This window comes from Hydrogenophaga electricum (genome assembly GCF_030160815.1).
Classification (GTDB): domain Bacteria; phylum Pseudomonadota; class Gammaproteobacteria; order Burkholderiales; family Burkholderiaceae_C; genus Hydrogenophaga; species Hydrogenophaga electricum.
Window position 1 is genome coordinate 1 of record NZ_BSPB01000018.1, and the last position, 56,005, is coordinate 56,005.

Genomic DNA, 56,005 nt, shown 5'->3' on the forward strand with positions numbered 1-56,005 from the left:
GCTGGGCACGCTGGTCCAGCACCTTGAGCAGGATGATGACCCAGGTGGTCAGCGACATGATCAGCAGCACGGCGGCCACGCAGCGCGTGACGGCATCTCCCTGGGTCCACACGTGGGCCAGGCCGGAGGAGGCGAAATTGGAGTCCATGGCAAACAATCTAGAGAGGAAAGAAAAAGCGGGAAGCCGGGCGGTCAGTCGTCAAGCTTGAAGGTCAGGGGCACCACCACCGAGAGCGGTTGTGGCACGCCGTCCACCGAACCTGGCCGGAACTTCCAGCGACGGACGGTTTCCAGGGCCGCCTGGTCAAGCCGGGGGTAACCGCTGGAGGTGCTGACTTGAACTTGGCTGGGGCTGCCGTCGACCTCCACGAAAACGCGGAGCCTGACCACACCTTCCTCCCGCATGCGCCGCGACAGGGCCGGGTAGGTCGGTAACGGGTTTCTGAGATAGTCCGGCGTCTCGGAAGGCAGCACGATCTTGGGGGGCGCGGGCGGAGCCGGGGGCGCTGGCGGAGCGGGCGGCGCAGCCACCACCGGGGCCGGCATCGGCGGTGGCGCCACCGGGGCGGTGTCGGGGGCCGGATCGGGGCTGGCCACCGGCTGCGGCTGCGGCTGAGGACGCGGTGGCGTGGGTTCGCGACGCTGCGGCTGGGGTTTCGGCGGCGGTTCGGCGGGGGGCGGGGGAGCCACTTCGGGCCGTGGCGCCTCGATGACCTGGCCCAGCACTTCAACCGGGATGACCAGTTCCACCGCGCGGCGCAGCAGCCCCGATTGCAGCGCCCACAGCCCGCCCACATGCAGCACGACGACTACGCCCACGATGAACAGGCGGCGGTGCTGCGGGGAGAGTGATGGCTGGGGCTGCTCAAGCACCAGAGGCAATGAGGGGGCGCTGGCGTGGGTCATGAAGGCGGAAGGCGGTCAGGGGCTGTCGTTGGTGAAGATCAGGTGCGCAGCACCCACCACAGCGCACCCACTATCAGCGCGAGGCTGCCACCGAGAAAGGTCAGGCTGGTCAACATGCGTGTCCTCCTTCGTCGAGAGTGGTACCGTGATGATGCGATTATAAATGCGAATTCATCGCATTCGCGGTCATGTTGAAAATTGATGCAAGTGCCGGCGCACCAGGAACGCTCCTCAGACCAGCAGTTCGGGGGTGGCCTGGCCGAGATCCCGGCAGCCGCACAGGGCCATGGCCATCTCCAGCTCGTCGCGCAACAGGCGGATGACGTGCGACACGCCCTGGGCGCCGCCGTGGGCGAGCCCGTGGATCACCGGTCGCCCGAGCAGAACGGCGGAGGCCCCGAGGGCCATGGCCTTGAGCACGTCGGTGCCGCGCCGGATGCCGCCATCCACGAGCACGGGCACCGCTCCCCGGACCGCGTCCACCACGGCGGGCAGGCGTTCGGCGGTCGGTGTCACCGTGTCCAGCGTGCGGCCGCCATGGTTGGAGACCACGATGCCGGCAACCCCGTGTTCGAGGGCTTCTCGGGCATCGGCGGGGTGCGTGATGCCTTTGAGCAGCACAGGCAGGCGCGTGTGGGCGCACAGCCAGTCCACGTCGGCCCAGGTCAGTGCGTGCGCGGATGCGTGGTCGAGCACGGAGCCGGGGTGGGTGGCGGCCGGCGCCATGCCCGCCAGATTGACGGCTGCCACCCCCGGAGGCAGGCGGAAACCGGCGCGGCGTTCGCGATCGCGTGCACCGCTGACAGGGGCGTCGACGGTCAGCACCAGCGCCTCGTAGCCTGCGGCCTCCACCCGGCGCACCAAGGCCTGGGTGAAGGCCCGGTCCGGCTGGATGTAGAGCTGGAACCAGAGCGGGCCCCGGTCCGCGTCGCCGAGCACCAACTGGGCGACCTGCTCCAGGGGCACATTGGCCTGGGTGCTGAGCACCATGCCGGCGCCCAGCGCGGCGGCGGCCAGTGCCGTGGCCAGTTCGCCATGGGGATGGGCCAGGCGCTGATGTGCCATCGGGGCGACCAGGATCGGGTGGGCCAGGGTGCGCCCCAGCAGCGACAGGCGGGTGTGCCCGCCGCTCAGGGGCTGCAGGACACGCGGTGCCAGCCGGAGACGCTGCCACGCGGCTGCGTTGTCGCGCAGCGTGATTTCGTCGGCCGCACCGCCGTTGAAGTAGGCCTGCGCCTGGGCGTCCAGCACCTGGCTGGCGCGGGCCTCGTGGTCGGCCAGCGACACCAGACCGTCGAACACATTGCCGGCCGTTGGCGGCGCCGCTGCGTGGGGGCGCTCGCTCATGTGTCTGCCCACATGCGCAGGAGGTTGTGGTAAGTGCCGGTCAGCGCGGTGGTTTCGGGGCTGTCCCCTTCGCGCTGGCGCAGCTTCAGCAGGTTCATGTCCAGGTCGTAGAGCAGGCGCCGCTGCTCGTCGCTGCGCACGCGGCTCTCGATCCAGAAAAACGAGGCGAGTCGCTCGCCCCGCGTGACCGGTGTGACCTGGTGGACGCTGGTGCCCGGGTAGAGCACCAGATCGCCGGCCGGCAGCTTGACGCCCCGGGTGCCGTAGGTGTCGCTGACGGTCAGTTCACCGCCGTCGTACTCGTCCGGGTCGGACAGGAAGAGGGTGCACGAAATGTCGGTCCGCACCCATTGCTGGTCGGCGCGCGAGTGCAGGATGGCGCCGTCCACATGCGGGCCGTAGGTATTGGCATTGCCCCCGTAGCGGTTGAACAGGGGGTTGAAGATCTTGCGCGGCAGCGTGGCCGAGAAAAACAGCGGATCGCGCTGAACCGCTGCCAGGACCAGCGCCCGCAGCGTCTGGGCGGCGGGGCTGTCCTGGGCCAACTGGTGGTTGTGCTTTTGGGCGAGAGCCTGTCCCCCCGCGCTGCTGCGCCCGTCGATCCAGGGTGCCTGCGGTGCTTGCAACAGCGCACGGGCCTGTTGCAGTTCCGCTGGGGTCAGGATGCCTTTGAGGTGCAGCAGCATGGGGAGGTCAGAACAGCGTCTTGAGCGTGACCTGGACCTTGCGGGCCTGGCCGGGCACGTAGAAACCGCGGTACAGGGAGTCCGCGTAGAGCTTGTCGGTCAGGTTCGTGATGTTCAGGCGGACCGAGGTGTTCTCACTGAAGCTGTATTCGGCCATGGCGTCCACGGTGGTGAAGGCCTTGGCGGTGACGTGGCGGGCCCCTTCGGGGTTTTGCTCGCCGCGGTAGTTCAGGCCCATGCCCAGGCGCAGTTGCGGCAGCACCAGGTAGGTGGTCCAGAGGCTCGCGCTGTGTTTCGGGGTCAGGCCCGGGCGATCGCCCTTGACCTGGGCGCCGGTGCCGGTGGCGCTGAGGGCCACGTTGCTCTGGTCGATGCGCGCACTCGGGATCCAGGTGTGGTTGTAGAACAGCTCCCAGCGGGGCGTGATGCGACCCGCGAAGTTGAACTCCATGCCGGTGGCGTGCCGCTTGCCGGAGAGCAGCATCTGGCTCGCGGCCGTGTCGGTGTCGGTGTTGCGTTCGTTGTACTTCTCGCTGCGGAACAGGGCGACGCCCAGCGTGCCGCGGTTGTCGAAGACCTCGAACTTGCCACCGATTTCGACGTTGCGGCTCTTTTCCGGCGGCGTGTTGGTCAGCTTCGAGTTGGCGCTGCCGGGATCGGCGCAGGCGTTGATGCTGTAGCCGTAGGTGTCGCCGGAGGTGTTGTACGACGTGCCGACGGACGCGTAGTAGGACGCCTGCTCGCTGGGCTGGAACAGCACGCCCAGGCGCGGGCTCCACAGGCCTTCGTCGATCTTGAGCTTGCGCACGGGGTCGCAGGCATTGGTGAGGTAGGTGGAGGTGAAGTTGTCGTAACGCAGCCCACCGACCAGCTTGACGGTGTCGGTCACGGCGAGCGTGTCCTGCGCGTAGAGGCCGACGTTGGTGGTCTTGAACTGGTTGAGCACCGGTGCGGGGCGCATCACGCCACTGACGGCGCCGTCGTCGGGGTTGCCGACCGTGGTGGTCAGGCCGGAGGCTTCGCCGGCATAGCTGTTGTTGCGCTTGGCGTCCTCGATGCTGAGATCGACACCGGCCACGAGGTCGTGCTTCTTGCCCAGCAGTTCGAACTTGTTGGTGAAGTCGCTTTGCACCTGGGTCAGATCGCTCGTGCCGATGCGGCCCTTGGGCGTGCGGCTGATGACCGTGCCCGGATTGAGGTTGTCGATCGTGGTGCCCTGTGCGAACCGGACCACGCTGGCCCAGAGGTCACGCTCGTAGCGGCCATGGCGCACGGTGGTCTTGAGTTCGCTGTCGCGGTCGAAGCGGTGCTTGTGGCTGAAGTTCAGGTAGGTGGTCTCGGTGCGCAGATAGTCGCTGGCCAGGCCGTAGTAGCGGTCGGCCGGCAGCGACGGCACGATGGCGCCGTCGGCCAGGAACCACGGGTGGTTGTACAGCGGCGTGCTGTCGGTCTCCAGGTGGTACAGGCCGACCGAGAACTCGTCCTTGAGCCCGATGCCCCAGCGGTAGGTGGGTGCGATGCCTTTCTTGTCGACCGACATGCCCTTGTTGTCGGCGTCGTGGACCAGGGCATTGATGCGCAGGGCGGCGTCATCCCCGGTCTTGATGTTGAAGTCGCCGGTCAGCCGCACCTCTTTGCCGGTGCCAATGGTGGTGTTCACCTCATGGCGGTCCATCAGGAACGGCTGTTTGCTGACCTGGTTGACCACCCCGCCGGTCGAACCCTTGCCGAAGAGCATGGAGGCCGAGCCCTTGAGCACTTCGACCCGGTCGAGGTTGTAGGTGTCGCGCTCGATCAGGGGGGCGTCGCGCATGCCGTCGACGTAGATGTCGCCGGCCTGTCCGAGCGAGAAACCCCGCAGGCGAACGTCTTCCTCGCCCGTTTCGCCGGCCTGGAAGGTGACGCCCGCGGTGGCCTTGAGCACGTCGCGGAAGTCGTCGAGGTTGCGGTCGTCCATCAGCATTTCCGTCATCACGGTGACGGTCTGCGGGATGTCGCGCAAGGCCTGCTGCCCCTTGCCGATGGTGGTCTGGGTGGCGCGCAGGGTGCTTTTGCCCTGGATTTCCTCGGGGTCAGCCTGGCCCCGTACCGTCACGGTCCGCAGAACGGTGTCGGTGCTGGGTGTGGTTTGCGCCAGGGCGTTCAGCGAGCCGGCCAGCAGCATGGCGCCCAGGGGCAGCACCACGGCACTGCTGGGCAAGGACGGCGTTTCCACGCGGGGGGTGAGGGCGGCGCCGGTGGCGCGGCGTTTTTGGGGGTGTCTGGACATGGTTGCAGTGTGGAAGGAGCGGGGACATGGCTGGCTGCAACGCAAGGCGTGGTGGCTGGCTGGGGCGCTCAAAATGTAAAGCTAATACAAACTATTCGCAATGAAATGTGATGCAATGAGCTTGCGCTGTTGCATGGCAGCAAAAATCTATGGGCCTCATAGTGACTATCAATTCTTGCAATTGATAGATATCGGCTATGATTGACCCCGTTGCAGCGTTTCAGCGCTTCCCAACACCCGTTTCATCCACCAAGCAAGGAAACACCATGTCCCTGATCAATACCCAAGTCCAGCCCTTCAAGACCCAGGCTTTCCACAACGGCAAGTTCATCGAAGTCTCTGACGAAAGCCTCAAGGGCAAGTGGTCCGTGCTGATCTTCATGCCGGCCGCCTTCACCTTCAACTGCCCGACCGAAGTGGAAGACGCTGCCGACAACTACGCCGAATTCCAGAAGGCCGGTGCCGAGGTCTACATCGTCACCACCGACACCCACTTCTCGCACAAGGTCTGGCACGAAACCTCCCCCGCCGTGGGCAAGGCCAAGTTCCCCCTGGTCGGCGACCCCACCCACGTGCTGACCAACGCTTTCGGCGTGCACATCCCTGAAGAAGGTCTGGCGTTGCGCGGCACCTTCATCATCAACCCCGAAGGCGTGATCAAGACGATGGAAGTGCATTCCAACGAAATCGCCCGCGACGTCGGTGAAACCCTGCGCAAGCTGAAGGCCGCCCAGTACACCGCCGCCAACCCCGGCCAGGTGTGCCCGGCCAAGTGGAAGGAAGGCGCCAAGACCATCGCTCCGTCGCTGGAACTGGTCGGCAAGATCTGATTCTGATCTCCCCCCTGCGCCGCTGACGCGGCTTCCCCCCTCCCTGGCGCGGCTTGCGCCGCTGGGAGGCGGGACGGCACCTGTGGCCCGGCCAAGCCGGTTCCACGGTGCCCCTCGGTGAAGGATTTCTTTCCGCTTGCCTGGCAGTTCCGCTGCCTCATGGGTTTGTTCGCAGGCCCATGCACCAGCGGCCTTCCGCAGCACCTTATTTCCTTTCAAGGAGTTCACCATGCTCGACGACACGATGAAGACCCAGCTCCAGACCTATCTGGGCATGCTGCGCCAGCCGATCCACCTGATCGCTTCGCTGGACGACAGCGAAACCGCGCGCGACACGCGCGGCCTGCTGCAGGACATCGCCAGCCTGTCGGACAAGGTCACCTTCGACGAATCGGGCACCGATGCCCGCAAGCCGTCCTTCGTGGTGGCCCGCCAGGGTGAGACCACCGGCGTGCGCTTTGCCGGCCTGCCGCTGGGCCACGAATTCACCTCGCTGGTGCTGGCCCTGCTGTGGACCGGCGGCCATCCGCCCAAGGTCGAACAGGAGGTGATCGACTCGATCAAGTCGCTCGATGGCGACTTCCGCTTCGAGGTCTACATGTCCTTGACCTGCCACAACTGCCCGGACGTGGTGCAGGCGTTGTCGCTGATGACCATCGTCAACCCGAAGATCCAGACCGTGGTGATCGAAGGCGGTGCCTTCCAGGCCGAGGTCGAATCGCGCCAGATCATGGCCGTACCCATGGTGTTCCTCAATGGCGAGGTGTTTGCTTCCGGCCGCATGACCGTGGAAGAAATCGTTGCCAAGCTGGACACCAAGTCGGGCGAGCGCGAAGCCGCCAAGCTCAACGCCAAGGACGCCTACGACGTGCTGGTGGTCGGCGGTGGCCCGGCCGGCGCGGCGGCCGCAGTGTACGCGGCCCGCAAGGGCATCCGCGTGGGCGTGGCTGCCGAGCGCATGGGCGGCCAGGTCAACGACACCATGTCGATCGAGAACTACATCTCGGTGCTGGAAACCGACGGCCCGAAGTTCGCCGCCGCGCTCGAAGCCCAGGTGCGCCACTACGAAGTCGACGTGATGAACCTGCAACGCGCCGAGAAGCTGATTCCGGCCGAAGAGCCCGGTGGCCTGGTGCAGGTGCAACTGGCCCATGGCGGCGTGCTCAAGGCGCGCAGCGTGATCCTGTCCACCGGTGCGCGCTGGCGCAATGTCAACGTGCCGGGCGAGCAGGAATACAAGAACAAGGGCGTGGCCTACTGCCCGCACTGCGACGGCCCGCTGTTCAAGGGCAAGCGCGTGTCGGTCATCGGTGGCGGCAATTCCGGCGTGGAAGCGGCCATTGATTTGGCCGGCGTGGTCGAGCACGTGACGCTGATTGAATTCGCCGACCAGCTCAAGGCCGATGCCGTGCTGGTGAGCAAGCTCAAGAGCCTGCCGAACGTGGAGATCCACGTGAATGCGCAGACCACCGAGATCACCGGTGATGGCAGCAAGGTCACTGGCCTGAAGTACAAGGACCGCGCCACGGGCGAGGAGCACACCGTGCCGCTGGCTGGCGTGTTTGTGCAGATCGGCCTCGTGCCCAACACCGAGTTCCTCAAGGGCACGGTGGAGCTCAGCCGCTTCGGTGAGATCGTGGTCGACGCCAAGGGCCACACCAATGTGGCCGGTGTGTTCGCTGCCGGCGACTGCACCACGGTGCCGTACAAGCAGATCGTGATCGCCGCGGGAGAAGGCGCCAAGGCGGCGCTCAGCGCCTTCGATCACCTGATCCGGCAGCCCGTGGCGATGGCCGAAGCGGTGGCCTGAACGCCGCAGAATCGATTCTCCCGACCGCCCGAAGGCCCTGGATTCCAGGGCCTTTTTTTGTGCCTGTGCCGACACGGTGCGGACCGCAGTGAAAGTTTCGCGTCAGGTGTGCGGGCGTTTGCTAGGGGCTTTCCCTTAAAGCGGCCTAAGGGGCGCGGTGGTGCAATTTTTCTGTAAGCCTGGCTTCTCAGAGTCGCGCCCGTAACGCTGTGAGGACCGCAGACAACGACCCAGAAGACGGTCCCCGGCGTGCAAACGGTGGCGGGTATTCCCGCTGTTCAATCAGCCACACTGAGAGGAGACACATCATGTCAGGCGACAACAACGCGAAGGCCTACTGGTCCGCGACGCTGGGCTTGCTGACCAAGGTTCTGGTCATCTGGTTCGTCGTGTCCTATGGCGCAGGCATTCTGTTTGCCGATGCGCTCAACGGCATCAAGCTGGGCGGCTATCCCGTCGGCTTCTGGTTTGCCCAACAGGGATCGATCTATGTGTTCATTGCGCTGATCTTCTGGTACGCCAAGAAGATGGGCGACATCGACCGCAAGTTCGGCATGCAAGAAGACTGATCAAGAGGGCTATCGCACCATGGAACTTCAAACCCTGACCTACCTTGTGGTGGGTATCACCTTTGCGATCTACATAGGTATCGCCTTCTGGGCGCGTGCCGGAAGTACTTCCGAGTTCTACGTCGCTGGCGGTGGCGTGCACCCCGTGACCAACGGCATGGCCACGGCGGCCGACTGGATGTCGGCCGCATCCTTCATCTCGATGGCTGGCCTGATCTCCAACATGGGCTACGGCGGTGCCGTGTTCCTGATGGGCTGGACCGGCGGCTACGTGCTGCTGGCCTGCCTGCTGGCGCCGTACCTGCGCAAGTTCGGCAAGTTCACCGTGCCCCAGTTCATCGGTGACCGCTACTACTCGCAAATGGCCCGCACCACCGCCGTGGTCTGCCTGCTGGTGGCTTCCACCACCTACATCATCGGTCAGATGACCGGCGTGGGCGTGACCTTCTCGCGCTTCCTGGGGGTGTCGAGCGAAACCGGCATCTACATCGGCCAGGCCATCGTGTTCTTCTACGCGGTGTTCGGCGGCATGAAGGGCATCACCTACACCCAGGTGGCCCAGTACATCGTGCTGATTCTGGCCTACATCATTCCGGCGATCTTCATTTCGCTGAACCTGACCGGCAACTTCCTGCCCCAGTTGGGCCTGGGTTCCGACCTGGCCGGCACCGACGTGGCGTTGCTGGCCAAGCTCGACCAGGTGGTCAAGGACCTCGGCTTCAGCCAGTACACCACCAGCTCGGCCGGTTCGATGCTGAACATGTTCTGCTTCACGCTGTCGCTGATGATCGGTACCGCCGGTCTGCCGCACGTGATCGTGCGCTTCTTCACCGTGCCCAAGGTGGCCGATGCACGCATGTCGGCCGGCTGGGCGCTGGTGTTCATTGCCCTGCTGTACACCACGGCCCCGTCCGTGGGCGCCATGGCCCGCCTGAACCTTTTCGGTACGGTCAATACCGCCGTGGGCCTGGGCAGTGGTCCTGACGGTCAGATGGTCGTGAAGTCCGACGTGGTCAAGGGCAATGCCGACCTGTTTGCGGCCGACGCCAGTCTGAAGTACGAGGAGCGGCCCGACTGGATGAAGCGCTGGGAACAGACCGGCCTGCTGAAGTTTGCAGACAAGAACGGTGATGGCCGCATCCAGTTCTACAACGACGCCACCAAGAACGAAGCCGTGAAGGCCAAGGCCGAAGCCGCGGGCTGGAAGGGCAACGAACTGACGGTGAATGCCGACATCATCGTGCTGGCCAACCCCGAAATTGCCCAACTGCCCAACTGGGTGATCGCACTGGTCGCTGCCGGTGGTCTGGCGGCGGCGCTGTCGACCGCGGCCGGTCTGCTGATGGCCATCTCCTCGGCGGTTTCGCACGACCTGATCAAGGGCGTTTTCAAACCCGATATTTCCGAAAAGGGTGAGCTCTTTGCCGGCAAGGTGGCCATGGCCGTGGCGATCGTGATCTCGGGTTGGCTGGGGTTGAATCCACCAAGCTTCGCGGCGGGTACCGTGGCGCTGGCCTTCGGTATCGCGGCTTCGACCATCTTCCCCGCGATCATGATGGGCATCTTCAGCAAGAGCATCAACGACAAGGGCGCCACCGCCGGCATGCTGGCGGGCCTGTTTGTGGTGCTGTTCTACGTGTTTGCCCACAAGGGGATCTTCTTCATCAAGGGCACCGAGTACCTGGGCCTGGTCGGCGGCAACAATGGCTTCTTCGGCATCTCGCCGGAAGGCTTTGGTACCGTGGGGGCGCTGGTGAACTTCCTCGTTGCCTACCTCGTGAGCAAGGCTTCCAAGCCGGTGCCGGCGCACATCCAGGATCTGGTGGAGTCGGTACGCGTGCCCAAGGGCGCTGGTGGCGCGGTCGCCCACTGAGCGGCGCCTGAACCCTGCCGGACGGCTTCGGCCGTCCGGATCTGACCGCCCCGTTGCCGACGCAACGGGGTTTTTTATGGTGACAATCCTGTATCGACAGTGGGCTGTTGCCAGCCACAGAAACGAGACCGCATGAGCATCTTCATTCTCAACTGGGTATTTCTGCTGGCCTTGGTGCCGGTGGCCTTTTTCTGGCTGCGCCGTGCCTGGCGCATCGTGGTGCGGCGCGATTTTTCCGAGGTGGCGCTGAAGAAGGGCGTACCGCCTGCAGATGCCGAGCGGTATGCGCCGTACGAAATGATCATCAACCTGATCGGCGGTGTCGTGCTGGTTGGCGTGCTGGTGGCCGTGCTCGGCTTCCAGGCTCTGGAGCGCGAGGACTGGATTGCGGTGGCCGGCTCCACGCTGTGGATGAAGCTGTTTCTGTCGTTCGCCCTGAGCCGCCAGGCGCATGGCGGCATTTCGGCGCTCGGGCGCAAGGGCGGGGAGCCCAAGCGCTGAGAGCGCGGCACGCGTTCTTGGTGCCTCAGTAAGCCAGCCGCTCAGGCCGGATTTCCTGCAGGATGGTGGTGGCGATTTCTTCGATCGACTTCGTCGTCGTCGACAGCCAGCGAATGCCTTCGCGGCGCATCATCGATTCGGCTTCGGCCACTTCCATGCGGCAGTTCTGCAGGCTGGCATAGCGGGAATTCGGGCGGCGCTCGTTGCGGATTTCCGAGAGCCGTTCGGGCGCAATGGTGAGTCCGAAGATCTTCTTGCGGTGCGGCACCAGGGCCGGCGGCAGGCGGCGGCGGTCGAAGTCTTCCGGAATCAGCGGGTAGTTGGACGCCTTGAGACCGTGCTGCATGGCCAGGTACAGCGAGGTCGGGGTTTTGCCGCTGCGGCTCACGCCCACCAGGATCACGTCGGAGCTTTCCAGGTCGGTGTTGAGTTGTCCATCGTCGTGGGCCAGCGAGAAGTTGATGGCCTCGATGCGGTCGTGGTATTCCTTGCTTTTGGACACATCGGAGAAGCGCCCGACGCGGTGGTTCGACTTGATGCCCAGTTCCTGCTCGATCGGCTGCACGAAGGTGGCGAACATGTCCAGCATCTTGCCCTGGCACTGCTCGCGGAACACGGCCAGCACGTCCTGGTTGACCACCGTGGTGAACACCAGCGGGCGTTTGCCCTCGATGGTGGCCGTGTGGTTGATCTGCCGCACCGCCTGGTGGGCCTTGTCGACACTGTCCAGAAAGGGCAGCCGGACGCGCCGGATCGCGGTTTCGAACTGCGCCAGGATGGCGTTGCCAAAGGTTTCGGCCGTGATGCCGGTGCCGTCGGAGACGAAGAAGGCAGTGCGGTTGGACATGGTGCGTGCAAGGGATTTCATGAAGGGCGCAGGCATTTTCATGCCCGGCCAGTATCCGCAGAAAGGCCGGATCGGGCGGGGCACCCTACAATTTGGGGATGGGCCGCAAAACCATTATCGCCAAGGCGCTGGCGCTTTTGCGGTCCCTCGAATACAGCCCCCGGCCCCGTTGCCAGACCCACAACAGAACCACAGGTCGGCCACGAGGTGCATGGAGCCCACCGGTTTTTCAACCTTAGGAGTCTTCCCATGTCCAACCTGTTCGAGGCGACCGCTCTGGTCGTGCCCTTCGAAAAACTGCGCATGACCGATGTCGAATCGGTCGGCGGCAAGAACGCCAGCCTGGGCGAAATGATCTCGCAGTTGCCCCAGGGGGTGAAGGTGCCCACGGGCTTTGCCACCACGGCACATGCCTTTCGCGAGTTCCTCAAGTTCAACGGTCTGACCGAACGCATCAGCCAGCGGCTGGCGGCACTTGACACGGAAGACGTGCGCGCCCTGGCCGAAGCCGGTGCCGAGATCCGTGGCTGGGTCGAAGCGCAGCCCTTTCCGGCCGATCTGGAAGAGGCCATCCGCGAAGCCTTTGCCACGCTTGCCGGCGACAACCTGCAGGCCTCGTTTGCGGTGCGTTCGTCGGCCACGGCCGAAGACCTGCCCGATGCATCGTTCGCTGGCCAGCAGGAAACCTTCCTGAACGTGGTCGGCATCGAGGACGTGCTGCACAAGATGAAGGAGGTGTTCGCCTCGCTCTACAACGACCGCGCCATCAGCTACCGCGTGCACAAGGGCTTTGCCCACGACGTGGTGGCGCTGTCGGCCGGTGTGCAGCGCATGGTGCGCTCCGACCTGGGCACCGCCGGCGTGATGTTCACCATCGACACCGAAAGCGGTTTTGAGGACGTGGTCTTCATCACCGCCAGCTACGGCCTGGGCGAAACGGTGGTGCAGGGGGCGGTGAATCCCGACGAGTACTACGTGCACAAGCCCATGCTCAAAGCGGGCAAAAAGGCCGTGATCCGCCGCAACCTGGGCAGCAAGCTGATCCAGATGGTGTTCTCCACACCCGAAGAAAAGGCCGCTTCCGGCAAGCTGGTCAAGACCATCGACGTGCCGGTCGAGCAGCGCAACCGCTACAGCCTGAGCGAGGCCGATGTCGAACAACTGGCGCAGTACGCGCTGGTGATCGAGCAGCACTATGGCCGTCCGATGGACATCGAGTGGGGCAAGGACGGCACCGACGGCCAGCTCTACATCCTGCAGGCCCGCCCCGAAACGGTGAAGAGCCAGTCGGCCGGCAAGACCGAGCTGCGCTACAAGCTCAAGGGCAAGGGGGCCGTGCTGGCGTCCGGTCGTGCCATCGGCCAGAAGGTGGGCACGGGCCCGGTGCGGCTGGTGCACAACATCAGCGAGATGGACAAGGTGCAGCCGGGCGACGTGCTGGTCACCGACATGACCGACCCGAACTGGGAGCCGGTGATGAAGCGCGCCAGCGCCATCGTCACCAACCGCGGCGGGCGCACCTGCCACGCCGCCATCATCGCGCGCGAGCTGGGCATTCCGGCCGTGGTCGGTTGCGGCGATGCCACCGACACGCTCAAGGACGGCACGCTGGTCACGGTGAGCTGCGCCGAGGGCGACACCGGCCACATCTACGACGGCCTGCTGGAAACCGAAGTGACCGAGGTCCAGCGCGGTGAAATGGCCGACGCCGGCGTCAAGGTCATGATGAACGTGGGCAACCCGCAACTGGCCTTCGACTTTGCGCAGATCCCCAACGGCGGTGTGGGGCTGGCGCGGCTGGAGTTCATCATCAACAACAACATCGGCGTGCACCCCAAGGCCATCCTCGACTATCCGGCGGTCGATGCCGACCTGAAGAAGGCGGTGGAATCGGTGGCGCGCGGCCACGCCAGCCCGCGCGCCTTCTACGTCGACAAGGTCGCCGAAGGGGTGGCCACCATCGCGGCCGCCTTCTGGCCCAAGCCCGTCATCGTGCGCCTGTCGGATTTCAAGTCCAACGAGTACCGCAAGCTGGTCGGTGGCAGCCGCTACGAGCCCGATGAAGAGAACCCCATGCTGGGCTTCCGTGGCGCGGCACGCTACATCAGTGCGGACTTTGCCGAAGCCTTTGCCATGGAGTGCGAAGCCCTCAAGCGCGTGCGCGAGGACATGGGCCTGACCAACGTGCAGGTGATGGTGCCCTTCGTGCGCACGCTGGAGCAGGCGCGCAAGGTCACCGAACTGCTGGCGGCCCAGGGCCTCAAGCGCGGCGAGCACGAACTTCAGCTCATCATGATGTGCGAGATCCCGAGCAACGCGGTGCTGGCGCACGAGTTTCTGAAGTACTTCGACGGTTTCTCCATCGGTTCCAACGACCTGACCCAGCTCACCCTGGGGCTGGACCGCGACTCCGGCCTGGAGCTGCTGGCGCACGACTTCGACGAACGCGACCCCGCGGTCAAGGCGCTGCTGAAACTGGCCATCGGCGCCTGCAAGGCCGAAGGCAAGTACGTGGGCATCTGTGGTCAGGGCCCCAGCGACCACCCGGACTTTGCCCAGTGGCTCAAGGCCGAGGGCATCAGCTCCATTTCGCTGAACCCCGACTCCGTGGTCGACACCTGGCAACTGCTCGCCGCCTCCTGATCGAAAGCTGTTCTTCCCTTCAAAGCGGCCGGGGCGACCCGGCCGCTTTTTTTCGTCTGGCCGCATGCTTGTTCCCGGGCGCGTTTGTCTGTAGGCTGAAAAGCGTAAGGGCGTGGTCAATCACCGCCCCCACAATGCCTGCAAAAAGGGGCCTTCGGGCGCCCGGGCCGAGGAGACATGCATGTTCGATGGGCTGGTCGCGCAGCGGCTGGTGGCGCTCTTTCTGGCGGGGATGGTGCTGCTGAACTTCCCGCTCCTGGCGCTGTGGGACCGGGATGCCACGTGGGGTGGCCTGCCGCTGTTTCCGCTCGCACTGTTCGCCATCTGGACCGGGCTGATCGCCGGACTGGCCTGGGTCGTCGAGCGCGGACAGGCTGACGCGCCGGAGCCCGACGAATGACGGCTTCCGTGGCTTCCGGGCCGTTGTCGCCCTGGGGCGTGGCCGCCGCCGCGCTGGCCTACGTGCTGCTGCTGTTCGCCATCGCCTACTGGGGGGATCGTCGCGCGGCCCAGGGGCGTTCGGTCATCGACAACGCCTGGGTCTACGCCCTGTCGATGGCGGTGTACTGCACGGCCTGGACCTATTTCGGCAGCGTGGGGCGGGCGGCCGACGCCGGCGTCTGGTTCCTGCCCATCTACCTGGGCCCCATGCTGGCGATGCTGCTGGCCTGGATGGTGGTGCGCAAGATGATCCGCATCGCGCGCACGCACCGCATCACCTCCATTGCGGACTTCATCGCCAGCCGTTACGGCAAGAGTCCGCTGCTGGCCGGCCTGGTGACCCTGATCACGGTGGTTGGCATCGTTCCCTACATCGCCCTGCAACTCAAAGCCATTGCCACCGCCTATGCCGTGCTCACCGCCAGCGCAGGCGCATCGCCCGCAGCGAGCGTGTGGTGGCAGGACAGCACGCTGTATATTGCGCTGGCGCTGGCCGGCTTCGCCATCGTGTTCGGCACCCGCCACATGGACAGCACCGAGCGCCACGAAGGCATGGTGGCGGCCATTGCCTTTGAATCCGTGGTCAAGCTGGTGGCGTTCCTCGCCGTGGGCCTGTTCGTGACCTACGGCCTGTTCGATGGCCTGGGGGATCTTTTTGGCCGTGCCGATGCCCAGGAAGGCCTGCGCGGACTGCTGCGTTTCGACCACGGCCAGCCATCGGCCTACACCCAGTGGCTGGGCATGACCGTGCTGGCCATGCTGTCCGTGCTGTTTTTGCCGCGGCAGTTCCAGGTCATGGTGGTGGAGAACGTGCGGGAAGCGCATCTGCGCCGCGCCGTGTGGGTGTTTCCGGCCTACATGCTGCTGATCAACCTGTTTGTGCTGCCCATTGCCCTGGGCGGCCTGCTGCTCTTCGGGACCGATGCGGGCATGAACCCGGAGAGCTACATCCTGACCCTGCCGCTGATGCACGGGCAGACGGCGCTGGCCATGGTCGCTTTCATCGGTGGGCTATCGGCGGCCACGGGCATGGTCATTGTCGAAGCGATCGCGGTGTCGACCATGGTCTGCAACGACCTGGTCATGCCCTGGCTGCTGCGCCACCGCCGTTTCGGGGCCGGACGGGGCGATCTGTCCGGCTGGCTGCTGGGCATTCGCCGTGTGGCCATGCTGCTGATCCTGCTGCTGGGCTACCTGTATTTCCACCTGGCGGGCGAAGCCTATGCCCTGGTCAGCATCGGTCTGATCAGTTTTGCGGCCGTGGCCCAGTTTGCGCCCGCCATGCTGGGCGGCATGTACTGGAAGGGCGGCACGCGCCAGGGCGCGCTGGCCGGGTTGATGCTGGGGTTCGCTTTCTGGATCTACACACTGATGCTGCCTTCACTGGCCAAGTCCGGCTGGCTCGCCACCGGGTTTCTGGAAGCCGGACCCTGGGGCATCGCCTGGCTGCGGCCCGAAGCCTTTCTGGGTTTGCAGGGCCTGGACAACCTGACCCACGCTTTGTTCTGGAGCTTGCTGGCCAACATCGGCACGTATGTGGGCGTTTCGCTGTGGCGCACGCCCTCGGCCGCCGAAACCAGCCAGGCGCTGCTGTTCGTCGATGTCTTCCACCGCCAGGGACACGCTTCGCCGGTGTTCTGGCGGGGCCGGGCGCGCCTGCCCGAGTTGCGCGCGCTGGCTGCGCGTTTTCTGGGTGATCAGCGCACCCGCCAACTGCTGCGCAGCCATGCCCAGGCCCGTGGCCTGCGGGACGAAGAGGCGTTGCCCGCCGATGCGCGCCTGGTGCATTTTGTCGAGACCCAACTGGCGGGCGCCATCGGCAGCGCCTCGGCGCGCGTGATGGTGGCTTCGGTGGTGGAGGAAGATTCGCTGGATCTGCAGGACGTGATGCGCATCCTCGACGAGGCTTCGCAGCTGCGTGCGTATTCGCACGCGCTGGAAGAGAAGTCCCGTTCCCTGGAGCGCGCCACGGCCGAACTTCGGCAGGCCAACCACCAGTTGCAGAGCCTGGACCGCATGAAGGACGACTTCATGTCGTCGGTGACGCACGAGCTGCGCACGCCCTTGACGTCCATCAGGGCGCTGTCCGAGCTGATGCGCGACGATCCCGGCATCGAAGCGGCGCAGCGCCAGCAGTTCCTGGACATCATCGTGGCCGAGACCGAGCGCCTGACCCGGCTGGTGAACCAGGTGCTGGATCTGGCCAAGATCGAGGCCGGGCACGCCGAATGGCATCCCGGTGACGTGGACCTGCGAGCGGTGCTGGCCCAGGCGGTGGGCACCATGGCCGAAAGCTGCCGCGAGCGCGGCGTGACGCTGGTGCAGGAGCTGCCCGATCGCGTGCCCACGGTGCGGGTCGATCCCGACCGCATCACGCAGGTGGTGCTCAACCTGCTGTCCAATGCCGTGAAATACACGCCGGACGGTCAGGGGCGCATCCGCTTGCGGCTGTTCGCGCAGGCGGCAGCGCTGGTGGTGGAGGTGGAAGACAATGGACCGGGCATCCCCCCGGATCAGCAGGCGCTGGTGTTCGAAAAATTCCGCCAGGTGGGCGGCGATGCGCACTACCGGCCCGGGGGCACGGGTCTGGGGCTGCCGATCAGCCGCCAGATCGTCGAGCACTTCGGCGGCCGCATGTGGTTGCGCAGCGTGCCGGGGCAGGGCGCCTGCTTCGGCTTTTCGCTGCCGCTGCCGGCCGACCCCATAAACCGATGCCCGGAGGAGACCGTGTGATGAGCCAGAAAATCCTGATTGCCGACGATGAACCCAACATCCTGATCTCGCTGGAATTCCTGATGAAGCGGGAAGGCTACGAAGTGCTGCTGGCGCGCGACGGGCAGGAAGCGCTGGACGTGATGGCGCGCGAACGGCCCGACCTGGTGCTGCTGGACGTGATGATGCCGGTCAAGACCGGCTTCGATGTCTGCCACGAAGTGCGCGCCAGCGAGAGCCTGCGGCATGTACCCATCCTCATGCTCACGGCCAAGGGGCGCGAGACCGATGTGGCCAAGGGCCTGGCCCTGGGCGCGGACGCCTACATGACCAAACCGTTTTCCACCCGGGAACTGGTGCAGAAGGTGCAGGAACTGCTTGGCGGCCCGCGAGCCGAATCCGGGGCATGAGCCCGGCCCGCAAGACCGATCGCCGGCTGTGGTGGCTGCTGGGAGCGGCCGCCGGCCTGTCGGTGCTGTGGCTGCTGGTGACCATCGGTCTGTTGGGGGCCACCCTGTCGGCCGCTCAGCGGGCGCAGGTCTGGTCGGTGCTGCACGATCGGGTCATGCTGGTGACGCTGACCTGGGCCGCCGGCATGGCGGCCATCGCCTGGGGGCTGCGGCGCTGGTTCGACCACTGGGTCACCCCGTCGGTGCAACTGGCTGAAGAGGCCCAGGTCGTGCTGCGCACGGATGTCGTGCGCGAGCTGCCCGCCAAAGGCAACGCCGAAACCCGGGTGCTGGTGGGCCTGTTCAACCAACTGGTGGCGCAGCGCGAGGCGCTGCGGCGCCAGATGGACGGCAAGGTGCGCGAGGCCGCCGCCGGCATCGAGCAGGAACGCAACCGCCTGGCCGCGCTCATGGCCGAGTTGACCCAGAGTGTGGTCGTCTGCAATCTGGACGGCCGCATCCTGCTCTACAACCAGCGCGCGCGCCTGCAGTTCAAGGCGCTGTCGCAGGCGCCCGGGGTGGCCGGCGGCAGCGAACTGGTGGGGCTGGGGCGCTCCATCTACACCGTGTTCGATCGCAAGCTCGTGGCCCATGCGCTCGAAAACATCCAGCAGCGCCTGCTGCGTGGCGCTGCGCAACCTTCGGCCCAGTTCGTCACGTCCACCGAAGCCGGGCAGCTGTTGCGGGTGCAGATGACGCCGGTACGCGCCACCACGGCAGGGTCCGAGGACGGACCGGTCATCGGCGGCTTCGTGCTCATGCTGGAGAACATCACCCGGGAGTTCGAGCTGGAGTCGGCGCGCGACCGGGTGCTCAACACGCTGACCGAGCGCAGCCGCGCTTCGTTGGCCAGCATCCAGGCCGCCATCGAGATGCTGGACTTCCCGGATCTCGATGCGGCCATGCGCGCCCGCTTCATGGGCGTGGTGCGCGAAGAGACCCGCGAGCTCAGCCGGCGCATCGAGGCGGTCGACGGCGACTCGGCCGACAGCCTGCGCACGCGCTGGCCGCTGGAAGACATGCTGGGAGCCGATCTGGTGGCGGCCGCGGCGCGCCGGATCGAGACGGTGACCGCCTTGCCGGTGTCCACGGCCGAGGTCGATGCGGCCCTGTGGCTGCGGGTGGAGAGCTTTTCGCTGATGCAGGCGCTGGCCTACCTGGCCGAGCGCTTGGCCGGCGAGTTCGGTGTGCGTTTCGTGCAGCTGCGCTTGTCGGCCATGCCCGGGGGCGGTGCCCGGGCGGGGGCGGAGGCGGGCAAGGCACAGCTCGACCTGATCTGGTCGGGCCAGGCCATGAGCACCGAAACCGTGATGAGCTGGGAACTGGACCCGATGACCGTGGGCGGGGAGTCCCAGCGCCTGACGGTGCGCGACGTGGTCGAGCGCCACGCCGGCGCCTTCTGGTTCGAGCGCGAACGCACCCGGCACCAGGCGTTTTTCCGCTTTCTGCTGCCGCTGGCGCCGGCGCAGGAACAGCTGGAGATGGAGACCCTTGCCCTGCCGGGCAGCCGGCCCGAGTACTACGATTTCGACCTGTTCCGCTCCACCGAGCGGTCGCGGGCACTGGACGAGTGCCTGCTCAGCGAGCTGACCTACACCGTGTTCGACACCGAAACCACGGGGTTGAACCCTTCGGATGGCGACGAGATCATCCAGGTCGGCGCGGCGCGCATCGTCAACGGCAAACTGCTGCAGCAGGAGCGCTTCGACCAACTGGTCGACCCGCGCCGGCCGATCCCGGCGGCCACGATTCCGATCCACGGTATCCACCCCGAGATGGTGGTGGGGCAGCCCACCATCGACCAGGTCCTGCCGGCCTTCCATGCTTTCGCGCGCGAGACCGTGCTGGTGGCGCACAACGCCGCCTTCGACATGCGCTTCCTGCAGCTCAAGGAGCGGCGGACCGGTGTGGTGTTCGACCAGCCGGTCCTGGACACCTTGCTGCTGTCGGCGGTGGTGCACCCCAACCAGGATTCGCACCGCCTCGAAGCGATTGCGGAGCGCTTCAACATCACCGTGGTCGGGCGGCACACGGCCATGGGCGACGCCATGGTCACGGCCGAAGTCTTCCTGCGGCTGATTCCCCTGCTGGCTGAAAAGGGCATCCGCACGCTGGGCCAGGCGCGGGAGGCGGCGCAGCAGACCTACTACGCCCGGCTCAAATACTGAACCTCTGAACCGGGCCCGCCGCCCGCAAGGCCCGCCCGCGCTCAGAAGCGGTAGCGCTGGGCCAGCACGCTCTGCAGCGAATGCACCACGGTGAACGCGTCCTTGAGCTGGGTGCGTTCGAAGTTGGACAGCTCGTCCGGGTTCAGGAAATTGTCCGGCCGCACCCCGGCGGCGCTTTGACGGGCCTGGTGCTGGATGCGCACGAACGCCAGGAGTTCCAGCGCATCGCGCAGATCGCGGGCGCTCTGCTCGCTGATGGCGCCGCCGGCCGCTGCCCCCATCAGGCGGTCGTAGGTGTTGACCGCGGGGTTGCCGCCGGCCAGCGCGTACACCCGGGCCAGGTCCACGATGGGCACCAGCCCGGCATGCTTGAGGTCGATGGTGCCCTTGTGCTCGCCGCTGCGGATGGTGCTCAGCCCCTTGAACACACCCAGCGGCGGCTGGTGCTGCAGCGCGTTGCCCACCATGTGCGCCAGAAACAGGGTGTTGCCCTGGGTGCGTTGCAGCACTTCCCGGCGCAGGCCGTCGAGCAGACCGCTGTGGCCGGACACCGCGCGCAGGTCGAAGAACACGCACGTCAGCATCAGGGCTTTGGGTTCGGGCTGACCGGTCCAGCGCTCGAAGTACGACAGCCACTGCCGGCGTGGCTGGCGCCAGGCATCGGTCATCGCCATCATCTCGCCCGGGCAATAGATGTAGCCGCAGGCATCGAGGCCATCGCAGACGAAACGCGCCAGATCCCGGAAGTAGGCGCCGTGGAGGCTTTCGTCGTAGGCGTCGTCGATGACGAGGCAGTTGTCCTGGTCGGAGCGTGCGGTCTGCTCGTTGCGCGCCTGCGAGCCGGCGGCCACCCAGACATAGTCCACCGGGGCCGGGCCCAAGCGCGCCTCGCCCATTTGCAGCAGGCGCGTCGTGATGGCGTCGGTGACCGCGGTGACGATGTGGCCGGTGCTGTAGGCCGAGGCCTCTGCCGCCGCCAGGTTCTGCTGCAGGCGGGCGGTTTTGGCGGCGATGGACTGCAGGCCCTCGATCGTGGTCTGCTTGTGGATGTCGCCCACCAGATAGACCGCCGAGGTGCTGTGCTGCTCGGTCAGGTCGGTGGCGGTGATCATGCCGGCGATGCGTTCGCCATCGAGCACCGGCACGTGGTGGATGTTGTGGCGCGCCATCAGCAGCAGGGCGTCGAACGCGGGGTTCTGCACGTCGATGGTCATCGGCGCCAGTGTGGCAATGTCGGCAATCGGTCGCTCTGTGTCCAGACCGGCGGCGACGACCCGGTTGCGCAGGTCGCGGTCGGTGATGAGGCCGAACAGGTGGTCCTGTTCCGTGATCAGCACCGAGGACACGCGCTGCGCCCGCATCAGTTGCGCGGCTTCGCGGATCGGGGTCTGGGGCGCCAGGGTGATGGGCGGGCGACGGATCAGGGCCCGCACCGGGGTGGTCATCAGGTTGAGCGCCGGATCCCCGGCCGGGGCCGGAGCGGGTGCCGGGCGGGCGCCGGCTGGCAGGGGCGGCAGGAAGAACGCCAGGGCCGGGGCTTCGCGCAGCAGGGTCTGAAGTTCGCGCTCGTTCCAGACCACCAACTGGCATTCCGTGGCCGCCACGGCGGCGCTGACCAGCAAAGCGTTGCCGGCGTCCAGGCCGAACAGCTCGTCGGCGGTGAGCGTCAGCAGCGGGTGGCCTTCCCCGTCCTGCAGCAGCACTTCGCCTTGCAGCACCCAGAACAGCTGCCGCTGCAAGGCAGGCCCGCTGGCGATGTGCTGGCCGGCGGCGCAGTGCAGCGGTTGCCGTTCGGTGCCCAGCGTGCGTTGCAGCGCGGCCGGCAGGTGGCGGAAAACCCGGTGGCGGGCCAGGGCGGCGATCAGGGGAAGGGGAGGCTGGCTGGGCATGGGCGGTTTGGGCAAGGCGGTCGAAGGCATGCTATCTCGCCACGCCGGGATGGCTCCCGGGAATACCCTATGGGGGTTTGACCTGTGTCAGAGAATGCGGGTTGGTGTCCGTAAGAAGTTGGTAAGCTGAAACCCAAGAATGGCCGCACACCGCCAGCGGGCCGGTCAAAAAAATGCTGTTGCTGATCTCTTCCATCAAACTCGTGACCGAAGTGGCCCTCCTGGCCCTGGCCGGGCAGTGGGTGCTCGGGCTGCTGGTGGGGCCGAACAAAGACCGGAATGTCTTCTATCAGGTGCTGCAGCAGATCGGCAGACCGTTTGTCAAGCTGGCACGGTGGGTCACGCCGCGGCTGGTGATCGAGCGCCACCTCCCGCTGGTGGCCTTTCTGATACTGGGTTTTGTCTGGGTGCTGGCGACGCTGGCCAAGATCTCCCATTGCCTGCGTATCGGGGTGCAGTGGTGTCAATGAGGCGGTCACTGGATGCCGGGTTCGTGCGCTGGCAGGTGCGGGCGCTGCTGCTCCTGGGCGCTCATGAGCGGGCGCTGGCGCGCGTGGAGGAACGGCTGCAGGCCGAGCCGGCCGACACTTACGCCCTGGCGACACAGGCCCATCTGCTGGCGCAGGCCGGGCGCCAGCGGGAGGCCGGCGATGTGCTTGAGCGCCTGCTGGCCGTGGCGCCGGACCGTGCGGCGGCCTGGTTCAACCTGGGTTTTCTGCGTGAGGAGCAGGGGGACGCCGAGGCGGCCGAGCAGGCGTTCCGGCAGGCCATCGCGCTCGACCCCCAATGCGATCGGGCCTGGTACGGCCTGGGCCTGGCCCTGATCCGGCAGCAGCGTTTCGACGCCGCCGCCGAAGCCTTGCGCCGCAACACCGCTTTGCAACCCCTGAGTCCCTACGGCTGGTACCAACTGGCCCGGGTGCATGTGGACCGGCAGGCGCCCGAGGAGGCGGCCCAGATCATCCACCATCTGCGGCAGTTCGAGCCCAAAGTCGCCGCCCAGCTGGAGCGCGAGACCGGCCTGGGCGCCGCCCGGGTGTGAGCGGCGCCGGCTGCGCGGGCCATCGGCACGGGGCCGCGAAAATCGCCGGCTCGAGTGCGACCGCCCCCACAAACAGACGACCGGCAAAGGAGGCCGAAACATGGCACTGACCGACAACCACCGCCGCTACTGGCGCAAGAATCTCCATGTGACGGCGCTGCTGTTGGTCATCTGGTTCGTGGCGACCTTCGTCGTTGCGTACTTTGCCCGCGATCTCGATTTCCGCTTTTTCGGCTGGCCGTTCAGTTTCTGGGTCGGGGCGCAAGGGTCCCTGGTGGTGTACGTGCTCATCATCGGGTACTACGCGTGGCACATGAACCGGCTCGACATCGAACACGGTGTCGACGAGGAGGAGGACTGAGCCATGGCCGGCCCCTATGACACCGCGCCTTCCGGCGCCCCTGGCCGTCGCGGGTCCAACAAGGCCTTCAAGCAGCAGCTCAACAAGGTCTACCGCTGGTACACCGGGGGCTTCGCGGTGTTCGTGATCGCGCTGGCGCTGCTGGAGCAGGTCGGCCTGTCGCGCGAGTGGATCGGCTTCATCTTCCTGCTGGCCACCATCGGTCTGTATGCGGGCATCGGCATCATGAGCCGGACCACCGACGCCGTCGAATACTACGTGGCGGGCCGCCGGGTGCCGGCGGTCTACAACGGCATGGCCACCGGGGCCGACTGGATGTCAGCGGCTTCGTTCATCGGCATGGCTGGCACGCTCTATCTCACGGGCTACAGCGGCCTGGCCTTCATCATGGGTTGGACCGGGGGGTATTGCCTGGTGGCGCTGTTGCTGGCGCCCTATCTGCGCAAGTTCGGGCAATTCACCATTCCCGACTTTCTGGGTGAGCGCTACGGCGGCAATCTGCCGCGCTTTCTGGGCATCTGCGCGGCCATTCTGTGTTCCTTTACCTACGTGGTGGCGCAGATCTATGGCGTGGGGCTGATCACATCGCGCCTGACCGGCGTGGCGTTCGAGCTGGGCATCTTCCTCGGTCTGGGCGGGATTCTGGTGTGTTCGTTCCTGGGCGGCATGCGCGCAGTGACCTGGACCCAGGTGGCCCAGTACATCATCCTGATCGTCGCCTACATGATCCCGGTGGTGTGGCTCTCGGTGAAGCAGACCAGCGTGCCCGTGCCGCAGGCGGTCTACGGTTACCAGTTGGAGAAGGTGACGGCCAAGGAAAAGCTGCTCGCCAGCGATGCCAAGGAGCTGGAGGTGCGCGAGATCTACCGCCAGCGCGCCGCCGTTCTGGACGACAAACTCAAGGACCCGGCGGCCGCGCTGGCGGCCGATCGGGCCGCAGCGGAAGCCCAACTGAGCCGGTTGAAGGCCGCCAACGCGCCGATGGGAACCATCGCCGATGCGGAGAAGGCGCTGGCCGCCCTGCCCAGGGATGAGGCAGCGGCCAGGGCCGCCTGGACCCGCGCCAAGGCCGCGGCCGAAACCAAGGCCCGACCGCTCAACGGCATGCCGCCGCACGCGGCCCAGTACGCCGGCGATCCGGACGGCGACGCGGCGGCCCGCAAGACCTACGACGAATCGCGCCGCAACTTCCTGGCGCTGATTTTCTGCCTGATGGTGGGCACGGCCGCGTTGCCGCACATCCTCATGCGCTACTACACCGTGCCCAGCGTCAAAGAGGCCCGGCAGTCGGTGACCTGGTCGCTGTTTTTCATCTTCCTGCTGTACTTCACGGCGCCGGCCCTGGCGGTGCTGGTCAAGTACGAGGTCTTTCATGTGCTGGTGGGCACGCCGTTTGACCAGTTGCCCCAGTGGGTGGCCGCCTGGAACAAGGTCGACCCCTCGTTGCTGTCGGTGGTGGACGTCAACAAGGACAACATCCTGCAGCTTAACGAAATGACCATCGGCGGGGACATCATCGTGCTGGCCACGCCCGAAATCGCGGGCCTGCCGTATGTGATCTCGGGCCTTGTGGCCGCTGGCGGGCTGGCTGCCGCGCTGTCGACCGCTGACGGGCTGCTGCTGACCATTGCCAACGCGCTCAGCCACGACCTGTACTACAAGATGATCGACCCGAATGCCTCCACCGTGCGCCGGGTGACCATCTCCAAAGTGCTGTTGCTGGTGGTCGCCTTGCTGGCGGCCTATGTCGCGGCGCAGAAGCCGGCGGACATCCTGTTCCTGGTTTCGGCGGCGTTCTCGTTTGCGGCGGCGGCCTTTTTCCCGGCCCTGGTGCTGGGCATCTTCTGGAAGCGCGCCACCGGGATCGCGGCGTCGCTGGGCATGATTGCGGGCCTGGGCGTCACGTTCTACTACATGGTGACGACCCAGCCCTGGCTGCGTGGGATCTTTGGCGTTACCTCACCCATCGAGCTGTGGTGGGGCATCCAGCCCATTTCGGCCGGCGTGTTCGGCGTGCCGCTGGGTTTTGCGGTGATCATCCTGGTCAGTCTGGTGACGCCCGCACCCAGCCGCCCGATCCAGGAACTGGTGGAGCATGTGCGCTACCCGGACCTCCGGGCTGGCTGAGGGCAGGGCGCGTGCGGGCTCTTCGGCACGACGGAAAACCGGCCCGTTGGTCCCCCTGCCGGGCGCTGTGTGATAGGAATCGGGGGATTGGTTATAATCATGGGCTTGCCTTGCCGCACCCCGATCAGACGCCGGGGGCGGTTTTTACCATCCACAAGGAGAGTCCATGCGTCATTACGAAATCGTTTTGCTGATCCACCCGGATCAAAGCGAACAGGTTCCGGCCATGCTGGAGCGCTACAAGGGCATGATCACCGCCGGTGGCGGCCAGATCCACCGTGTTGAAGACTGGGGCCGCCGCCAGCTGGCTTACCAGATCAACAAGCTGTCCAAGGCCCACTACCTGTGCCTGAATATCGAAGCCGGCCTGGAAGTCATGGCCGAACTCGAACACGCGTTCAAGTTCAACGACGCCGTGCTGCGTCAGCTGACCGTGCAGAAGAAGAAGGCCGAAACCGGTCCTTCCTCGATGATGAAGTCGGTCGAGCGCGAAGAAGCGCGCAAGGCTGCCCAGTCGCAGGAGCAGGCCGCCGCCTGAGTTCGTTGTCGGTGCCCGGCCCCGGCGTGAACCAGCCGCTCAACCGGTGCAGCCTCACGGCTGCGGTGGTGCAGGTACAAGGCCTGCGCTACACCCCGGCAGGCATACCGGTGATCAATCTCGTGCTGGAGCACGAATCGGTGATCACCGAACTGGACACACCGCGAACGGTGAAGCTGCAGATCAAGGCCGTCGCCTTTGGCGCATTGGCCGAAGTGCTGGCCCGGCAAGGGCTGGAGACGGTCTGCGAGTTCCACGGTTTCCTGGCCAACGCCCGCAACGGCAAAGGCACCGCGTTTCATATCCAAGATTTCAGCAAGACATAGGAAAGGCCCATCATGGCTGCACCCAAGCGTTTCAACAAGGACAAGCGCCCCAAGCGCAACACCCAGTCGCTGCTGTTCAAGCGCAAGCGTTTCTGCCGCTTCACCGTGGCTGGTGTGGAAGAAGTCGACTACAAGGACGTGGACGTCCTGCGTGACTTCATCGCCGAAAACGGCAAGATCATCCCGGCCCGCCTGACCGGTACCCGCGCCATCTACCAGCGCCAGGTCACCACGGCCATCAAGCGCGCCCGTTTCCTGGCGCTGTTGCCCTACAGCGATCAGCACCGCGTCTGATACAGGGAGAACCGACATGCAAATCATTCTGCTCGACAAAGTTGTCAACCTGGGCGCTCTGGGTGATGTGGTCAAGGTCAAGGACGGCTATGCCCGCAACTTCCTGATCCCGTCCGGCCGTGCCCGCCGCGCCACCGCCACCGCCGTGGCGGAGTTTGAAGCCCGCCGTGCCGATCTGGAAAAGGCCGCTGCGGCCAAGCTCGCCGAAGCCCAGGCCCTGGGTGAGAAGGTCGCTGCCCTGACCCTGAAGCTGACCCAGAAGGCCGGCGTCGACGGCCGACTGTTCGGTTCCGTGACCAACCACGACGTGGCCGAAGAGCTGAACAAGCAAGGCTTCTCCGTGGCCAAGTCCCAGGTGCGTCTGCCCAACGGTCCGCTCAAGGCCGTGGGTGACTACACCGTCCAGGTGCATCTGCACACCGACGTGAACGTGGACGTCGCCGTCACGGTGCTGGGCGAAACCGCCTGATCGCACTGCCGGCTCGGCCGGCCAGGGCCGCCAGCCTCCGGGCCGGCGGCCTTTTTTGTTTGTGGGCCGGAATGGGCATGCACTTGTCCTCGGCGCTGCACAGCCCGTCCACGGTTTGTCCACAGGGTTGTCCCATGACACCGGCGCGCCGACGGCGTACCATGCCCTTTTGATCTGATCCGCCATGTCCGACCTGTATTCCTCCCCTCCATCGGCCTTTGACGCGGGGCTGGACGACGCCGATTACGCGGCCGGCGACCGCCAGATCGCCCAGTTGCGCGTGCCGCCCCATTCGATCGAGGCCGAATCCAGCGTGGTCGGGGGGCTGCTGCTCGACAACGGCGCCTGGGACCGGGTGGCCGATTTGGTCAACGACTCGGATTTCTACCGCTACGAGCACAAGCTCGCCTATTCGGCCATCGCGACCCTGGTCAACGCGGGCAAGCCCGCCGACGTGGTGACGGTGTTCGAGCACCTGCAGAACCAGGGCAAGGCGGAAGAGGCGGGCGGACTGGCCTACCTGAATTCACTGGCGCAGTACGTGCCCAGCGCGGCGAATATCCGGCGCTACGCCGAAATCGTGCGCGAGCGCGCCATCCTGCGCAAGCTGGTCACGGCCAGCGACGAGATCGCCACAGCGGCTTTCAGCCCGCAGGGCCGGCCGGTGGCCAAGATCCTGGACGAAGCCGAGCAGAAGATCTTCAAAATCGGTGAAGAAGGTTCCCGGATGAAGGAGGGCTTCCAGTCGATGGACCGCCTGGTCGTCGACCTGCTCGACCGCGTACAGGAAATGGCCGACAACCCGAACGATGTGACGGGGGTGCCGACCGGTTTCATCGATCTCGATCGCATGACCTCGGGGCTCCAGGCGGGCGATCTGGTGGTGCTGGCGGCCCGGCCTTCCATGGGCAAGACCGCCTTCGCCATCAACATCGCCGAGCACGTTGCGCTCAACGAGGGCCTGCCGGTGGCCGTCTTCTCCATGGAAATGGGTGCCGCCCAGTTGGCGGTGCGGGTGGTCGGCTCGATCGGTCGCATCAACCAGGGGCATCTGCGCACCGGCAAGCTCACCGACGACGAATGGCCGCGCCTGACCGAAGCCATCGAGAAGCTGCGCAACGTGTCGCTGCACATCGACGAAACGCCGGGTCTGACGCCGAGTGAGCTGCGCGCGAATGCGCGGCGGCTGGCCCGGCAGTGCGGCAAGCTGGGGCTGATCGTGGTCGACTACCTGCAGCTCATGAGCGGCTCCAACTCCGATGGGGGTGACAACCGCGCCACGGAGCTGGGGGAAATCTCCCGGGGGTTGAAGATGCTGGCCAAGGAGCTGCAGTGCCCGGTGATCGCGCTGTCGCAGCTGAACCGTTCGGTCGAGCAGCGCACCGACAAGCGCCCCATGATGTCCGACCTGCGTGAATCGGGCGCCATCGAGCAGGATGCGGACATCATCATGTTCATCTACCGCGACGAGTACTACAACCGCGAGAACTGCAAGGAGCCGGGCGTGGCCGAGATCATCATCGGCAAACAGCGCAATGGCCCCACGGGCATAGTGAAACTCGCCTTCCTGAACATGCTCACGCGCTTCGAAACCCTGGCGGGCGGCGGCGACGATTTCTGAGGAGGGCGGTCACCACGCATGCATGCACGCGGTGGCGGTTTTTTCCAAGACGCCCGGAATGGGCGGGGCTACAGTGGCGGCCTGTTTTCCCAAGGAATCCCGACATGCAACTGGGCTACACCATTCTCTATGTGCCGGACGTCCGGCGATCCGTGGCGTTCTATGGCCAGGCCTTCGGGCTGGCACCGTCTTTTGTGGACGAGGCGGGCGACTTTGCCACGTTGGCCACCGGCAGCACGGCGCTCGCGTTCTGCGCCCATTCGCTGCTGGCGTCACAAGGCAAGACGCCCGGCGCACCCGACCGGATGCGTCCCTGTTTTGAAATCGCCCTGACCACGGAGGACGTGCCTGCCGCGCTCGAACGGGCCGTGTCGGCGGGGGCGCAACTGATCCAGGCGCCCGAAGAGATGCCCTGGGGGCAGACAGTGGCCTACGTGGCCGACCCGGACGGGTTCTGGGTGGAGCTGTGCACGCCCATGGGCTGAGCCTGGGGCGGTGCCTCAGCCGTGTCCCGATGCGTGGCCCAGCGCCAGCAGCTCGGGACGCTGGCGCAGCCTGAGGGGGCTCAACCCTGCCCAACGACGGCATTCCAGGTTCATGTGGGCCTGATCGGCATAGCCCGCTTCGGCCGCAATCTCGGCCAGCGGGGCATCGGTTTCCAGCAGCCGCAATGTGCGTCGCCAGCGGGCCAGCCGGTGCCAGTAGAGCGGCGGGCGCCCAGAGCGGGTGCTCAGCAGGCGTTGCAGGCTGCGCGCCGAGACCCCCAGGAGGCGCTGCGCCTGGCGCAGGTCCGCGCTTTGGGCGATGGCTTCCAGGGCAGAGGCCACGGAGCCCATCAGCGCCGTGTGTTCGGCCAATGCCTGCTCGGCGAATCCCTCGTCATCGAGATCGTTGCCATGCATCCGGGCGAGCAGGGGCCCGGCTTCCAGCACCACCCCGGGCCGCAGGCGGTAGCCACGGTATTGCTGGCCTGGCGAAGCGGTGGCGAGGTAGGCTTGGTCGGCCATCGGTGCCAGAAACCACCGCGTGGCCTCGCCGGGCCAGCGGGTGCCGATCAGGTCCTGGCAGCCGTCGGGGAGGATCAGCGCGCCGGGGCCCCCTTCGCTGGTGTGTCGCCAAGCCTCCAGCAGCGTCTGCACGGGGTGGTCAGAGCACTTCGCTGGCGAAGTCGGCCAGCCGCGAGCGCTCACCCCGGGCCAGCGTGATGTGGCCACCATGCGGCCAGCCCTTGAAACGGTCCACGGCAAAGGTCAGGCCGGAGGAGCCTTCGGTCAGGTAGGGGGTGTCGATCTGCGCGAGGTTGCCCATGCAGATGATCTTGGTGCCCGGGCCGGCGCGGGTGATCAGGGTCTTCATCTGCTTGGGCGTCAGGTTCTGCGCTTCGTCGATGATGATGTACTTGTTCATGAACGTGCGCCCACGCATGAAGTTCATGCTCTTGACCTTGATCCGGCTGCGGATGAGTTCGTTGGTCGCGGCGCGTCCCCATTCGCCCGCATTGCCACCGTCGCCCTTGGCCAGGAACTCCAGGTTGTCGTCGAGCGCGCCCATCCAGGGGCCCATCTTTTCTTCTTCGGTGCCGGGGAGGAAGCCGATGTCCTCGCCCACGCTCACGGTGGCGCGGGTCATGATGATCTCGGTGTAGCGGCGGTCGTCGAGTACCTGCGTCAGGCCGGAGGCCAGGGCCATCAAGGTCTTGCCGGTGCCGGCGGTACCGGCGAGCGTGACGAAGTCGATTTCCGGATCCATCAGCAGGTTGAGCGCGAAGTTCTGCTCGCGGTTGCGGCTGGTCACGCCCCAGACCGCGTTCTTCAGGTGTGTGTAGTCCTTGAGTGTCTTGAGTACCGCGGTCTTGTCGCGGATCTCGGTCACCCGGGCATAGAGCGAAGGTTCGCCCGGGGCTTCGAAATAGACGAACTGGTTGATGTGGAACTGACCCACCGCCGGGCCGCTGACCCGGTAGAAGGTGTGGCTGCCGCTCTGCCAGCTTTCGATGGTCTTGCTCTGGCGGGTCCAGAAGTCTTGCGGCAGCGCCAGCGAACCGGCGTAGAGCAGCTCACCATCGTCCAGCGTCTTGTCGTTTTCGTAGTCTTCGGCGGTCAGCCCCAGTGCGCGGGCCTTGACGCGCATGTTGATGTCTTTCGACACCAGGATGACTTCACGCTCGGGGTATTTCTGGCGCAGCGCATACACAACGCCCAGGATCTGGTTGTCGGCCTTGCCTTGCGGCAGGCTGGCGGGCAGTTCGTCAACCAGCGTTTCGGTCTGGAAGAACAGCAGGCCGCGCGCAGCCTGGTGTCCCGTGCCCGAAAGCGGCAGGCCTTTGGTCATGTCCCCACCAGCCTGGGCGGCCAGCGCATCCAGCGATCGGCTGGTCTGCCGACCGTTGCGGGCGACTTCCGTCATGCCCTTCTTGTGGCCGTCCAGCTCTTCCAGCACGATCATGGGCAGGAAGATGTCGTGTTCCTCGAAGCGGAACAGGCTGGTCGGATCGTGCAGGAGCACGTTGGTATCGAGCACGAACAGGCGGCGGGGGCCGGTGCTGCCGGCCCGGCTCGGGCGGCGTGTCGCTGTCACGGGCGCCTTGACCGGGGTGGGTGTTGGCGCTGCGGGCGCCGTCACCGGCAGAGAGGTCTCGATCACCGGGGTTGGCGGCGCCGCTTCCTGGGCGGGCACGGCCTTGACCGGGCGCTTGCGGGGCGCCTGAGCGGTGCGCGACCGGGTGTTCTTGGCCGGGGCTGTCTCGGAAGGGCGCGCTTCAGGCGCCGGGGTGGAAGGCGCCGTCAGCAACTCCGCAACAGGCGACGTGGATTTGAAATCGTAGGCATCGGGGGAGAGGAGGGCCGCGCGTTTGGAGGGGGCGGGAGGCAGGGGCATGGGCAGTATCAGCGCAGGGGCGTGAAAACAAAAAGCCGCCAGGAAGACCGGGCGGCTTTCGGGGCTGCGGGAGACGCAGTCGGTTGGGTGGAGTTCAGACGGTGGGGACGATGTCCTGGGGTCATGAACCCATTATGCACGAGCCCGGTGACGGCATTTTGCGGAAGGTCGGGCCGGGCGGAACGGGGCAAAGTACCGTTTCAGGCGGCCTTTTTGAGGGCCTTGACAGCCTTGAGCACTTCTTCCACGTGGCCCGGCACCTTCAGGCCGCGCCATTCGTGCTTGAGCACGCCGTCCGGTCCGATCAGGAAGGTGCTGCGTTCGATGCCTTTGACCTTCTTGCCGTACATGATCTTGTTCTTGACCACGCCGAACATGTGGCACATTTTCTCTTCGGTGTCGGCAACCAGTTCGAAAGGCAGTTCCAGCTTGGCCTTGAAGTCGTCGTGCGACTTCATGTTGTCGCGCGAAACGCCGAACACCTGGGCGCCGGCCTTGACGAAGTCCTTGTACTTGTCGCGGAACTGCATGGCCTCGGTCGTGCATCCGGGCGTGTTGTCCTTGGGGTAGAAGTACAGCACCACGGTCTGGCCCAGGTGAGACTGGTTGCTCACTTTGATGCCGCCGGTGGCTTGCGCTTCGAATTCGGGAATGGGTTTGTTGACAACGACTGCCATGCTGCGTGGACCCCTGCGTGAAGATGGTGGTGATTCGTTGGCTTCCCGGCACACTGCGGTGGCTGCCGCCGGCCACGCATGGTGCTGGGCCATGTGACGGAAGCCGGCGCTGGAAACAATCGCCTATTTTACCCTGTTTGGGGTGGCTGCCCGAACGTGGCAGCAGCAACCGCCTTCCTGCCGGGGTCGTGCCGGCGCACTCGCGGCGGGTCAGGGCTCGACCAGCAGGGCGGCGAGCACGCGCCGGCCTTCGCCGGCGAGGATGTTGAAGGTGCGGCAGGCGGCGGCGGTGTCCATGGTCTCGACGCCGATGCGTCGCCCCAGCAAGCCTTGCAGCAACCGGGGGTGCACGAAACGAAGGCGCCGGCCGCTGCCCAGCAGCACCAGTTCGGGGGGCTCCGGCGCATGGGCCAACAGCTGATCAAAGTGCGCGGCTTCCAGATCTTCGAAACGCTGGCAAGCCCACGGTGCAACGCCCGAAGTCGCTCCGATCACCAGGCTTTGCGCATGACGCTGGCCGTTGACGGTGATCCAGCCGTCACCGTAGGCGGTGATGCTGTGGGCTTCGGGGTGGTCGGCGTGCAGTTTCATGGAAGGGCGCCGCCGCCATTGGCGGCCGCGTTCTGTGGTCAAATGGCGGGTTTTCCTGCGGGTGGGCGGAATATAGCGCCTGCCCCGGTGTCCGGTCTTATCCTGCCGCATTCCCCCGGAGGCATCCTTGAAAACGATCCAGAAGTCCGCCAAGCTGGCCAATGTGCTCTACGACGTCCGAGGACCGATCGTGGACGCGGCCAAGCAGATGGAGGATGAGGGCCAGAAGATCATCAAGCTGAACATTGGCAACCTGGCGCCGTTCGGGTTTGATGCGCCCGAAGAGATCCAGCAGGACATGATCCGCAATCTGCCGAATTCGGCGGGCTATTCGGACAGCAAGGGGATTTTTGCCGCTCGCAAGGCGGTGATGCATTACACCCAGCAGCAGGGGATCGCGGGCGTCACGCTGGACGATATCTACTTGGGCAATGGCGCCAGCGAACTGATCGCGATGGCGCTCAATGCCTTGCTGGATGATGGGGACGAACTGCTCGTGCCCGCGCCCGACTATCCGCTGTGGACGGCGGCCACGAGCCTTTCGGGCGGCAAGCCGGTGCACTACCGCTGCAACGAGGACAACGGCTGGATGCCCGATCTGGACGACATCCGCCGCAAGATCACGTCGCAGACCAAGGGTCTGGTGGTCATCAACCCCAACAACCCGACCGGTGCGCTCTACAGCGACGAACTGCTGCGGGGGCTGGTGCAGATTGCGCGCGAGCACGGTCTGGTGCTGATGGCCGACGAGGTGTACGACAAGGTGCTCTATGAGGGCGCCACGCACACGGCCATGGGCAGTCTGTCGACCGATGTGCTGACGCTGACCTTCAACTCGCTGTCCAAGGCCTACCGCGCCTGCGGCTACCGCGCCGGCTGGATGGTGATCTCGGGCGACAAGACGGTCGCCAAGGAGTACATCGAAGGCATCAACATGCTGGCCAACATGAAGCTGGGCTCCAATGTCCCGGGCCAGTACGCCATCCAGACCGCGCTGGGCGGCTACCAGAGCATCAACGACCTGATTCGCGAGGGGGGGCGCTTGCGCCGCCAGCGCGATCTGGCCTACGAACTGATCACCGCGATTCCCGGGGTGACGTGCGTCAAGCCCAAGGCGGCGCTGTACATGTTTCCGCGGCTCGACCCGGTGATGTACCCGATTGCCGACGATCGCCAGTTCTTCATGGAGGTGCTGCGCGCCACGCGCGTGATGCTGGTGCAGGGCTCTGGCTTCAACTACCCGGACAACCAGCATTTCCGCATCGTTTTCCTGCCGCACGAGGACGATTTGCGCGAGGCCATCGGCCGGCTTGCGAAGTTCCTGGAGCAATGGCGGGCGCGCCACGGCACCTGAGCCGCCGCAGGCATCAATGGGTCGCACCCATGGCATGAATGCCTGGCCGGTGCAGCCCCAATATCGTTTTTTCCGGAGTCCCACGCGGACTTCCAACGTCAGAGTGGATGAGTCAAGCATGAAACCGATCCAAGTAGGCCTGCTGGGCATTGGCACCGTGGGCAGCGGCACGTTCAACGTGCTCCAGCGCAACCAGGAAGAGATCCAGCGCCGCGCCGGCCGCGGCATTCAGATCACCATGGTGGCCGACCTGGATGTGGCCCGCGCCCAGTCCCTCGTGGGCCCCGATGTGCAGGTGGTGAACGACGCCCGCCAGGTCATTGCCAACCCCGACATCGACATCGTGATCGAGCTGATCGGCGGCTACGGCATCGCCAAGGCCCTGGTGCTCGAAGCCATTGCCGCTGGCAAGCACGTGGTCACCGCCAACAAGGCGTTGCTGGCGGTGCACGGCACCGAAATCTTCGCGGCGGCGTCGGCCAAGGGCGTGATGGTGGCGTTCGAAGCCGCCGTGGCCGGTGGTATTCCCATCATCAAGGCGCTGCGCGAGGGCCTGACCGCCAACCGCATCCAGTGGATCGCCGGCATCATCAACGGCACCACCAACTTCATCCTGTCCGAGATGCGCGACAAGGGTCTGGACTTCGACGTGGTGCTGAAAGAGGCGCAACGTCTGGGCTATGCCGAAGCCGATCCGACCTTCGACATCGAAGGCGTGGATGCTGCGCACAAGGCCACGCTGATGAGCGCCATCGCTTTCGGCATTCCGGTGCAGTTCGACAAGGCCTATGTGGAAGGCATCACCAAGCTGGGCGCGGTCGATATCCGCTACGCCGAGCAACTGGGCTACCGCATCAAGCTGCTGGGCATCACCAAGCGCACGGCGCAAGGCGTGGAGCTGCGCGTGCACCCCAGCCTGGTGCCGGCCAAGCGTCTGATCGCCAATGTCGAGGGCGCGATGAATGCGGTGGTGGTGAACGGCGACGCCGTCGGCACCACGCTGTACTACGGCAAGGGCGCCGGCAGCGAGCCGACCGCTTCGGCCGTGATCGCCGACCTGGTGGACATCACCCGCCTGCACACGGCCGACCCGCACCACCGCGTGCCGCACCTGGCCTTCCAGCCCGATGCCATGAGCGACGTGGCCGTGCTGCCCATGAGCGAGGTCGTGACCAGCTACTACCTGCGTCTGCGCGTGGCCGACCAGGCCGGCGTGCTGGCCCAGGTGACGGGCCTGCTGGCCGGCGCCGGTGTGAGCATCGATGCGGTGTTGCAGCGCGAAGCCGACGAAGTGGGCGGCGAAGGCGCCACCTCCACCGACCTGATCATCCTCACGCACGAGACGCGCGAGGGCACCATGAACGACGTGATTGCGCAAATGCAGGGGCTGCCCAGCGTGCTGGCGCCGATCACCCGCATCCGCAAGGAAGAGTTGAACTGAGATGCTGTACCTGTCGACCCGCGGTCACCCGGATCGCAAGCGCTTCTGCGAAATCCTGCTCGAAGGCCTGGCGCCGGACGGTGGCCTGTACCTGCCCGAGGCGTATCCGCAGGTCGATGCCGCGACGCTGGCGCGCTGGCGCGCCGTGCTGGCCGACCAGGGTTACGCTGCGCTGGCGTTCGAGGTGCTGTCGCTCTACATCGACGACATCCCGGCGGCCGACCTGAAGGCGATCTGCGCGCGGACCTACACCGCCGAGGTGTTCGGTTCGGCCGCCATCGTGCCGCTGACGAAGCTGGAAGACGGCTTCAGTCTGGAAGCCCTGTCCAACGGCCCCACGCTGGCCTTCAAGGACATGGCCATGCAGTTGCTGGGCAACCTGTTCGAGTACGAACTGGGGCGCCGTGGGGCCGAGTTGAACATCCTGGGGGCCACCAGCGGCGACACCGGCAGCGCGGCCGAATACGCCATGCGGGGCAAACAGGGTGTGCGCGTGTTCATGCTCAGCCCGCACGGGCGCATGAGCCCGTTCCAGCAGGCACAGATGTTCAGCCTGATGGACGCCAACATCCACAACATCGCCGTCGAAGGCGTGTTCGACGACTGCCAGGACATCGTCAAGGCGGTGTCCAACGACCTGGATTTCAAGCGCCAGTACAAGATCGGGACCGTCAATTCGATCAACTGGGCCCGTCTGCTGGCCCAGGTGGTGTACTACTTCGCCGGCTATTTCTATGCCACGAGGTCCAACGATCAAAAGGTGAGCTTTGCCGTGCCTTCGGGCAACTTCGGCAACGTCTGCGCTGGCCATGTGGCACGCCAGATGGGCTTGCCGATCGGCCGCCTGATCGTCGCGACCAACGAGAACGATGTGCTCGACGAGTTCTTCCGCACCGGCACTTACCGCGTGCGCGGCAGCGCCGACACCTACGAGACGTCCAGCCCGTCCATGGACATCTCCAAGGCCAGCAATTTCGAGCGCTTCGTGTTCGACCTGCTCGGCCGCGATGCCGCGCGCACGAAAGAGCTGTTCGACGACGGGCTGCGCCAGCAAGGCCGTTTCGATCTCGGCGCCGACCCGCTGTTTGCCCAGGCTGCCAGCCGTTACGGCTTCGTCAGCGGCAAGAGCACGCACGCCGACCGCCTGGCGACGATCCAGGACATCTTCGAGCGCTTCGGCGTCATGATCGACACGCACACCGCCGATGGCGTGAAGGTGGCCCGCGAGCGGCGCCAGCCCGGCGAAACCGTCGTGGTCCTGGAGACCGCACTGCCGATCAAGTTTGCCGAAACCATCCGTGAAGCGCTGGGGCGAGACCCCGAACGGCCGGCGAAATTCGAGGGCATCGAGGCGCTGCCCAAGCGGGTGCAGGTCATGCGCGCCGACGTGGCGGCCGTCAAGCGCTACATCGGCGACCACTGCCACGCCTGAGGAGCCTGCGGTGAAGGTTGTCGGGTTGGCCGGTTTCTCCGGCGCGGGCAAAACCACGCTGGCGGAGCAGCTCATTCCGGCGCTGAAGGCGCACGGCTTGCGCGTGTCGGTGGTCAAACACGCGCACCACGCGTTCGACATCGATTACCCAGGCAAGGACACCTGGCGCCATCGCCAGGCCGGGGCCTACGAGGTGGTGGCCGCCTCCGACCGCCGCATGGCGCTGCAGCGCGAGTTTGAGCAGCCCACCGACCTGACGGTGCACGATCTGCTGCGTGTGCTGCATCCCGGCGTGGACTGGGTGCTGGTCGAAGGTTACAAGCACAGCAACCTGCTCAAGATCGAGGTCTGGCGTGCTGAAACCGGCCAGCCTGCGCAGTACCCGGACAACCCGTTCATCGCCGTGATCGCCACCGACGACCCGGAAGCCCTGCCAGCGGCCACCTTGCGCCCGGTGCTGGATCTGAACCAGCCCGCCGCGCTTGCCGCCTGGCTGGTGGAGAATGGGGATCGCTTCGAATACGTCCCTGAAGCCTACCTCTGAAGAGGAGGCAGGGAGCGATGGGCCGCACCCGGCGATCCATCGCCTGTCGGATCGCCCGGAGACCGATGCCGAACCTATGAACCAGACTGCCCCCGTTGAAAAAGCCCGCCGTCCGCTGATGGCCCTGGACACCGTGCTGGCCGACCTGCTGGCGCGCGTGGTGCCCATCGACACCACCGAAACCCTGGCCACGGTGCAGGCCGACGGCCGTGTGCTGGCCGAAGACCTGGTGTCGGCGCTGCACGTGCCGCCGCAGGACAACTCGGCCATGGACGGCTACGCGGTGCGTGTGGCCGATGTGACCGAAGCCGGGGTGGTGCTGCCCATTTCGCAGCGCATCGCGGCCGGGCATGCGGCCGTGGCGCTGCAGCCCGGCACCTGTGCCCGCATCTTCACCGGTGCGCCCGTGCCGCCCGGTGCCGACGCCATCGTGATGCAGGAGGACACGCGCGAGGTCGGCGGTGATCTGCACGCGGTGCACATCGATGCCGTGCCGCGGGCCGGCCAGTGGGTTCGCCAGGCTGGCGAGGACGTGACACGGGGTGCCGTGGTGCTGCGGTGCGGCACCCGCCTGGGCGCCACCAGCCTCGGCCTGGCTGCCGGGATCGGGCGCGCGCAGCTGCGCGTGTTCGCCCGGCCGCGCGTGGCGCTGTTCTCCACCGGCGATGAACTCGTGATGCCGGGCGACGTGCCGCCCGAGCAGATGAAGCCAGGAACCATCTACAACAGCAACCGCTTTTTCCTGCGCGTGCTGCTGGAGCGCCTGGGCTGCGAAGTCAGCGACCTGGGCATCGTGCCCGACCGGCGCGATCTCACGCTCGCGGCGCTCAAGTCTGCCGCCGATCACCACGACCTGATCCTCACCAGCGGCGGGGTTTCGGTGGGCGAGGAGGATCACATCAAGCCGGCGGTGCAGGCGCTGGGCAGCCTGGACTTGTGGCAGGTCGCCATGAAACCGGGCAAGCCCTTTGCCTACGGCACGGTGCGACGGGATGCCGGCGCCGGGGCAGATGCGGCCAAGCCCTGCCACTTCATGGGGCTGCCTGGCAATCCGGTGTCCAGTTTCGTCACCTTTCTGCTGCTGGTGCGGCCTTTCCTGCTCAAGTTGCAGGGTGCCGAGGCAGCGCTGTGGCAGGCGACGCTGCGGCCCTTGCGGGTGCCGGCGCATTTCGATCTGCCCCGCGCCGACCGCCGCCGCGAATTCCTGCGTGTGCGGCGCAACGCGCAGGGTGGGCTGGAGCTGTTTCCCAACCAGAACTCCGGCGTGCTGACGTCGACCGTCTGGGCCGATGGGCTGGTGGACAACCCGGCCGGTGCCACCATCGCCCACGGTGATCTGGTGGACTACCTGCCCCTGGCGGAGTTGCTGGCATGAAGACGGTCCAGGTGCGCTATTTCGCCGCCATCCGCGAAGCGATCGGCGCCGGCAGCGAAACCGTGCAGACCGGCGCCGCCACGCTGGCCGCATTGCGCGACGAGCTGATCGCGCGGGGCGGTGCGCACGCCGACGTGCTCGCCCGGCACCGCGCGGTGCGCATGGCCCTGAACCAGGCCATGGTCGACGAAACGGCTCCCCTGGGCGAGAACGCCGAAGTGGCGTTCTTTCCGCCCGTGACCGGCGGCTGACGGCGGCTCAGCCGCCGCGTGCCGCCGCCAGCCTGGCTGGCAGGTTCAGCGATTGGGCGCGCCAGGCGGCCGACGGCGGCATCATGGGCGGCCGGAGTTCGGCACCGATCTCGCCGCGCTCGGCCAGCCAGGCCTTGACCGGACCGGGGTTCGGCTGTGCGAAGGCCGCTTCCACCAGCGGCAGCAGGGGCTGCCACATCGCCCGTGCAGCGGCCAACTCGCCGGCCTGCAACAGGGCGATCACCCGGGCGAATGCCGCCGTGGCCAGATGGGCGCTGGCCGCGATGGCGCCGCGGCCGCCCAGGGCCACGGTGCTGAACAACTGGATGTCTTCGCCGGCCAGCACGTCGAGCCGGCCGTCGGCGATGAGCGCCTGGGTCTTGGCCGCGTCGCCGCCGCAGTCCTTGATGGCGCGGATGTTCGGGTGCGTGGCCAGTGTCAGCAGCGTGTCGCGCTCCAGCACGGCGCCGGTGCGGTACGGAATGTCGTAGACGATCAGCGGCGCGGCGGCGGCGTCGGCAATCGCCTGGAACCAGTGCAGGGCGCCGGCCTGGCCCGGCCGGATGTAGTGGGGCGCGGGCACCAGCAGGCCGGCCAGCGGCCGCCGTGCCAGGGTGCGCACCCATTGCAGGGTCTCGGGCAGGTGGTAGCCCGACAGGCCCATCACCACCGGCAGGCCGCTCGCGGCCTCGGTCACCGTGTCGAGCAGGGCCAGTTGTTCATCGGCATCGAGCGCGGCGGCCTCGCCGGTCGAACCACAGACCACGAGGCCGGTGATGCCATCGGCGCACAGGCGCCGGGTGAGCCGCGCCGCGGCGTCATGGTCGATGCGGCCTTCGCGCAGCGGGGTGACGAGGGGAATCCAGAGACCCTGGAACAAAGGAGCGGGAGCAGAGGCAGAAGCAGACACGGGCACATTCCTATCCGTTGGGACCGAGAAGGAACCGTGGACGAAGGAGGTCGGGTGTGCCAGCTGGGGGAGAGGCTCCGTCGCTCATCCGAGCACGGAGCCACAGCTCCGGTCAGATGAGCTGCAGTTTTTTGGCTTTGGCGGCCACGGCCAGACCCGTGCCCCGGGGCGAGACCCGGGAGGCGAAGGGACGGTGATCGGGGCGAGCCATGGCGCGCAGTATAGCGGGCCCTCTGCCACAATCGTTGCCATGTCCGATGCCCCCACGCCCTTGCCGCACCCGACCCGTGTCTCTGTGCAGACGGCCGACTTCAGCCTCGACGACGAGGTGGCGGCGTTGCGTGCGGGCGACCCGGGCGTGGGGGCGGTCTGCGCGTTTGTCGGCACCGTGCGCGACCGCAACGGCGCGACCGGCCTGGCCGGGCAGGCGACCCCATCGGTGTTGTCCCTGGAACTGGAGCACTACCCAGGCATGACCGAAAAGGCCATCGAGGCGATGGCGGCCGAGGCCTTTGCCCGCTTCGACATCCGGGGCGTGCGCGTGATCCACCGCGTCGGCCTGCTGCAGCCGCTCGACCAGATCGTGCTGGTGGCGGTGACCTCGGCGCACCGTGGCGAAAGCTTCCAGGCCTGCGAATTCCTGATGGACTACCTCAAGACCCAGGCGCCTTTCTGGAAGAAGGAGCAGACGCCCGAGGGCGCGCGCTGGGTCGATGCGCGCGTGAGCGACGACGCGGCGCTGGCCCGCTGGGGCATCGAAAGCCGCAATGGCTGAGCCGGCCGGCGCGCCGTCGCTGCCGCCAGGCGACATCGAGGCCATCGAGAGGGCGACGCTGGCCGCCGTGGCGCCCGAGCGCCTGGACAGCCTGCCGTGCTGGTTGCTGCCGCTGGACCCCGGCACCATCGGCCGAGCCCACAGCGCCGTACCGCTGCACCACGGCGCGCACGACCCGGCCCTGATCGGCTTGCTGGCCGATCGTTACCGCGTGGCCGGGCTGGCGCCGGTGTTCCGGCTGCCCGATCTGCCCAGTTTCGAGACCTGGCGCCGCCTGCTGGCGGTGGGGGGCTATCACCGCCGGCAACCCACATTCACCCAGGTCGGCGCGCTCGATGGCCTGATCGCGCTGGCACCCGATACCGCCGGGGCGAGCCTGTCCACGCGCCCCGACGCGGCCTGGATGGCGATGTATCTGGGCGAAGGGTTGGATCCGGTCGATGGTGCCTGCCGCTCGCGGGCGCTGGCCCGCGCCGATGGCACCCTGTTTGCCAGCCTGCGCGAAGGCGGGCAGACGCTGGCCTGCGGTGCGGCGTGTTATGCCCAGGGTTGGCTGAGCCTGCACGGGTTGCGCACGGCGGCGGGCCAGCGGGGCCGCGGTCTGGCGGGTCGGTTGATCCGCGTGATGGCCGAAGAGGCCCGGCGGCGTGGCATCGAACGGGCCTTTCTCCAGGTCGATGCGGGCAACGACGCAGCCCTGGCGCTGTATCGACGCGCCCGCATGGCCACCGCCTGGACCTACGCCTACTGGCGTGCGGCCTGAGAGGCCGAGCGGCAGGCCGCGCTGCGTGCCGATGGGCCGGTGCTTGCGCTGCGTCAAACCCGCTTGACCTCGCGCGAAGCGGGTCTTGAAATGGCGGCCACCAGTGCCACCTAAGCGTCAGTTCAAGCTTTCGGGAGCCACTTTCCATGCGCATCGACAAACTCACCACCAAATTCCAGGAAGCCCTGGGAGAAGCCCAGAGCCTGGCGCTGGGCAAGGACCACGCCTACATCGAACCGGCCCACCTGCTGCTGGCCATGCTGCGCCAGACCGATGGCCCGAAGTCGCTGCTGCAGCGCGCAGGCGTCAACGTGCCTGGCCTGAGCAAGGCGACTGAAGACGCCGTCAGCCGCCTGCCCGAGGTGCAGGGGCAGGATCAGGTGCAGCCCAGCCCGGATCTGGTCAAGCTGCTGCAGGCCACCGAAAAGGAAGCCATCAAGCGCGGGGACGCGTTCATCGCCAGCGAACTGTTCCTGCTCGCCGTGGCCGACCACAAGGGCGAGATCGGCCGCATCGCCAACGAAAACGGTCTGAGCCGCAAGAGCCTGGAAGCTGCCATCGCCGCCGTGCGCGGCGGCCAGACCATGGATTCTCCCGAAGGTGAAAGCCAGCGCGAGGCGCTCAAGAAGTACACGCTGGACCTCACCGAGCGCGCCCGCCAGGGCAAGCTGGACCCGGTGATCGGCCGCGACGACGAGATCCGTCGCGCGATCCAGGTGCTGCAGCGCCGCAGCAAGAACAACCCGGTGCTGATCGGCGAACCCGGCGTCGGCAAGACCGCCATCGTCGAAGGCCTGGCGCAGCGCATCGTCAATGGCGAAGTGCCCGAAACCCTGCGTGAAAAGAAGGTGCTGGTGCTCGATATGGCGGGCCTGCTGGCCGGCGCCAAGTACCGGGGCGAGTTCGAGGAGCGCCTGAAGTCCGTGCTCAAGGAAGTGGCGCAGGACGAGGGCCGCATCATTCTTTTCATCGACGAGATCCACACCATGGTCGGTGCGGGCAAGGCCGAAGGCGCCATCGACGCCGGCAACATGCTCAAGCCGGCGCTGGCGCGGGGTGAATTGCACTGCATCGGCGCGACCACGCTCGACGAATACCGCAAGTACATCGAGAAGGACGCCGCGCTGGAGCGCCGCTTCCAGAAGGTGCTGGTCGACGAACCCACGGTGGAACAGACCATCGCCATCCTGCGCGGCCTGCAGGAGAAGTACGAGGTGCACCACGGCGTGGACATCACCGACCCGGCCATCGTGGCTGCGGCTGAACTCAGCCACCGCTACATCACCGACCGCTTCTTGCCCGACAAGGCCATCGACCTGATCGACGAGGCGGCGGCCAAGATCAAGATCGAGATCGACTCCAAGCCCGAGGTCATGGACAAGCTCGACCGCCGGCTGATCCAGCTCAAGATCGAGCGCGAGGCCATGAAGAAGGAGACCGACGAGGCCTCGCAGAAGCGCCTGGCGCTGATCGACGAGGAAATCGCCGAGCTGCAGAAGGAAGCGGCCGACCTGGAAGAGATCTGGAAGGCCGAAAAGGCCCAGGCCCAGGGCAGTGCGCAGGTGCGCGAGGCGATCGAAAAGCTCAAGCTGCAGATCGAGGAACTCAAGCGCAAGGGCGACTTCAACAAGGTCGCCGAGCTGCAGTACGGCAAGCTGCCGGAACTGGAAAAGCAGCTCAAGGAGGCGCAGGACAAGGAAGCCGGGCAGGGCGCCAGCGGCAGCTGTCCCAAGCTGCTGCGCACCCAGGTGGGCGCGGAAGAAATCGCCGAAGTGGTGAGCCGCGCCACGAGCATTCCGGTGGCCAAGATGATGCAGGGCGAAAAAGACAAGCTCTTGCAGATGGAGGCCAAGCTGCACGAGCGTGTGGTGGGCCAGGACGAAGCGATTGCCGCCGTGGCCAACGCCATCCGCCGCTCGCGCTCGGGCCTGTCCGACCCGAATCGGCCGACCGGCTCCTTCCTGTTCCTGGGCCCCACCGGCGTGGGCAAGACCGAGCTGTGCAAGGCGCTGGCTGGCTTCCTGTTCGACAGCGAAGAGCACCTGGTGCGTATCGACATGAGCGAATTCATGGAGAAGCACTCGGTGGCCCGCCTGATCGGCGCGCCGCCCGGCTACGTGGGCTACGAGGAGGGCGGCTACCTGACGGAAGCCGTGCGCCGCAAGCCCTACAGCGTGCTGCTGCTCGATGAGGTGGAAAAAGCCCACCCGGACGTGTTCAACGTGCTGCTGCAGGTGCTGGACGACGGTCGCCTGACCGATGGCCAAGGCCGCACCGTGGACTTCAAGAACACGGTCATCGTCATGACCAGCAACATCGGCTCGCACCTGATCCAGGCGATGGTGGGCGAGCCGTATGAGGATGTGAAGGATGCGGTCTGGGGCGAGCTGAAACAGCACTTCCGGCCCGAGTTCCTGAACCGCATCGACGAGACGGTGGTGTTCCACGGCCTCGACGCGCAGCACATCGAAGCGATTGCGGGCATCCAGCTCAAGGCGCTGCAGGCCCGTCTGCAGAAGATGGACCTGCGGCTGGACGTGGCGCCGGCGGCCATGGCCGAGCTGGCCAAGGTCGGCTTCGACCCGGTGTTTGGTGCGCGGCCGCTCAAGCGCGCGATCCAGCAGCGCATCGAGAACCCGCTCTCGAAGCTGCTGCTGGAGGGCAGGTATCCGCCGAAGTCGGCCATTCCGGTTGGCGTCGATCCGGTGCGCAACCCGGGGGTGTTCGAGTTCGGCGAGCCGATCGTGCTGCCCTGAGCGCAGGCGCCCTCGGGGTGCCTGCGGCTCTCAGCCTGTTTGCTTTGGATTTAAAAGACACAAACGGTTGCAATTAAAGGGCGCGCGGGTGCCTCACGGTGGCCATGCAGGCGGCACTTTGACCGATGGCGGACCGGTGGTGGGGGTATAACGCGAAGGGTTTTCTCCCCGCCGCTGTCCCTCCCGTCTGCCTCTGCCATGCCGGCCGATTCGTCCCTGCTCGAACAATGTTTTGCCCGTGTGGTGCACGAGGCCGGACCCTTGTCCGGGCGCTGCATCGACGTGGCCATTGCCAGCCTCCAGCAGGCCGAGAACCAGGGCCGGGAGGTGGCCGAACGCGAGGGCCTGGCCAACGCCTGGTGGCGCCTGCAACAGCAGCGCGATGCCCTCGTGGCGCAATACCCGGACCGGTTGGCGCAGGCTTTCCGCCAGGGTGATGGCGGGTCTTCGCTGTCGGTGCCAGCGCCACTGTCGGGGTCGTCCTTTCTGGCCCTCGTGGACGACAACGCGGTGAACGAGTCGCTCGAGGCCGTTCGCCTGCAGCAGGCGCTGATGCCGGTGGTGGAGCAGGCGCTGGCGATGGTGGACGCCCGCATGAGTTCGCTCATCGGGCTGGAGACCGTGCACGTCGAGAAGAACCCCATCCGGCCTTCGGTGTTCGTGCGCACGCTGCGCGACCTGATGTCCGAGCGCGAAAGCGACGCGCCCGTGCGCACGCTGTGGCTGCAGCACGTGGCCCCGCCGCTGGCGCGCGAGCTGTGCACCCTGTACGAGCGCGTGGCGCTGATGCTGCAGAACGCTCATGTGCAGGAAGCCGGCTACCGCATCCGGCTGGTGGCCGATGGGGCGCCGTCCAGGCCGTCCCCGCTGGCCCAGGAAGGGCCGCCGGAGGACGACGGCGAAACCTCGGCGAGCCGCTGGGGGAGCGTGTCTGCCGCGCCGGCGGGCACGGCGACGCCGCCCGCAGCCGATTTCCGCATGGGGGATCTGGCGCGGGAACAGACGCCGCTGCGGCACGGGGTGATGCGGGCTTTCCTGGCGGGTGAGGGTGAGGCTTTCGATGCCCCGCTCGACAACGGCTATTACGAGCAGGTGCGTCACGAGCTGGCCCGCGTGGACGGTCATGCGGCACGGCCACCGCTGGACGAAGGGGCGATCGAACGCGAGCGCACCCGGTACCGCGACCTGCCGGTGGTCGAGCGCCCGGCACGCCAGGTGCATGGGGCCTCGCCGCTGAGTGCCGAGCGCTGGGGGGTCTACGCGGCGCCGCACGAACGCGCGCGGGTGCTGCTGGAGCTCAAGCACCAGGCGGACCAGGTGTCGCAGGCCGTGGGGCTGGACGTGGTGCGCAAGCTGGTCGACCAGGTCGCCCGCGATCCGCTGCTGCTGGCGCCCGTGCGCGAAGCCGTGGTGGCGATGGAGCCGGCGCTGCTGCGCCTGGCGATGACCGAGCCGCGCTACTTCGGGCAGGACGACCACCCGGCGCGCCGGCTGATCGAGAGCGTGGCCCAGCGCAGCTTCCGCTACAACGACGAATTCGCCACCGATTTCGACGCGTTCTTCGAGCCCGTGCGCGCGCAGGTGGTGGCGCTCAATGACGCCGCTTCGCCAGAGCCGGCCCCTTTTGCGCAGGCGCTGTCGTCGTTGCAGGCCCACTGGTCGGCGGCCGATGCCGAGGGCGAAGAGCGCCAGAAACGCCAGCGCGACGCGCTGCAGTTGGCCGAGGCGCGCCAGGAGCTGGCCAACCAGATCGCCTGGGAAATCAGCCACCGCCCCGATCTCTACAACGTGCCGGGCATCGTGCTCGACTTCCTCTACGGGTCGTGGTCGCTCGTCATCGCCGGGGCGCAACTGAGCCACCCCGAAGCGGGCGAAGACCCTTTCGGCTTCCGCAAGGTCATCGGCGACCTGCTCTGGAGCACGCGCCGCGAAGTGACCCTGCGCCAGCCGCGCCAGCTGTTCGACATCGTGCCGAGCATGCTGCAGACACTGCGCCGGGGCCTGGACATGCTGGGCAAGCCCCCCGAAGAGACCCAGACCTTTTTTGATGCGCTGCTCAAGCTGCACGAACCCGCGCTCAAGCTGCGCCGGATTCGTGCCCAGGCCGACCACGCCGGGTCCTCCGGGCGGACGCCGCTCGACATCGGCGAGGGCGACGACAGCACCCTGCACGACACCCTGTTGGCTGCGGCCACGCCCGAACAGCAGAAACCCCAACCCCCTGAACAGCCCTGGATCGGCCAGCGCGAACGGGCCTTCGCCGGCCTCGACCCGATGCCGGTGCCCGGCACGGAAGAGGCCGGGGTCGGAGACCGCAGTCTGGCCGAGGGGGCGGAAACCCCGGCGCCGATGCCGCCCGAAGCCCTGACCGACCTGCTGTCGGCGCTTCAGGTCGGCGGCTGGGCGGACCTGCATTCGGGGGGGGAATGGCTGCGGGCGCAGCTCGTCTGGGTCGGCACGAACCGCAACCTGTTCCTGTTCACCAGCCGTGGGGGCCGTTCCCACACCATGACGCGCCGCAGCTGCGAAAAGCTGCTGAGCGGGCGCTGGCTGCGGCCGGTGGCTAGCCGGCCGGTGGTGAAGAAAGCCCTGGAAGCCGTGGTCCAGGCCGCGCCGCGCGGCGCCCCGCGGCACGATGCCGTGGCCCTGGCCGACTGAAGACATTCCCGCGTTCCATGCCGCTTTCCACCTTTTCCCCGCAAGCGCTCTTTGATGCCCAGCACCAGGCCAGCCGGGCACAGATCGACGTGCCGCAGGCGTTGCGGCGCGACCGCCTGCAGCGCCTGCAGGCCCTGATTCACCAACACGGCCATGCCCTGGCTGACGCGGTGCAGGCCGACTTCGGTGCGCGGTCGCACCGCCTGACCGAGGTGGCCGACCTGTTCGTCCTGCGGGCCGAGCTGGTGCACCTGCAGCGCCGCCTGTCGCGCTGGATGGCGCCGCGGCGCGTGCCCACGCCGGCCTATCTGTGGCCTGCCCGGGGGCTGCTGCAGCGCCAGCCGCTCGGCGTGGTGGGCGTCATCGGGCCCTGGAACTATCCCATCCAGTTGACCCTGGGGCCGGCAGCCGCGGCCCTGGCGGCGGGCAACCGCGTGATGATCAAGCCGAGCGAGATCACGCCCCGCACGTCGGCGGTGCTGGCCGAGGCCGTGCAGGCCGGGTTTGCGGCCGATGAAATGGCGGTGGTGCAGGGCGGCGCCGACGTGGCCCGGGCGTTTGCCGCCTTGCCCTTCGACCACCTGTTCTTCACAGGCTCAACCGCCGTCGGGCGCCAGGTGGCGATGGCCGCCGCCGCGAACCTGACACCCACGACGCTGGAGCTGGGCGGCAAATCGCCCTGCATCGTCGACGCATCGGCCGATCTGGCCGATGCGGCCCTGAAGATCGCGCACGGCAAGCTGCTCAACGGCGGGCAGACCTGCATCGCTCCCGATTACGTGCTGCTGCCGCGCGGGCGCGAGGCGGCTTTTGAACAGGCCTTGCGGGCGGCGGTGCAGCGCCTGTTCCCCCGCATCGCCGGCAATGCCGACTATGCGGCCATCGTCACCCCGCGCCATCTGGAGCGTCTGCACGCCCTGGTGGCCGAAGCGCAGGCGGCGGGCGCGCGCGTGGTGCCTCTGGCGGAGGCGCCGCCTGACGGCGGCCCGCGGCAGATGGCGCCGGTGCTGGTGTTTGACCCGCCGGCGGCTGGCCTGCGGCTGATGGACGAAGAGATCTTCGGCCCGGTGCTGCCGGTGCTGCCTTGCGACAGCGCCGACGAAGCCATCGCCTTCATCAACGCGCGGCCACGGCCGCTGGCGCTGTACTGGTTCGGCACCGACACCGCCGCACGCGACCGGGTGCTGGCGCACACGGTCAGCGGCGGCGTGTCGGTCAACGACACGCTGATGCACATCGTGCACCCGAACCTGCCCTTCGGCGGGGTGGGCGACAGTGGCTGGGGCGCCTACCACGGCGAGACCGGGTTCCGGCGTTTCACGCAGGAGAAGCCGGTGCTGATCCAGTCGCGCTGGGCGCTGGGGCAGGTGGTCTACCCGCCGTACGGCGAGCGCTTCGACCGCTTCATGAGCGTGCTGCGCCGCCTGTTCTGAACCGCGGCGCGGCCTGCCGAGTGTCAGCCTGTGGCGCCCGTGGGCTCGTCTTCCCCGATGGCGATCTTGTGCAGGAAGCCCTGGCCTTGCAACTCGTGGGCGAGTTCGGTGACGTCGTGGTCGAGCAGGCGCGAGAGTTCGCGCATGCTGCGCCGGCCGTTGGCCATGAGCAGCAGCGCATAGGCCTTGCGGCCGATGACGTGGGGGTGGGACAGGGCCTCCCAGGCCTGGGGAGTTTTGGCGAAGCGTTCAACGGGGGGCATGATGCGGGGCGGATCGGGCTTTCGCCCGGATGACCAGCAAGATATGGGCCTGTTGTGACGCCCGCTTGACGCACCAGGCCTTCGTTTCCATCTGTTACTTTTCTGTCATGACCACGCCGTCCATCACCCTCTTTCACAACCCCGCCTGCAGCACGTCGCGCCAGGTGCTGGCCATGATCCGCGACGCGGGTTTCGAGCCGCAGGTGGTCGAATACCTGAAGACGCCTTACACCCGCGAGCAGCTCAGCAGTCTGCTGCAGGCGATGGGTCTCGGGCCGCGTGCGGTGCTGCGCACCAAGGGCGATCTCGCTGGCGAGCTGGGGCTGGACCGCCCCGGGGTGGACGATGAGACCCTGCTGCAGGCCATGGTGGCGCACCCGGTGCTGGTGGAGCGCCCCATCGTGGTGACCCCGCTGGGCACGCGGCTGTGCCGGCCCAAGGAGCGGGTGCTGGAGGTGCTGCCGTCCCGCGCCTGAGGCGGGGCCGTGCGTCTCCGTTCCGCCCGCGTCAGTCGGCCGTGGAACGGGCGCGTGGGCCGAAGTGGGTGGGCGACTGGCCCAGGGCGGTGCGGAACATGGCACTGAACGCGCTGTCGCTGGCATAACCGCAGCGCCGCGCCACTTCGCCCACCGGCAGGCCCCGGGCCAGCAGCGGCAAGGCGTGCGCGAGCACGGCCTGCTGGCGCCATTGTGGGTAGCTGAGCCCGAGCTCGGCCCGGAACAGGCGCGCCAGCGTGCGTTCGCTGGCGCCCACGCTGCCGGCCCATTCGGCCAGCGTAGCGCGGTCGCCGGGCTCGTGGAGCACGGCTTCGCACAGGGTGCGCAGGCGCTTGTCGCCGGTTTCCGGGTGCGGCATCGGCACCCCCAGGGGCTGGGTATCGGCGCGGGCGATCTCGTCGAGCACCAGCAGGGTCAGGGCCTGCTCGCGCGCGGGCTGGCCGCCGGCCTGGTCGAGCGCGGGAATGAGTTCGCGCAGCAGGTCGCTGACCACGATCATCCGGCAGGTGGACCAGCCCGGCGGGCTGACGTCGGGGTGCAGGTACAGCGTGCGGAAGTCGGCCGCTTCCAGCGCCAGTGCGGCATGGCGCACGCCGGGGGCGATCCACACCGCGCGGGAGGGCGGCACGATGTAGGTGACCTCGTCGCTGGCGTCGAGCCCGCGGGCGGCCACCACCTGGAGCATGCCGCTGGCGCAATAGGCCAGTTGCGCCCACAGGTGGCGGTGCGGCACGAAATGCGTGTCGATGGGCAGATGGCGCGCGCGCACCCGCACCGGTCGGGAGGGGGTGGGTTCAAAGCCGTCGGTATCGCCGACCGGCACCCGGTGCGGCTGGCGGGGCAAGGCCATGAGGTTGTCGGGAATTCGCTAAATATTGTCGTACTGTCGCATACCTGCAATCGCGGCCGATACTACAGTACCGGCCATGAGCACCGCAAGCCTTTCCCCGACCCCGCTCGTGCCCCTGAAGCAGGACGCGGGCGTGATTTCCCTCATCGGCATCGCCCACCTGATCAGCCACTTTTCCCAGTTGCTGCTGGCGCCGCTGTTCCCCTGGCTGAAGGACGCCTTCCAGGTCAGCTACACCCAGCTGGGTTTTCTGATGACGCTGTTCTTCATCGTCTCCTGCGTGGTGCAGACGGCGTCCGGCTTCCTGGTCGACCGGCACGGGCCGCGTCCCATCCTGTTCGCCGGGCTGGGGCTGCTGGCGGTGGCGGCATTCGGCTATGCCCTGAGCACCAGCTACTGGATGCTGGCGGTGTTTGCGATGGTGGCCGGGGTGGGCAACGGGGTCTTCCACCCGGTGGACTACACGCTGATCAACCGCAAGGTCAGCGCCTCCAGACTGGGCCACGCCTACAGCGTGCATGGCATCACCGGCAGCCTGGGCTGGGCGGCGGCACCAGCCCTGGTGGTGCCGCTGACCCTGGCCTTTTCGTGGCGTGTGGCGCTGGCGGCGGCCGGTGTCGTGGCGCTGGTGGTGCTGGTGGTGGTCTGGTGGCGCCGCGACTGGCTGGCGCTGCCGGCCGCCCGTCCGGCACCTGCCACCGGGGCCCAGGGCGCGCAGCCGGCCGACAGCGGGTTTGCCTTCCTGCGCATCCCGGCGGTGTGGATGTGCTTCGGGTTCTTCTTTTTCTACGCCATGGTGATCAGCGTGGTGCAGGCCTTTGCCCCGGAAGCGGCGCGCCACCTGCACGGTGTGCCGCTGGCGCTGGGCGCGGTCTGCCTGACGGCCTACATGGTGTCGGCCGCTGGCGGCATGGTGCTGGGCGGCTTCCTGGCGGCCGATCCTTCGCGCTGCGAACGCATCGTGGGCGTGGCTTTCGGCATCGCCGCGGTGATGGCGCTGACCCTGGCGCTGGCCGATCTGCCGGTGATGGCCGTGCCGGTGCTGTTTGCGCTGATGGGCTTTGCCTCGGGCATCGCCGGGCCGTCGCGCGATCTGCTGGTCAAACGCTCCACGCCCGAAAACGCCACCGGCCGCGTGTACGGGGTGGTCTATTCCGGGCTGGACATCGGCCAGGCGGCGACGCCGCTGATCTTCGGCCGCCTGATGGACCATGGCCAGTACACCGCCGTGCTGCTGGGGCTGGCCGTGGTGCAGGCGGTGCTGATCGCCAGCGCCTTCAATGTGCGCCGGGTGCGGCGCACCGCCGCCGGGCCGGTGTCGGCCGCTGCCTGAAAAAAACGGGCGCCCAATGGCGCCCGCCGTCAGACCACGGTGCGGTGCCGCTCGATGCAGGTGGTCAGCACCTCGTCGCCGTCGCGCTGCCACCAGTCCTGGGTGGAGAAGATCTCCACCTCGGCAAAGCCTTCGTAGCCGGCGGCTTCCACCCACTGGCGCAGCCGCCGCAGCTCGATGACGCCATCGCCCATCATTCCGCGGTCGTTGAGCAGGTCGCGTGTGGGGGTGAGCCAGTCGCAGACGTGGTAGGCCAGCAGGCGCGAGCGCTCCTGGGGCGTGCGGCGTTCGCCCGCGCGGGCGGTCTGGGCCTGCAGCTTCGGGTCCCACCAGCAGTGGTAGGCGTCGAGCGCCACGCCCAGCAGGCCGCTGCGCGCCGGGTCCAGTTCATCGCACAGGTCCAGCGCCTGCTCCAGTGTGTTGACGCAGGCGCGTTCGGCGGCCTGCATGGGGTGCAGGGGCTCAATCGCCAGCGGCAGGTTCACTTCGCGCGCGTAGGCCAGCGTGGCGGCGATGCCGTCGCGCACTTCGTGACGCGCGCGGGCGATGTCCTTGTGCACCGGCCGGCCTTCCAGCGCGCCGGGCAGGGCGCCGACCACCAGCACCAGGCAGGGCGCGCCCAGCGTCAGCGCCTCGTCGATGGCGCGGCGGTTGTCGTCCAGCGCGGCGCGCAGGCCAGCGGTATCGGCGGCCGGGAAGAAGCCGCCGCGGCAGTAGCCCGAGAGGCCGATGTCCAGGGCCTTGAGCTGGCGCGCGGTGTCGGCCAAGCCGGCGGCGGCCACCTGGTCGCGCCAGGGGCTGATCGCGCGCACGCCGTGTGCCGCACACTGGTCGATCAGGCGTGCCAGCGGCACCTCCTGCCCGCGCTGGCGCCGGATGGTCGCGGTGTTGATCGAGAGCCAGCGGTGGTCCGCGGAAAAGTCCCTCATGCCGCGACCCCGTGCACGGCCAGCAACTGGCCCATGCGTTGCACGGCCAGTTCGGGTTGTTCCAGCAGGTGGGCCGCGTCGGCCAGGCGGAACAGCTCGGCCAGGTGCACCAGGCTGCGCGTGCTCTGCTGGCCGCCGACCATGGTGAAGTGGCTCTGGTGGCCGTTGAGCCAGGCCATGAAGACCACGCCGGTCTTGTAAAAGCGCGTGGGCGCCTGGAAGATGTGGCGCGACAGCGGCACCGTGGGGCCCAGGATGGCGTGGAAGCGTTCGGTGTGGCCCTGCGCCAGTTCGCCAAGCGCAGCGCTCGCGGCCGGCGCGATGGCGTCGAAGATGCCCAGCAGCGCGTCGCTTTTTCCGTGCGTGGCTTCGTTGCCCCAGCCGTCACCGGCAATGAGTTCGGCGTAGTTGAAGTCGTCGCCGGTGTACATGCGCACACCGGGCGCCAGGCGCCGGCGCATGGCGATTTCCTTGTCCTTGTCGAGCAGGGAGATCTTGATGCCGTCGACCTTGTCCGCGTGCGCGGCGATGATGCCCAGCGCCGTGTCCATGGCGGCGTCGGTGTCGCGTGTGCCCCAGTAGCCGGCCAGCGCCGGGTCGAACATCTCGCCCAGCCAGTGCAGCACCACCGGCTGGCGCGCCTGGCTCAGCACGCGGTCGTAGACGCGTTCGTAGTCGGCCGGGCCTTTGGCCACACGGGCCAGGGCACGGCTGGCCATCACGATCAGCTTGCCGCCCAGCTTTTCGATGGCGGCCATCTGCTCTTCGTAGGCGCGGATCACGTCGTCCACGCTTTTCGCGTCCTCGGGAGCGAGGTGGTCGGTGCCGCAGCCCGACGCCACCAGCGCGCCGGGCACGTCGCGCGCGGCGTCGAGCGAGCGGCGGATCAGCTCCAGCGAGGTGGGCCAGTCCAGGCCCATGCCGCGTTGCGCGGTGTCCATGGCCTCGGCCACGCCCAGCCCCAGCGACCACAGGCGCTGGCGGTAGGCGATGGTGGCGTCCCAGTCCACCGCGCTCTGCAGCCAGGGGTCGATGGCGGCGCGCGGGTCGGCGACCACATGGGCGGCGGAGTAGGCGATGCGGTTGAAGGCGGGGCGACTGGCGGGCAGTGCGAGCGGAGCGCCCTGGAGCGCGTAGCGGGCCAGCGCGCCGTCGGTCTGGGGCAGGTTGAGCGACAGTGTCATGGCGCGCCTCAGAAATTCAGCGCGGGCACGTCCACCCAGCGGCGCTCTTTCCAGCTTTGCAGCGCGGTTTCCACCAGCTGCACCCCCTTGGCGCCTTCGGGCAGGGTCCACTGGTAGGGCGCGTCTTCCACCACGTGGCGGATGAAGTGTTCCCACTGGATCTTGAAGCCGTTGTCGTAGGCCTGGGTGTCGGGCACGTCCTGCCACTGCTCGGAGAAGTTCATGGTGTTCTTGATGTCCGGGTTCCACACCGGGCGCGGCGTGTTCACGCGGCTTTGCGCCTTGCAGCCGGTGAGCGTGGCGACGGCAGAGCCGTGTGTGCCATCCACATGGAAGGTGACGAGGTCGTCGCGGTTCACGCGGGTGGCCCAGCTCATGTTGAGCTGCGCGACCACCGGCTCGCCGTTGTGGCCGATCAGTTCGGCGGTGGCGTAGGCGGCGTCGTCGGCGGTGCAGGGGTAGGGCTGGCCGGCTTCGTCCCAGCGCTGCGGGATGTGGGTGGTGCCCAGGCAGCTGATGCTCTTGACCTCGCCGAACAGGTTGTCCAGCACATAGCGCCAGTGGCACATCATGTCGAGGATCATGCCGCCGCCGTCTTCGGCGCGGTAGTTCCAGCTCGGGCGCTGGATGGGCTGCAGGTCGCCCTCGAACACCCAGTAGCCGAACTCCAGGCGCAGCGACAGCATGCGACCGAAGAAGCCGGCGCGGCGCAGCATGTCCAGCTTGCGCAGGCCGGGCAGGAACAGCTTGTCCTGCACGGCGCCGTGTTTCAGGCCCGAGGCCTGCGCGGTCCTGGCGATGTCCATCGCCTCGGCCAGCGTGGTGGCGATGGGTTTTTCGCAGTACACGTGTTTGCCGGCGCGCAGCGCCTGGGCCAGCAGGGTGGGGCGCATCTGCGTGGTGCCGGCGTCGAAGAAAACGGTGTCGCTGGGGTTGGCCAGCGCGGCGTCGAGGTTGGTGCCCCAGCGGCCGATGCCGTGGGCCCGGGCCAGCGCTTCGATCTTTTCGGCGTTGCGGCCGATGAGGATCGGGTCGGGCATGACCTTGTCACCGTTGGACAGCGTCACGCCCCCCTGGTTGCGGATGGCGACGATGGAGCGGATCAGGTGCTGGTTCATGCCCATGCGTCCGGTGACGCCGTGCATGATGAGACCGAGATTCTGGGTGGCCATGGTGTGTCCTCCTGGCGGGTTTCAAAGAATGGGGGTGAGGCGGTCCCACAGCGGCGCGGCGCTGCTGCCGAAGCCGGGGGCGTGAAGGTCTTGCAGGGCGATCTGCCCCTGGCGCACGGCCAGGTGCGGGCGCCCGGCGGTGTCGTCGTAGAGGTGCGGGTGGGCGCGGGCGAAGGCGGTGGCTTCTTCCGCGGGCGCGATACCGAAGCCGTCCACGTAGTGGTGGCCGTTGCGTTCGATGTGGGTCACGCCCAGGCTGCTGGCGAGCAGGCAGTCCTGCTGCACCGCCAGGCCGGCCTGGCAGGTGAGGTCTTCGCCCGAGAGCAGCAGGCCGGGTGTGCGCGCGATGCGCGCCGCGCTGTGCAGCGACCGGTAGATGCCCTTGCAGGCCTTGCTGGAAATGCCCCGGTAGCCGAGTGCCAGGCCCCGCTCCAGCGCGTCGTCGCTGTCGTCGGATTCATCGAGGATCACGGGCACCGGTATCTTCAGGGCATGCAGGGGCTGTTCCAGCGCCACCTTGCGCGCCAGTGGCTGCTCCAGCAGCAGGGTGCGTTGCAGCAGGCCTTGCAGGGCGGGCGTGGCCTGCAAAGCCTGCCAGTGCTGGCCGAGGGCATCGGTGTCGGTGAAGGTTTCGTTGCCGTCCAGCGTCACGCGGTAGTCGCCCGCATGGGTGTCGAGCACCGCGGCGATGCGCGCGAGGCGCTCCCGGTCGGGTTCGATCTGGCCTGAGAGCTTGAGCTTGAAGTGGTGCAGGCCGTAGGCCCGGATGGCCGCCTCCAGGGTGGCGGGCAAGCCGTCCTGCGGATCGTGGCCATCGTCGCGGTCTTGCAGGCGGTCGGCCAGGCCCACGGTGTGGCGCAGCGTGACACTGGCGGCTTCCACCAGCGGCAGGCTGGGGCTCCAGGGGTCGCCGAGCAGACCGGCCCGCAAGCCGCGCACCCAGCCCAGGCCGCGCGCCTTGAGCACCGCGTCGGCCACGGCCTTGTCGAGCTGTGCGGGCCCGAATTGCGCCGCCAGCCGGGGCAGGCCCTGCGCCACCGACGTGGCGATCGCGGCGCTGCCCGCCTCCTGGTGGAGCCGGTGGGCACTGGCCATGGGGCCGGCGCCGGTGTAGGCGTCGCGGGCGCTGCGCAGCGACTGGCGCAATTGCTCGAAGTTCTGTTCGTGGGTGAGTTCGGGGTGCTTGTCGAACCACTTGGGCACCATCAGCTCGGCGCTGGCT

General features: G+C 67.1%; 50 protein-coding genes (1 of these 50 cut by a window edge). 33 read left to right on the top strand and 17 right to left on the bottom strand.

Annotation, left to right across the window (positions count from 1 at the left end; translation table 11 throughout):
- Positions 1-192: 192 nt before the first annotated feature.
- From QQK43_RS12110 to QQK43_RS12125, 4 genes are all read right to left on the bottom strand, one after another.
- Positions 193-906 (bottom strand): energy transducer TonB, encoded by a 714-nt coding sequence (locus QQK43_RS12110; RefSeq protein ID WP_234267655.1) that lies wholly within the window; start codon positions 904-906, stop codon positions 193-195.
- Positions 907-1,137: 231 nt separating this feature from the next.
- Positions 1,138-2,253, bottom strand: coding sequence for an alpha-hydroxy acid oxidase (locus QQK43_RS12115; protein ID WP_284307973.1), 1,116 nt, complete (start codon positions 2,251-2,253; stop codon positions 1,138-1,140).
- Entirely contained in the window at positions 2,250-2,939 is a 690-nt protein-coding gene (locus QQK43_RS12120) for a Fe2+-dependent dioxygenase (RefSeq protein ID WP_284307975.1), read from the bottom strand. Before QQK43_RS12120 ends, QQK43_RS12115 begins: the two co-directional genes overlap by 4 nt.
- Before the next feature lie 7 nt (positions 2,940-2,946).
- Positions 2,947-5,208, bottom strand: coding sequence for a TonB-dependent receptor (locus tag QQK43_RS12125; protein WP_234267652.1), 2,262 nt, complete (start codon positions 5,206-5,208; stop codon positions 2,947-2,949).
- A gap of 266 nt (positions 5,209-5,474) precedes the next feature.
- On the opposite strand from QQK43_RS12125, the gene ahpC reads away from it, so the two are divergent.
- From ahpC to QQK43_RS12150, 5 genes are all read left to right on the top strand, one after another.
- Entirely contained in the window at positions 5,475-6,038 is a 564-nt protein-coding gene (gene ahpC / locus QQK43_RS12130) for an alkyl hydroperoxide reductase subunit C (RefSeq protein WP_234267651.1), read from the top strand.
- 229 nt (positions 6,039-6,267) lie between these two features.
- The gene (gene ahpF, locus QQK43_RS12135) at positions 6,268-7,848 is read left to right on the top strand and encodes an alkyl hydroperoxide reductase subunit F (protein WP_284307977.1); all 1,581 of its coding nucleotides are present in this window, start codon (positions 6,268-6,270) and stop codon (positions 7,846-7,848) included.
- 308 nt (positions 7,849-8,156) lie between these two features.
- On the top strand, positions 8,157-8,417 hold the full coding sequence (locus QQK43_RS12140; protein ID WP_234267649.1) for a DUF4212 domain-containing protein: 261 nt from the start codon (positions 8,157-8,159) through the stop codon (positions 8,415-8,417).
- Positions 8,418-8,436: 19 nt separating this feature from the next.
- A complete protein-coding gene (locus tag QQK43_RS12145; protein WP_284307979.1) occupies positions 8,437-10,290 on the top strand; it encodes a sodium:solute symporter family protein in 1,854 nt (617 codons plus the stop codon).
- A 132-nt stretch (positions 10,291-10,422) separates the two neighbouring features.
- The gene (locus QQK43_RS12150) at positions 10,423-10,791 is read left to right on the top strand and encodes a hypothetical protein (protein WP_234264869.1); all 369 of its coding nucleotides are present in this window, start codon (positions 10,423-10,425) and stop codon (positions 10,789-10,791) included.
- Positions 10,792-10,816: 25 nt separating this feature from the next.
- On the opposite strand, the gene ppsR is transcribed toward QQK43_RS12150, so the two are convergent.
- On the bottom strand, positions 10,817-11,638 hold the full coding sequence (gene ppsR / locus QQK43_RS12155) for a posphoenolpyruvate synthetase regulatory kinase/phosphorylase PpsR (protein ID WP_234264875.1): 822 nt from the start codon (positions 11,636-11,638) through the stop codon (positions 10,817-10,819).
- A gap of 249 nt (positions 11,639-11,887) precedes the next feature.
- Here ppsR and ppsA point away from each other — a divergent pair, with 249 nt between their 5' ends.
- The 5 genes from ppsA (at position 11,888) to QQK43_RS12180 (ending at position 20,051) form a co-directional block, all read left to right on the top strand.
- Positions 11,888-14,281, top strand: a complete 2,394-nt coding sequence (gene ppsA / locus QQK43_RS12160; RefSeq protein ID WP_284307980.1) for a phosphoenolpyruvate synthase — start codon at positions 11,888-11,890, stop codon at positions 14,279-14,281.
- Between the two features lie 181 nt (positions 14,282-14,462).
- Positions 14,463-14,681, top strand: a complete 219-nt coding sequence (locus QQK43_RS12165; RefSeq protein WP_284307982.1) for a hypothetical protein — start codon at positions 14,463-14,465, stop codon at positions 14,679-14,681.
- Positions 14,678-17,455, top strand: a complete 2,778-nt coding sequence (locus tag QQK43_RS12170; protein WP_284307984.1) for a sensor histidine kinase — start codon at positions 14,678-14,680, stop codon at positions 17,453-17,455. Before QQK43_RS12165 ends, QQK43_RS12170 begins: the two co-directional genes overlap by 4 nt.
- Positions 17,455-17,844, top strand: coding sequence for a response regulator transcription factor (locus QQK43_RS12175; RefSeq protein WP_234264865.1), 390 nt, complete (start codon positions 17,455-17,457; stop codon positions 17,842-17,844). The genes QQK43_RS12170 and QQK43_RS12175 overlap by 1 nt, the downstream gene beginning before the upstream one ends.
- On the top strand, positions 17,841-20,051 hold the full coding sequence (locus QQK43_RS12180; protein WP_284307986.1) for an exonuclease domain-containing protein: 2,211 nt from the start codon (positions 17,841-17,843) through the stop codon (positions 20,049-20,051). Before QQK43_RS12175 ends, QQK43_RS12180 begins: the two co-directional genes overlap by 4 nt.
- A gap of 41 nt (positions 20,052-20,092) precedes the next feature.
- Here the strand turns inward: QQK43_RS12180 and QQK43_RS12185 are convergent, their stop codons facing one another.
- Positions 20,093-21,970 (bottom strand): putative nucleotidyltransferase substrate binding domain-containing protein, encoded by a 1,878-nt coding sequence (locus tag QQK43_RS12185; RefSeq protein WP_284307987.1) that lies wholly within the window; start codon positions 21,968-21,970, stop codon positions 20,093-20,095.
- 143 nt (positions 21,971-22,113) lie between these two features.
- Between QQK43_RS12185 and QQK43_RS12190 the strand changes: the two genes are divergently transcribed.
- The 10 genes from QQK43_RS12190 to QQK43_RS12235 all read left to right on the top strand — a co-directional run bounded on the left by QQK43_RS12190 (position 22,114) and on the right by QQK43_RS12235 (position 29,203).
- Entirely contained in the window at positions 22,114-22,410 is a 297-nt protein-coding gene (locus QQK43_RS12190; protein WP_234264862.1) for a hypothetical protein, read from the top strand.
- Entirely contained in the window at positions 22,407-22,982 is a 576-nt protein-coding gene (locus tag QQK43_RS12195; protein WP_234264861.1) for a tetratricopeptide repeat protein, read from the top strand. Before QQK43_RS12190 ends, QQK43_RS12195 begins: the two co-directional genes overlap by 4 nt.
- 100 nt (positions 22,983-23,082) lie before the next feature.
- The gene (locus QQK43_RS12200) at positions 23,083-23,343 is read left to right on the top strand and encodes a DUF4212 domain-containing protein (RefSeq protein WP_234264860.1); all 261 of its coding nucleotides are present in this window, start codon (positions 23,083-23,085) and stop codon (positions 23,341-23,343) included.
- Between the two features lie 3 nt (positions 23,344-23,346).
- Complete coding sequence (locus tag QQK43_RS12205) at positions 23,347-25,470, top strand: sodium:solute symporter family protein (RefSeq protein ID WP_284307990.1); 2,124 nt, start codon at positions 23,347-23,349, stop codon at positions 25,468-25,470.
- Positions 25,471-25,636: 166 nt separating this feature from the next.
- Positions 25,637-26,008: a 30S ribosomal protein S6 gene (gene rpsF, locus QQK43_RS12210; protein WP_234264858.1), complete on the top strand. Its 372-nt coding sequence runs from the start codon at positions 25,637-25,639 to the stop codon at positions 26,006-26,008.
- Positions 26,009-26,034: 26 nt separating this feature from the next.
- Positions 26,035-26,334 (top strand): primosomal replication protein N, encoded by a 300-nt coding sequence (gene priB, locus QQK43_RS12215; RefSeq protein ID WP_234264857.1) that lies wholly within the window; start codon positions 26,035-26,037, stop codon positions 26,332-26,334.
- Between the two features lie 12 nt (positions 26,335-26,346).
- On the top strand, positions 26,347-26,628 hold the full coding sequence (gene rpsR, locus QQK43_RS12220) for a 30S ribosomal protein S18 (protein WP_234264856.1): 282 nt from the start codon (positions 26,347-26,349) through the stop codon (positions 26,626-26,628).
- A 16-nt stretch (positions 26,629-26,644) separates the two neighbouring features.
- The gene (gene rplI / locus QQK43_RS12225) at positions 26,645-27,097 is read left to right on the top strand and encodes a 50S ribosomal protein L9 (RefSeq protein WP_284307992.1); all 453 of its coding nucleotides are present in this window, start codon (positions 26,645-26,647) and stop codon (positions 27,095-27,097) included.
- Between the two features lie 184 nt (positions 27,098-27,281).
- A complete protein-coding gene (gene dnaB / locus QQK43_RS12230) occupies positions 27,282-28,718 on the top strand; it encodes a replicative DNA helicase (protein WP_234264854.1) in 1,437 nt (478 codons plus the stop codon).
- 104 nt (positions 28,719-28,822) lie between these two features.
- The gene (locus QQK43_RS12235) at positions 28,823-29,203 is read left to right on the top strand and encodes a VOC family protein (protein WP_234264853.1); all 381 of its coding nucleotides are present in this window, start codon (positions 28,823-28,825) and stop codon (positions 29,201-29,203) included.
- A gap of 15 nt (positions 29,204-29,218) precedes the next feature.
- Here the strand turns inward: QQK43_RS12235 and QQK43_RS12240 are convergent, their stop codons facing one another.
- The 4 genes from QQK43_RS12240 to QQK43_RS12255 all read right to left on the bottom strand — a co-directional run bounded on the left by QQK43_RS12240 (position 29,219) and on the right by QQK43_RS12255 (position 32,863).
- Positions 29,219-29,857, bottom strand: a complete 639-nt coding sequence (locus QQK43_RS12240) for an AraC family transcriptional regulator (RefSeq protein WP_284307994.1) — start codon at positions 29,855-29,857, stop codon at positions 29,219-29,221.
- Positions 29,858-29,864: 7 nt separating this feature from the next.
- Positions 29,865-31,595, bottom strand: coding sequence for a PhoH family protein (locus QQK43_RS12245; protein ID WP_284307996.1), 1,731 nt, complete (start codon positions 31,593-31,595; stop codon positions 29,865-29,867).
- A gap of 200 nt (positions 31,596-31,795) precedes the next feature.
- Positions 31,796-32,272, bottom strand: coding sequence for a peroxiredoxin (locus QQK43_RS12250; protein WP_234264850.1), 477 nt, complete (start codon positions 32,270-32,272; stop codon positions 31,796-31,798).
- Between the two features lie 210 nt (positions 32,273-32,482).
- Positions 32,483-32,863, bottom strand: a complete 381-nt coding sequence (locus tag QQK43_RS12255) for an Mth938-like domain-containing protein (protein ID WP_284307999.1) — start codon at positions 32,861-32,863, stop codon at positions 32,483-32,485.
- A gap of 127 nt (positions 32,864-32,990) precedes the next feature.
- On the opposite strand from QQK43_RS12255, the gene QQK43_RS12260 reads away from it, so the two are divergent.
- The 6 genes from QQK43_RS12260 (at position 32,991) to moaD (ending at position 39,260) form a co-directional block, all read left to right on the top strand.
- Entirely contained in the window at positions 32,991-34,217 is a 1,227-nt protein-coding gene (locus QQK43_RS12260; protein WP_284308001.1) for a pyridoxal phosphate-dependent aminotransferase, read from the top strand.
- Positions 34,218-34,335: 118 nt separating this feature from the next.
- Positions 34,336-35,658 carry a homoserine dehydrogenase gene (locus QQK43_RS12265; RefSeq protein WP_234264847.1) on the top strand — a complete coding sequence of 441 codons (1,323 nt, stop codon included), beginning with the start codon at positions 34,336-34,338 and terminating at the stop codon, positions 35,656-35,658.
- Between the two features lies 1 nt (position 35,659).
- Positions 35,660-37,090, top strand: coding sequence for a threonine synthase (gene thrC, locus QQK43_RS12270; protein ID WP_284308003.1), 1,431 nt, complete (start codon positions 35,660-35,662; stop codon positions 37,088-37,090).
- 10 nt (positions 37,091-37,100) lie between these two features.
- Positions 37,101-37,634 (top strand): molybdopterin-guanine dinucleotide biosynthesis protein B, encoded by a 534-nt coding sequence (gene mobB / locus QQK43_RS12275; RefSeq protein WP_284308005.1) that lies wholly within the window; start codon positions 37,101-37,103, stop codon positions 37,632-37,634.
- A 76-nt stretch (positions 37,635-37,710) separates the two neighbouring features.
- A complete protein-coding gene (locus QQK43_RS12280) occupies positions 37,711-39,009 on the top strand; it encodes a molybdopterin molybdotransferase MoeA (protein ID WP_284308006.1) in 1,299 nt (432 codons plus the stop codon).
- Positions 39,006-39,260: a molybdopterin converting factor subunit 1 gene (gene moaD / locus QQK43_RS12285; protein WP_234264843.1), complete on the top strand. Its 255-nt coding sequence runs from the start codon at positions 39,006-39,008 to the stop codon at positions 39,258-39,260. The genes QQK43_RS12280 and moaD overlap by 4 nt, the downstream gene beginning before the upstream one ends.
- Before the next feature lie 7 nt (positions 39,261-39,267).
- On the opposite strand, the gene dapA is transcribed toward moaD, so the two are convergent.
- The gene (dapA, locus tag QQK43_RS12290; RefSeq protein WP_284308008.1) at positions 39,268-40,170 is read right to left on the bottom strand and encodes a 4-hydroxy-tetrahydrodipicolinate synthase; all 903 of its coding nucleotides are present in this window, start codon (positions 40,168-40,170) and stop codon (positions 39,268-39,270) included.
- A 250-nt stretch (positions 40,171-40,420) separates the two neighbouring features.
- Here dapA and QQK43_RS12295 point away from each other — a divergent pair, with 250 nt between their 5' ends.
- The 5 genes from QQK43_RS12295 (at position 40,421) to QQK43_RS12315 (ending at position 48,555) form a co-directional block, all read left to right on the top strand.
- Positions 40,421-40,945 (top strand): molybdenum cofactor biosynthesis protein MoaE, encoded by a 525-nt coding sequence (locus tag QQK43_RS12295; RefSeq protein WP_234264841.1) that lies wholly within the window; start codon positions 40,421-40,423, stop codon positions 40,943-40,945.
- Positions 40,938-41,708 carry a GNAT family N-acetyltransferase gene (locus QQK43_RS12300; RefSeq protein WP_284308011.1) on the top strand — a complete coding sequence of 257 codons (771 nt, stop codon included), beginning with the start codon at positions 40,938-40,940 and terminating at the stop codon, positions 41,706-41,708. Before QQK43_RS12295 ends, QQK43_RS12300 begins: the two co-directional genes overlap by 8 nt.
- A 146-nt stretch (positions 41,709-41,854) precedes the next feature.
- Positions 41,855-44,464, top strand: a complete 2,610-nt coding sequence (gene clpB, locus QQK43_RS12305; protein ID WP_234264839.1) for an ATP-dependent chaperone ClpB — start codon at positions 41,855-41,857, stop codon at positions 44,462-44,464.
- A gap of 198 nt (positions 44,465-44,662) precedes the next feature.
- Positions 44,663-47,122 (top strand): DUF1631 family protein, encoded by a 2,460-nt coding sequence (locus QQK43_RS12310; protein WP_284308013.1) that lies wholly within the window; start codon positions 44,663-44,665, stop codon positions 47,120-47,122.
- 17 nt (positions 47,123-47,139) lie between these two features.
- The gene (locus QQK43_RS12315; RefSeq protein ID WP_284308015.1) at positions 47,140-48,555 is read left to right on the top strand and encodes a coniferyl aldehyde dehydrogenase; all 1,416 of its coding nucleotides are present in this window, start codon (positions 47,140-47,142) and stop codon (positions 48,553-48,555) included.
- Between the two features lie 23 nt (positions 48,556-48,578).
- Here QQK43_RS12315 and QQK43_RS12320 read toward each other — a convergent pair whose 3' ends face one another.
- Positions 48,579-48,818: a hypothetical protein gene (locus QQK43_RS12320; protein WP_234264836.1), complete on the bottom strand. Its 240-nt coding sequence runs from the start codon at positions 48,816-48,818 to the stop codon at positions 48,579-48,581.
- Positions 48,819-48,925: 107 nt separating this feature from the next.
- Here QQK43_RS12320 and arsC point away from each other — a divergent pair, with 107 nt between their 5' ends.
- Positions 48,926-49,294, top strand: a complete 369-nt coding sequence (gene arsC / locus QQK43_RS12325; protein WP_234264835.1) for an arsenate reductase (glutaredoxin) — start codon at positions 48,926-48,928, stop codon at positions 49,292-49,294.
- A gap of 31 nt (positions 49,295-49,325) precedes the next feature.
- On the opposite strand, the gene QQK43_RS12330 is transcribed toward arsC, so the two are convergent.
- On the bottom strand, positions 49,326-50,165 hold the full coding sequence (locus QQK43_RS12330; RefSeq protein WP_284308018.1) for an AraC family transcriptional regulator: 840 nt from the start codon (positions 50,163-50,165) through the stop codon (positions 49,326-49,328).
- Positions 50,166-50,241: 76 nt separating this feature from the next.
- On the opposite strand from QQK43_RS12330, the gene QQK43_RS12335 reads away from it, so the two are divergent.
- Positions 50,242-51,498 (top strand): MFS transporter, encoded by a 1,257-nt coding sequence (locus tag QQK43_RS12335; protein WP_234264833.1) that lies wholly within the window; start codon positions 50,242-50,244, stop codon positions 51,496-51,498.
- A 29-nt stretch (positions 51,499-51,527) separates the two neighbouring features.
- On the opposite strand, the gene QQK43_RS12340 is transcribed toward QQK43_RS12335, so the two are convergent.
- The 4 genes in view from QQK43_RS12340 to QQK43_RS12355 are tightly spaced (at most 21 nt apart) and all read right to left on the bottom strand, a layout consistent with a single transcriptional unit that may run on beyond the window.
- Positions 51,528-52,427: a sugar phosphate isomerase/epimerase family protein gene (locus QQK43_RS12340; protein WP_284308021.1), complete on the bottom strand. Its 900-nt coding sequence runs from the start codon at positions 52,425-52,427 to the stop codon at positions 51,528-51,530.
- Positions 52,424-53,611, bottom strand: coding sequence for a dihydrodipicolinate synthase family protein (locus tag QQK43_RS12345; protein ID WP_234264831.1), 1,188 nt, complete (start codon positions 53,609-53,611; stop codon positions 52,424-52,426). The genes QQK43_RS12340 and QQK43_RS12345 overlap by 4 nt, the downstream gene beginning before the upstream one ends.
- Before the next feature lie 8 nt (positions 53,612-53,619).
- Positions 53,620-54,783 carry a Gfo/Idh/MocA family protein gene (locus tag QQK43_RS12350; RefSeq protein ID WP_284308023.1) on the bottom strand — a complete coding sequence of 388 codons (1,164 nt, stop codon included), beginning with the start codon at positions 54,781-54,783 and terminating at the stop codon, positions 53,620-53,622.
- 21 nt (positions 54,784-54,804) lie between these two features.
- On the bottom strand, positions 54,805-56,005 hold the 3' portion of the coding sequence (locus QQK43_RS12355; RefSeq protein ID WP_284308025.1) for an enolase C-terminal domain-like protein. Its footprint extends 155 nt past the window's final position; 1,201 of the gene's 1,356 nt are visible here — the last part of the coding sequence; the start codon falls outside the window, past its right edge; the stop codon is at positions 54,805-54,807.

Bases quoted from the DNA above. Each gene is read 5' to 3' on its own strand.
- QQK43_RS12110 (WP_234267655.1), bottom strand. From the start codon at position 906: ATGACCCACGCCAGCGCCCCCTCATTGCCTCTGGTGCTTGAGCAGCCC.
- QQK43_RS12115 (WP_284307973.1), bottom strand. From the start codon at position 2,253: ATGAGCGAGCGCCCCCACGCAGCGGCGCCGCCAACGGCCGGCAATGTG.
- QQK43_RS12120 (WP_284307975.1), bottom strand. From the start codon at position 2,939: ATGCTGCTGCACCTCAAAGGCATCCTGACCCCAGCGGAACTGCAACAG.
- QQK43_RS12125 (WP_234267652.1), bottom strand. From the start codon at position 5,208: ATGTCCAGACACCCCCAAAAACGCCGCGCCACCGGCGCCGCCCTCACC.
- ahpC (WP_234267651.1), top strand. From the start codon at position 5,475: ATGTCCCTGATCAATACCCAAGTCCAGCCCTTCAAGACCCAGGCTTTC.
- ahpF (WP_284307977.1), top strand. From the start codon at position 6,268: ATGCTCGACGACACGATGAAGACCCAGCTCCAGACCTATCTGGGCATG.
- QQK43_RS12140 (WP_234267649.1), top strand. From the start codon at position 8,157: ATGTCAGGCGACAACAACGCGAAGGCCTACTGGTCCGCGACGCTGGGC.
- QQK43_RS12145 (WP_284307979.1), top strand. From the start codon at position 8,437: ATGGAACTTCAAACCCTGACCTACCTTGTGGTGGGTATCACCTTTGCG.
- QQK43_RS12150 (WP_234264869.1), top strand. From the start codon at position 10,423: ATGAGCATCTTCATTCTCAACTGGGTATTTCTGCTGGCCTTGGTGCCG.
- ppsR (WP_234264875.1), bottom strand. From the start codon at position 11,638: ATGTCCAACCGCACTGCCTTCTTCGTCTCCGACGGCACCGGCATCACG.
- ppsA (WP_284307980.1), top strand. From the start codon at position 11,888: ATGTCCAACCTGTTCGAGGCGACCGCTCTGGTCGTGCCCTTCGAAAAA.
- QQK43_RS12165 (WP_284307982.1), top strand. From the start codon at position 14,463: ATGTTCGATGGGCTGGTCGCGCAGCGGCTGGTGGCGCTCTTTCTGGCG.
- QQK43_RS12170 (WP_284307984.1), top strand. From the start codon at position 14,678: ATGACGGCTTCCGTGGCTTCCGGGCCGTTGTCGCCCTGGGGCGTGGCC.
- QQK43_RS12175 (WP_234264865.1), top strand. From the start codon at position 17,455: ATGAGCCAGAAAATCCTGATTGCCGACGATGAACCCAACATCCTGATC.
- QQK43_RS12180 (WP_284307986.1), top strand. From the start codon at position 17,841: ATGAGCCCGGCCCGCAAGACCGATCGCCGGCTGTGGTGGCTGCTGGGA.
- QQK43_RS12185 (WP_284307987.1), bottom strand. From the start codon at position 21,970: ATGCCTTCGACCGCCTTGCCCAAACCGCCCATGCCCAGCCAGCCTCCC.
- QQK43_RS12190 (WP_234264862.1), top strand. From the start codon at position 22,114: ATGCTGTTGCTGATCTCTTCCATCAAACTCGTGACCGAAGTGGCCCTC.
- QQK43_RS12195 (WP_234264861.1), top strand. From the start codon at position 22,407: ATGAGGCGGTCACTGGATGCCGGGTTCGTGCGCTGGCAGGTGCGGGCG.
- QQK43_RS12200 (WP_234264860.1), top strand. From the start codon at position 23,083: ATGGCACTGACCGACAACCACCGCCGCTACTGGCGCAAGAATCTCCAT.
- QQK43_RS12205 (WP_284307990.1), top strand. From the start codon at position 23,347: ATGGCCGGCCCCTATGACACCGCGCCTTCCGGCGCCCCTGGCCGTCGC.
- rpsF (WP_234264858.1), top strand. From the start codon at position 25,637: ATGCGTCATTACGAAATCGTTTTGCTGATCCACCCGGATCAAAGCGAA.
- rpsR (WP_234264856.1), top strand. From the start codon at position 26,347: ATGGCTGCACCCAAGCGTTTCAACAAGGACAAGCGCCCCAAGCGCAAC.
- rplI (WP_284307992.1), top strand. From the start codon at position 26,645: ATGCAAATCATTCTGCTCGACAAAGTTGTCAACCTGGGCGCTCTGGGT.
- dnaB (WP_234264854.1), top strand. From the start codon at position 27,282: ATGTCCGACCTGTATTCCTCCCCTCCATCGGCCTTTGACGCGGGGCTG.
- QQK43_RS12235 (WP_234264853.1), top strand. From the start codon at position 28,823: ATGCAACTGGGCTACACCATTCTCTATGTGCCGGACGTCCGGCGATCC.
- QQK43_RS12245 (WP_284307996.1), bottom strand. From the start codon at position 31,595: ATGCCCCTGCCTCCCGCCCCCTCCAAACGCGCGGCCCTCCTCTCCCCC.
- QQK43_RS12250 (WP_234264850.1), bottom strand. From the start codon at position 32,272: ATGGCAGTCGTTGTCAACAAACCCATTCCCGAATTCGAAGCGCAAGCC.
- QQK43_RS12255 (WP_284307999.1), bottom strand. From the start codon at position 32,863: ATGAAACTGCACGCCGACCACCCCGAAGCCCACAGCATCACCGCCTAC.
- QQK43_RS12265 (WP_234264847.1), top strand. From the start codon at position 34,336: ATGAAACCGATCCAAGTAGGCCTGCTGGGCATTGGCACCGTGGGCAGC.
- thrC (WP_284308003.1), top strand. From the start codon at position 35,660: ATGCTGTACCTGTCGACCCGCGGTCACCCGGATCGCAAGCGCTTCTGC.
- QQK43_RS12280 (WP_284308006.1), top strand. From the start codon at position 37,711: ATGAACCAGACTGCCCCCGTTGAAAAAGCCCGCCGTCCGCTGATGGCC.
- moaD (WP_234264843.1), top strand. From the start codon at position 39,006: ATGAAGACGGTCCAGGTGCGCTATTTCGCCGCCATCCGCGAAGCGATC.
- QQK43_RS12295 (WP_234264841.1), top strand. From the start codon at position 40,421: ATGTCCGATGCCCCCACGCCCTTGCCGCACCCGACCCGTGTCTCTGTG.
- QQK43_RS12300 (WP_284308011.1), top strand. From the start codon at position 40,938: ATGGCTGAGCCGGCCGGCGCGCCGTCGCTGCCGCCAGGCGACATCGAG.
- clpB (WP_234264839.1), top strand. From the start codon at position 41,855: ATGCGCATCGACAAACTCACCACCAAATTCCAGGAAGCCCTGGGAGAA.
- QQK43_RS12310 (WP_284308013.1), top strand. From the start codon at position 44,663: ATGCCGGCCGATTCGTCCCTGCTCGAACAATGTTTTGCCCGTGTGGTG.
- QQK43_RS12315 (WP_284308015.1), top strand. From the start codon at position 47,140: ATGCCGCTTTCCACCTTTTCCCCGCAAGCGCTCTTTGATGCCCAGCAC.
- QQK43_RS12320 (WP_234264836.1), bottom strand. From the start codon at position 48,818: ATGCCCCCCGTTGAACGCTTCGCCAAAACTCCCCAGGCCTGGGAGGCC.
- arsC (WP_234264835.1), top strand. From the start codon at position 48,926: ATGACCACGCCGTCCATCACCCTCTTTCACAACCCCGCCTGCAGCACG.
- QQK43_RS12330 (WP_284308018.1), bottom strand. From the start codon at position 50,165: ATGGCCTTGCCCCGCCAGCCGCACCGGGTGCCGGTCGGCGATACCGAC.
- QQK43_RS12335 (WP_234264833.1), top strand. From the start codon at position 50,242: ATGAGCACCGCAAGCCTTTCCCCGACCCCGCTCGTGCCCCTGAAGCAG.
- QQK43_RS12340 (WP_284308021.1), bottom strand. From the start codon at position 52,427: ATGAGGGACTTTTCCGCGGACCACCGCTGGCTCTCGATCAACACCGCG.
- QQK43_RS12345 (WP_234264831.1), bottom strand. From the start codon at position 53,611: ATGACACTGTCGCTCAACCTGCCCCAGACCGACGGCGCGCTGGCCCGC.
- QQK43_RS12350 (WP_284308023.1), bottom strand. From the start codon at position 54,783: ATGGCCACCCAGAATCTCGGTCTCATCATGCACGGCGTCACCGGACGC.